Raw genomic sequence first — 57671 nt, forward strand, 5'->3', positions numbered from 1 at the left:
AGCAAGTGCGCGGACAGGAGAACTTCAGGTGTACAAGCAAGGCTGGACGGCAGATCCCCAGTCATGGATTATTGTAAATATACAGGACTCTGCTGAGATGTGGAGTGTGGTTACTCGGCCTGAACTGATTGAGCAGGCACTCCGCTACGCAGCCACTGCAGCGGTAGAGGCTATTGGAAGAGGCTTGCCTGCTGGATTTGCACATAACGGCTACCATGTAGGCGGGGGACGCGATGTACTTCGTATTGAACCGGATTACGGTACACCTCATCTGGAGATGTTGCTGGAAGCTATGGCTGAAACTGAATTGAAGTGTTTGATACCGATGGAGCAGTTTTTGCAAGATGAAGTACGATTGAATGAAGAAGAGAAGCAGATTCGCAGTTATTTGTTGATTACATCATATGTCTCGGTTGCCATGGAACATGAAATCGAACGTTTGCATGAGCAGGGACATCGGGTAACGGTTTTGCCTGTAGAGCAGTTGAAGCGTGATACAGGGGCGGTGGGCGCATGAGTGAAAATGATGCAATAAAGCGAGCGCATATCATATCCATGTTGGCTGTTCTTTCGATAGGCATATATTTGTTTCCAATCTTTACGATCACATCATTGTATACCCGTGCTTATTTTCCATATCTGTTGTTCGGCTTATATGTTATGGCAGGCCTGCTCGGTCTATGGATTCAGCATCGTTTTACGAGCGTTATTGAGAAAAGCTCATTCGTTCGAGGTGTAATGGCATTTGCTATCTGTATTTTGTTCGTATGGGTTTCTGGTATGTTACTGACGCTTTCACTCCCAGCAATCATTACGCTTGGAGCAGGTTTATTTATTGCTGCACTCACAGGTTTGAATTTTGATTCTGCTTTTCATTCGAGCAGGCTGTGGCGCCTGCAACTCGTGGGTGTAATCAGTGCCATTGTATCCACGATCGCGGCAATGCAGATTGAATTCATGCTACCGATGCAGATGTACACGGGCTACATCTATGCTGCTGGAGTCATCAGTTTTGGATGTTGGATTGTGGGACAATACAGGGCACAACTGGATCGTGCGGTACTTAATGATGGCAAGCGCAGATTGGTCCTGCGGGAATTCACACGAGCAAACCACCTTCGGATCCTATGGATGTTAATTATTATTGCAGGTATCGGTGCTTTTCCGAGTCTTGCTGCATGGCTCGCACCGTTGCGGGATCGTCTGCTTGCGTGGATCAGAGGTCTGTTCGGAGCTTCTTCACCTCAGGAACCGCCACTTACACCTGAGATGCCGAATGAGCCGATGAACCTGCCGGATGAGTTCAGAGAGCCACCTTCAGATCCTTCTTTATTCTGGGAAATCCTCGGCTGGATCGTTTTTGGGGCAGCGGCGGCTGTGATTTTATGGCTTTTGGTCAAACTGGGCAGAACCATCATGGACAAACTGGCGGAGCGTTTCAAAGGATTGTTACAGCCTGTGCAAAAAAGACAAGAACCGAGAACGGAGTATGTCGATATCAGCGAAACGCTGGAGGTGCCCACAAAGGTTCGTAAACGATGGTTCCGCAAAAAGGAACCTGTCCCCACTCAGGCTGGAGAGCGTATTCGATACTATTATCGGGTATGGGTAAGCAATGCGATGGATCGGGGAGTAAAGGTTGAGAAGTCTTATACGCCACTAGAGACAGCGGAAAGCATTAAGGAGAGTTATCTTAAGAGTAAAGAGAGCACAGAGCAAGAGTTGGCAACGAGGCTTCCTGAAGTCTATAATGCTGTGCGCTACGGGAAGAAAGATGAACATAACCCGGATATGATTGAGATGGACCGAATCTGGAAATCTTACAGTAAATAAGCCCGGAATCCCTTTACTTTTCTTGTCACGTTCAAGTATCATGAGAGGAATACACAAGTTGGTCAGAAAAGGAGCAGACATTAATGAAGACAAATCATAGTAAAATTGTAGATTGTACCATTCGTGATGGTGGATTGGTGAATAATTGGGACTTTAGCGTCGACTTTGTTCAAAAGCTGTATGCAGGGCTGAATGAAGCTGGCGTTGATTATATGGAAATTGGCTACAAAAATTCGCCGAAGTTGCTTAAAGGCTCCGAAGATGCCGGACCTTGGCGCTTCCTGAATGATGATTTTCTTCGTAAAGTCATTCCGCAAAAAGGCAACACCAAACTGTCCGCACTTGTGGATGTAGGACGTGTAGATGAGAACGATATCTTGCCGCGCAGCGAGAGTATGCTGGATCTGATTCGTGTCGCTTGTTACAGTAAAGATGTGGACAAGGCGCTTGAACTGGTGCAAACGTTCCATGATCGCGGTTATGAAACAACACTGAATATTATGGCACTCTCGAATGTGATGGAGAATGAATTGCTGGAAGCTTTTGAAATGATCAAGGAGAGCTCCGTTGATGTCGTCTATATCGTAGACTCATACGGTAGTCTGGATCATAACGATGTGAAATATCTGGTGGAGAAGTTCAAAACTCATCTTCCGAACAAACGTCTTGGCGTTCACACGCATAACAACATGCAACTTGCGTTCTCTAACACGCTCGTAGCCGCTGAACTTGGAGTAGAATTGCTGGATGCTTCTGTATACGGTATGGGACGCGCGGCAGGAAACTGCCCAACGGAACTGCTGGTAGCACATTTGAAAGGAACCAAGTATAATTTACGCCCAGTGCTTGAAGTATTGGAACAGCTTATGGTTCCACTGAGAGAAAAAGAAGAATGGGGTTATATCCTGCCTTACATGATTACAGGGACGCTGGATGAGCATCCACGGTCGGCTATGGCACTTCGTTCATCGGAGAACAAAGACAAAGTCGTTGACTTCTATGATAAGTTGACAACGCCTGAAGTAAACTTCGATAAATAAAAATAGTCTTAAATACAGTTGTAAATTTAAAAAAACATGGCCTCTTACTCGAGGTCCATGTTTTTTTAGTTCTTTGTGCCTTGTTTTTGCTCATTTTTCTGAATAGATATTCCTACTTATAACTATTTTTTAGTTCACGAATAGGGATTTAAATGTTATTATGTACCAGATAGAATATATGGATAATTAAATTAAACAGTGGTCAATATATGTTTTTGTCGAAATGTGTAATATACTTGGTGAATCAGATCAATAGAATTCAGTTGTACACGTATTACAGGATAGTGATCCCGGGAAGGAAAACATGGCATGAAGTTTAAAACGCAAGGTCAGAGTCAAATAGGTTGGGTCGCCATCGGCGGCTTATTGTTTTTCCTCGTAAGTCAATGGTTTCGTTCTTCTTCAGGCTATGATCTGAATTATTCGGGTTACCCGGTGATAACACTTTTAGGTGGATTTGCTGCAACGGCCGCCTGTATCGGTATTTATAATCAAAGCTGGCTATTTCAAACTCAAAAATTGACGCTACGCAGAGTGTTAATGACAACACTCTTTTTAATGTTAGGTCTATTTGAACTGGTGCATATCGTTTCGTTTGCAGAAGAAGTTCCTAACAGAGCGATGATGGAATCCGATTTTTCATTAATGATGTCAACAATGGGATCACTGGTTTGTTCTGCGGGACTGTTATTTATATATAGCTTACACGAGAAGCAAGTTGCATTACCGCGCAAATTTCTTCTGTTCAGCGCTACCCTTGGTGCCTTTCTGATTTTGTACATCTGTTCTATCCAAGAGTGGAGTTTTCTACCTGAGATGCTTGATGGTCATCTGCTTGGTAAAGTATTCACTCGCCTGCATTGGGTTGCAGGTCTGCTGTATGTTACTGGGGCTGTCGTTCTGTATGTGCAGTGGAAAAAGACAAAAAACGCCGATCTACCACCTATCCTGAGCGGTATACTCTGTTTTCTGCTAGGTCAGGGGTATTTCGTGACTGCAAGTATAGTAGACGATCTCAATCTGTTGCTTGGTATGCTCAGCAATTGTTTGGGCTACTTTTTCATTCAAAAGGGCCTCTATGCATCTGTAGTTGATACCCCCTTCCTGCAACAACAGGCCGCTGAGGCCAAAATGAATTATATCGCACACCATGATGACGTCACCGGCCTTCCAAATCGCCGTCGCCTAAGTCAACGCCTTCAACTCATGCTGGATGATGCTGTTGTGGAGGAAAAGCTCGTCGGTGTACTTGTACTTAATATTAACCGCTTCAAAACCATAAATGACTCCCTGGGACAACAGGCAGCTAATCGGGTTCTGCGTCAGGTTGGACAGCGATTGAATCATTCATCTCTTCCGGGAGAAGAGGTGTTTGGTCTAGGTAGAGATGAATTTGCGCTGACCATGACGGACTTTTATAGTACAGATACGGCATTACGCCGGACACGGTCCATTCTGCAACTTTTTGAGAAACCCGTTATGGTGGATGGGAGCGAATATCATCTTACGCTGGGCATAGGTATGGCGATCTTTCCTTATGATGGAGAATCTCCCCAAGAGATTATTCAGAATGCCGATACGGCTCTGCATAGTGCGAAGGAGCAGGGAATTGAACTCAACCGCTACGCACATGCCATGCAGATGAAAGCTCAGGAACGATTGCAACTTGAAAATGATCTGCGCAAAGCATTGGCTCGGGGGCAGTTTTATCTGGTATACCAACCTCAGGTGAATCTGCAAAGCGGACTGATCGTAGGCATGGAAGCCCTTGTGCGATGGCATCATCCGCAACGCGGTTCAGTGTCACCGGCAGAGTTTATTCCGCTGGCCGAGGAGAGTGGACTGATTGTTCCGCTTGGAGAATGGGTGCTGCGAGAGGCATGTGCACAGAACAAGCTATGGCAGGAAGCGGGATATCGCAAGTTATGTGTGTCCGTTAACCTGTCGATGAGACAGTTCAGACATTCCCACCTGCTCGACAGCATCAACAGTATTCTCAGAGAAACGGGACTTGAACCGGCATGGCTTGAACTGGAGATCACGGAGAGCATGACGTTTGACAAAGACCGGGCCTTTGAACAGCTTCATAAAATTAAAGAGATAGGTGTACATATCAGTATTGATGACTTTGGCACGGGATACAGCTCACTACATTATCTCAAGGATCTGCCGATTGACCGGCTCAAGATTGACCGATCATTTGTGAATGAAATAATGGAAGACAGCAATAACGCTGCTATTGTATCCACGATTACTTCGATGGCACACCATTTACAACTCAAGGTTACAGCAGAAGGTGTTGAGAACGAGGAACAGATGATGTTTCTTCGCAATCAGCATTGTCATGAGGCACAAGGTTATTTTTTCGGTAAACCGATTGAAGCGGCGGACTTTGAGCAAAGGTTCCTTAGAGATATTGACAAGCCTGCGGGATAAGGAGTAGCAGGGTCGCGAGAGCGTTCCTGCCTTTCTGGTATCCAATTCTAGGAAAAAACTGTTGATATGCCTTGCACGTTAGTGCGGATCGTGGTATATTAGGTTTTGTAAAATCACTGTTAACTTCCATTTGGAATTTAACGGGACGTAGCTCAGCTTGGTAGAGCACCTGGTTTGGGACCAGGGGGTCGCATGTTCAAATCGTGTCGTCCCGATTGTTCATTTTGCGGGTGTAGTTCAATGGTAGAACTTTAGCCTTCCAAGCTAATAGCGTGGGTTCGATTCCCATCACCCGCTTAACAGCAGTACCTGGAAAACCCTTGGATGTTCAAGGGTTTTTCTTTTTTTTTTTGAATTTAGATACAGATAATGACATCTTGACCTTTGCTTTTTTTCAATGATCTGGTACAATAACGGAGAATTGATACTACACATGAATGAGAGGTAACCATACGTCCCATGAAGTAAGACACATGAGGTGAACCCCAGTTAACTGCAGATTGTTGTATGACGCAGTCAGCCGAGCGGCTGAGCGATGAGGGGATTCGTGTGTCCAAATTCAGCTATAGGGAATAGTATGGAAGAAGCAAGTTTTTCGGCTTGCGTAGGCCCTCGTCAGGGTTTCTTTGTTCATGCTATGGTAGCCTCATATCTGTATTTTGAACGCGTTAATCCATTCAAAATTGCTAAACCGCCGGCTGATGCCAGCGGTTTTTTTTGGATTTTTTGTTCAGGAAGGATGAGGACTCATGACGACATTGGTGCGCTTACATGAAGTATCAAAAGAATGGAACGGTAATGAATTGTTTGCCGGATTGAACCTTGAAATTAACGAGGGCGAGCGACTTGCCATACTAGGCCGCAATGGATGCGGTAAAACGACACTTTTACGGATTATACTCGGCGAGGAGGATGGAGGTGGACGGATTGATCGTCAACTTCCATTGTCAGAATGGGGTTTCATGCGTCAGCGTTCAGAGGTGCCGAGTGGAATAAATGTATTGGATGCAGTAAGGCGGGAGAGTGGACGTATTGATGAAATCAAGCGGAAGCTGGAAGAACTCGAGCGCCGATTGAGCGATGCTGATGGTACCGAAGATAACGCTTTGCTGAACGAGTATGCCCGATTTTTGGAGGAATATGAGCAATTGAACGGTTACATGTGGGAAACAGAGGTGGAGAAGGTACTAACCCGCCTCGGGCTTACTACAGAACACTGGAACAGGCCTTATCACTCACTCAGCGGTGGTCAGAAAACGAAAGCACGACTTGCAGGACTGCTGGTCAGCAATCCCAAATTTCTGATTTTGGATGAACCAACAAACCATCTGGATGAAGAGAGCATGCGTTGGCTGGAGACTTGGTTATCCGCATACGAGGGAACGGTGCTGTTTGTATCCCATGACCGGACATTTATTGACCGGGTAGCGACCAGTGTAATTGAATTTAATGCAGAGAAACTAACCAAATATAAGGGCGGTTACACCGATTACAAAGGCCATAAAGAGCGGGAACTGAAGGAACAGGAGACGATTTATCGCAAGCAACAGCTGGAACGTAAAGCACTGGAGGAGACCATTCGTAATTATCAGCAGTGGTTCCATAAAGCTCATGACTCCGCAGGAGGCCAAGAGGTGAAGATTACCCAGAGCTTCTACAAGGCCAGAGCCAACAAAAATATTTCGCGTTATCATGCCAAACAGAAGCAACTGGAGCGGCTCGAAAATGAGCGAGTGGATAAACCACGGGAAGCTACGAAACTTAACATGGAGCTACAAATGACTTCACTCGGTGCACGTCAACTTCTTGCGCTGGAAGAAGTGAGTTTTTCATACGATCCAAAGCAATCATTTCTTCATGATTTGCGGCTTGCGGTCGAGCGTGGGGATCGGCTTGCCGTGCGTGGGGCAAACGGAACGGGCAAGAGCACGTTGCTGAAATTAATAATTGGGGAGCTTCAGCCTTCGCAGGGAAAGATCAGCCGTCATCCCCAGCTTAGCATCGGTTACTTTTCACAAGAACTGGAGGGATTGCCTGAGGATGCAACGCTGCTGGACAGTTTGCTGGTTCTTCCTTCCATGACGCAAAGTGCCGCGCGAACCATCCTGGGATGTTTTTTATTTTCACGAGAAGATGTGTTTAAACGTATTGGAGATTTAAGTATGGGGGAGAAATGCCGTGTAGCCTTTCTACGGTTGTATTTCGGCGGTGCTAATCTGCTTGTACTGGATGAGCCAACGAATTATCTCGACATCGACACCCAGGAAGTGATGGAGAATGTGTTAAAAGAAGCCTCCGGCGCACTGGTTATCGTATCCCACGACCGGATGTTGATCCGATCTTTGGCGAATCGTCTGTGCGACTTAAAGCCGGATGGAACAGCATCGCTCTTCGAAGGCGGTGTAGCCGATTGGGAACAAACGGTGCAACTACGGGAGTCTGCACTGGACACACGTGATTCGGATGATGAGCGTCTGCGGCTGGAGATGAGACTGTCTGAGTTGCTTTCTCCCACAAGTCCTGCAGGAACGGAACGAGAACGCTTTTCGCTCACGGAGTCTGCGGCAGAGATGGGGGCGGAATCAGCCGAGATTCGTGTCATTCAGCAACGGTTGAAGGAGCTGAGAGATCAAGGTGCATCTGCAAATTAGCAATTGGGCATGCTTGCTATTTCACCGTATTTTGCATATAATAATGAACGATCGTCGATCATTGGTATCGATATAGGTTATGTTCATTTGAATAAACGTATTGATGGAGACAAGTAAGCAGTGCCTCTGGACAGGGAGGAAGCGCCGTAGATTGAGAGCGTTTCTGTAGAACCAGGCTGCCGAAATTCACTCCGGAGCGGTTCCCTGAACCTGATGATGTGTGCAGACACAGAGACGACAGTAGGGGTAAACGGTTAACGGTCGTTATTCCGTACAAAGTGAGACAGAACGTGTTGCAGAGCTTTTTTGCAATGTGACAACGGGAGTCTAACAAGGGTGGTACCACGGTCTTTTCGTCCCTTTTGGGGAGAAAAGGCCTTTTTTTGTTGCAATAACAGCATTTAAAGGAGGCAATTACACATGAAAGAACGTTTGGAAGCATTAAAGATCGAAGCGCTGGAACAGCTATCGGGCGTTAGCGATCCGCAGACGCTGGCTGATCTGCGTGTAAAGTATTTGGGCAAAAAAGGGGCACTGACTGAGATTCTGCGCGGCATGGGTTCACTAAGTGCCGAAGAACGCCCAATCATTGGGCAAGTGGGTAACGAGGTTCGTGGAGCGATTGAAGAAGTGATCAACAGTAAGCAGGAGCAGTTCCAAAAGGAAGAGACTGCGAAGCGTCTTCAATCCGAGAAGGTTGACGTAACCTTGCCGGGGCGTCGCGGACGTCAAGGCGGATTGCATCCATTGACCAAAGTGGTGCAGGAGATCGAAGATATTTTCATCGGGATGGGATACCGCGTAGCAGAAGGTCCTGAGGTGGAGATGGACTATTACAACTTCGAAGCTCTGAATCTGCCGAAGAACCACCCGGCGCGCGATATGCAGGATTCCTTCTATGTTACTGAGGATCTGTTGATGCGTACACACACCTCTCCAGTACAAGTTCGTACGATGCAAAGCATGAAAGGTGAGGTGCCTGTCAAAGTCATCTGCCCTGGTAAAGTATATCGCCGCGATGACGACGATGCGACACACTCCTTCCAGTTCCATCAAGTCGAAGGCCTTGTAATCAGTGAAAACATTCGAATGAGTGATTTGAAAGGAACGTTGCTGCAATTTGTGCGTGAAATGTTCGGCGCTCACACGGAAATTCGTTTGCGTCCAAGCTTCTTCCCGTTCACTGAGCCAAGTGCGGAAGTGGATGTAACTTGTGTACAATGCGGTGGTAGCGGATGTCGTGTCTGTAAGCAAACAGGCTGGCTCGAAATTTTGGGCGGCGGTATGGTTCACCCGAAAGTGCTGGAGATGGGCGGATATGACCCGGAGAAATACAGTGGTTTTGCCTTTGGTATGGGTGTAGAACGGATCGCGATGCTGAAGTACGGCATAGATGATATTCGTCATTTCTATAACAGTGATCAGACTTTCCTGAAACAATTCGGACGTCTGTAATGATATTGATTGTCAATGAACGTCAAACTAATACAAAGATTAAGGAAGTGAACGTGCATGAGAGTATCGACAGATTGGCTGTCTGATTATATTGCCCTTGAAGGTGTAACCCCACAGGAGCTGGCAGAAAAAATCACCCGTGCAGGGATCGAAATTGATGTTGTGGAGAACCGCAACCAAGGGGTAAACAAAGTTGTTGTCGGTTATGTGAAGAGCAAGGAGAAACACCCGGACGCTGATAAACTGAATGTCTGTGTAATTGATGCAGGACAAGAGGAAGAGCTACAGATCGTATGTGGCGCGAAAAATGTGGATGCGGGTCAAAAAGTAGCTGTAGCCCTTGTTGGCGCAAAGCTTCCAGGCGGGCTGGATATTAAAAAAGCGAAGCTGCGCGGCGTTGTGTCGCTTGGTATGATCTGTTCGGCCAAGGAGCTTGGCATGAACGACAAATTGCTACCTAAAGAGCAACAGGAAGGTATTCTTGTTCTGCCGGAAAACACAGAGATCGGCACGCCAATCAGCCAGGTGCTGGGTCTGGATGATCATGTGCTGGAGCTCGACTTGACGCCGAACCGTTCTGACGCCTTGAGTATGCGCGGTGCGGCATACGAAGTGGGTGCGATCCTGGGACGCGAAGTGACGTTGCCGAATCCGAAAGATCAACTGGTTGAAGCTGGTGATGAAGCGGCTAATCATATTTCTGTAGAGATCAAAGCCCAGGAGCAATGTAGCCATTATGCGGCTCGTTATGTGACTGGAATCAAGCTGGGGGCTTCCCCGCTCTGGATGCAGAACCGTCTCATGGCGGCAGGCGTACGTCCAATTAACAATATCGTGGATATTACCAATTATGTCATGCTGGAATACGGGCAGCCGTTGCATGCGTTTGATGCGGATAAGCTGGAGAACGGCCGTATTGAGGTGCGCATGGCACACGAAGGCGAAACGATTGTGACGTTGGATGGACAGGAGCGTAAGCTGGAACCGCATATGCTGCTGATTACCGATGGCGTGAAGCCTGTTGCCATCGCCGGGGTTATGGGTGGTGAAAATTCCGAGGTATCGGAAGGCACCGTGAATCTGCTTTTGGAGTCCGCCAAGTTTGATGGCGGAACGGTTCGGAAGACGTCGCGCCAACTGGGGCTTCGTTCCGAAGCAAGCTTGCGTTTTGAAAAAGAAGTAGACCCGGGTGCTGTAATTACGGCTCTGGATCGTGCGGCTGAACTCATTCAGCGTTATGCATCAGGCCAAGTACATCAAGGGATTGTGCAGGCTGGGGCTGAAGCTTCCGAGAAACGTGTCATTCAAATGTCTCTGAACAGACTTAATCGTTATTTGGGAACGGATCTTTCTCTGCTTGAGGTGAAAACAATCTTTGCCCGGTTGCACTTTGCATGTGGTGATGCGGAGCAGGGTGTTCTCGATGTGGAAGTGCCTACTCGCAGAGGGGATATCACGATAGATGTGGATCTGTTCGAAGAGGTTGCCCGTCTATACGGGTACGACAACATTCCAACAACGTGGATTGAGGGCCCGACTACACCAGGAGCATATACCCGTCCTCAAGCCATTCGTCGTACGATCCGTGGGTTGATGTCTGGTAGCGGCTGGCAGGAAATGATCAGTTATTCCTTTGTTCATCCGGACAAATCAGTGCTGTTCCCTGCGCTGACACAAGGAAGCAAAGCGGTTAAGCTGGCTATGCCGATGAGTGAAGATCGTAGTGTGTTGCGTACGAGCATTCTGCCGCAGATGCTGGATGCTGCTGTATACAACATGAATCGGAAGCAGGATTCGCTTGCTGTGTTTGAAGTAGGCAGTGTTTTCTTCACGGAGGAAGAGAAGCTGACGAAGCAACCGCATGAAATTCCGGTACTCTCCATGTTGCTTACGGGTGACCGTGTAGCGCAACAATGGAATGTAGGAGCAGAGAAAGTGGACTTCTTTGACATCAAAGGTGCACTTGAGAACTTGTTTGCTTATTTGGGGCTTGAGCAGCGGATTCGCTTCGTGGCGAACAGTCCGGAAGGATTCCATCCAGGGCGTTCTGCCTCCATCTATCTGGATGGCAAAGATGGAAGTGAAGGCACATTGATCGGTACTCTCGGTCAGTTGCATCCAGAACTACAGCAACAATATGATCTGAATGATGTTTATGTTGCTGAAATTGCTCTTGAAGCGATATATCAGGAAGCGGATGCGGATATTCGTTATCGTGAGCTTCCGCGCTTCCCGGCAGTAGAGCGGGATATTGCCGTGGTGGTAAACAAGAATATCGAAGCTGGCGACATGCTCCGTACCATCCGTGAATGTGCGGGTGAACTGTTGCAGAACGTACAGGTATTTGACGTATTCACAGGCAGCAAGCTGGGTGAAGACAAGAAAAGTGTGGCCATGGCTCTGGTATACCGAAACCGTGAACGCACGTTGACAGACGAGGAAGTTACCGAAGCTCATGCGCGGGTCGTAACACGTTTGGAAGAGCAATTCAACGCAGAACTGCGCAAATAGGACAGAAGTCAATTTTTTTGAACAAAGATTAGCAGGAATTGCTCGAAGTCACATCGAATCCTTAGCAATAGAGGATCGATGTGACTTTTTTGTCATTACAGCTTAGAATCAACATACAGACTTGAAGGAGGGCACAACTGTGACTACACCTGATCGTACACGCGTCACCGTAGAGATCTACGGGACTTCCTATAAACTGGTCGGCAGCAGTGCCGATTATATGAAACAAGTAGCTAATCTGGTAGATGAGCGTATGAGCGCCATCTCCAAAAGTCATTCCCGTTTGGACACGCCGCGTATTGCTGTACTTGCGGCCGTACATATGGCTGAGCAGTCTCTTCAGACGCAGGAGATCCGAAATGAGCTCAAGATGCTCACGGGAGAACGTACAGAACTTCGAAATGAATTGAACCGATTAAACGCCATTCAGAGCGAACACCAAAATGAATTGCAACAGCGAGATCAGTCTCTCGCTGAGGTTCGCCAGCAGAAGATTGAGGCGGAGCAGGCTTTGCAAAAGCTCACCGCAGACAAGCAGGCTGAAATCTCCAAACTGAATGCGATGTTGGAGCAAGAGCGCAGCCAAATGAAGGATCAGATCCAGAAGATGCAAGCGCAAGCCGCGGCACAACTCAAAGAGGCAGAAGTGAAAGCTAATACACGTGTAAAGGAAGCAGAGGAAAAGGCAGCAAACCAACTCAAACAAGTACAGGCTCAATCTGCGTCGCAACTTAAAGAAGCACAGAACCGTGCGGCAGCTGAGCTACAGCAGGTGCGGGCCAAAGCCGCAACTGAGTACAAGGAGTTGCAGGAAAGAACTGCGGCACAATTGAAGGAAGCCGAAAGCAAGGCAGTAGCAGAGCGCCAAAAACTGCAGGTTCAGGCGGCAGAGCAGGTACAAGCGGCCAAAGAAGAGGCAGAAGCTGCGATCCTCTCTGAACTGGAACAGGCTGAAGTCAAATTGAGACAGGTGCAGGAGGAGGCAACCCTCCAATACAGCGAACTTGAAAGTCAAATGAAGCAACGTCTGGAGCAAGCCGAGCAGAATGCACAGAAGCAGGCGGATGCGTTCCAAGCACAAGCGAAACAAGAGCGTGAAGCATGGATTGCTGAAGCTGAACAGAAGCATCAGGCTACACGGGAGCAATTGCAGGCTGAGTTTAAAGCTCTTTCCGAGCAATCCGAACTGGAATGGATGGAGAAAGAGGCATTTTATGAAGAACAATTGAAAGAAGAGCAGGAAGCAGCGGCTACCCGTACAGCTGAGGTAACGGCTGCGGCTGAAGAAACGCTACAGCAGGAGCGGAGTAAACTGGCTCGTCAGTTGCAGGAAGAACGCGCTCAGGCAAATGCTCGCATAACGGAGATCAATGAACAACTGGGAGAGGTTCGGAGTCAGCTTCAACATGCGCAGGAAGTGGTGTCTGAGCAAGAACAGTTGCTTCAAGCGGAACGTACCCATGTGGAGTCGTTGCAACAGGAGCACGAGATCCGTATTCAGGATCAGGAGACTCAGACACGTCGAATTGCGGAGCTTCAGCAGCAATTGGAGCAATTGAGAGGAGACAGCAATGATCTGCAAAACAAACTTCGTGAAACGGAGCAGTCGTTGAAACAGACACAGGACTCTCAGCAACAGTTGCAAGATCTGTATAATGAAGCAGTGGATCGTGAAACAGCGCTCACAGCTCAACTGCGTAAACTCCAGGAACAGCATACCCAGCTTGAACAGGATGCGCAGCATTTGCTTGAAGCAGAAGCGAAGTCAGAAGAAGAACAGCGCAGATTGCACAAGGTGCTTGAGCAGGCACATGCGGCTGTACGTACATTGCAAAATGAGATCACAACACTAACGGAGAGTGAACAATCCTGGAAAGATCTTGCTGAACAGCGACTCGCCGATATTGGCGATCTGGAGAATCAGATTCTCGAAGCGGCCGATCAGAATGAAACGCTGGAGGCTGGTGTACAGTCCTTACATGATGAACTTTCCGTTGTAAAGGAAGAAGCACGTCTCTACAATGAAGAGGCTGTTCGTTATGAGAAAGAAAACGAGGTCCTGGAAGAAAAACTCAAGCAATTGGATGAGGAATTACAAGGCACAAGCCGTGAACTAAATGATAAGCATGAGGAGTTAGCTGATACTCGCGATGAATTGCATAGTGCCCAAGAGGAATTAAGCCGTTTGCAAGAACAATACAAGCAGATCCGTAACGATTATAGTGATGCTCTCCAACGAGAAGAAAATGCTGGTTCTCTAATGAGTGAACTCGAAGCGGAGAAGAATGCGCTGGAGCAATCGCTGAACGAAGCAAGGCAGTCCGCTGAGCAGCTTGCCAAGCGTTATACAGAGCAAGCGAATCAACTCGCGCAGACGGAAGAGGAAGCTCTCGAATGGCAAATTAAACATGAGGATCTGTCGGCCAACCAGGCGGAACTGTCTTCTCGTATCCAGCAACTGATGACACGTGAAGAAGAGCTTCGCTCACAGTTGGAACAGGCAACTCAGTCGGCAGAACAGAACGAACAGGTATGGAAGCTACGTGCTGACGAATGGGCGGAGCAGGAGCAGGCATGGCAGGATCGCTGGACAGCGCTGGAGAGTGAATTGACAGCGTGGCAACGAGAGAGTGCAGCGAGTTCCGAGAAGCTGGAAGAACTGGTACAAGAACGAGACCAGTTGCTCAGGGAACGTTCACAGCGGGAACAGCATCAAGTGGAGGCTGATGAGGAGAAGCAGATCATGGAGAATGAACTGCGAGAAATAAGTGAACGTTATGAACTAGCGGCAAACCAGCTTCGGTTGATGCAGGTTGAGCGGGAGATGGAACAAGAAAAGGCGGAGCAACTGAATACGGAATATCGTCAGTTGCATGATGAATATACGAAGTTACAGACGGAATATAACGAATGGATTGAATTGATTGAGCAGGATCAGACGTAACGAATGACTCTTTTCGTCGATGTGCTGACCAGCGAACTCTTGCATAATTTGTTATAATACACAAAGAGCTCCCGTCGCTACGGGGGCTCTTGTCTTGAAGTGTTATTCTTCTACTATAATTTTGGAGATCATGCTACTGTGTCCAGAACCACAAAAAACGGAACATGACATTTCGAACTCGCCGACTTTTTCCGGGACAATGACTTTGGAACTTTTTTGAGTGTCTAACCGAAGGTTGAACTCAGGCACGAGCAAACCGTGATTTCCGTTGACGTTTTCATAAACAATCTTCACAGGCACACCTTTTTTGAGTCGATATTCGGGTTGATCGAATTCGTAGTTGCTTGCCTTGATCACCAGTTGTTCGCTGGCTGTAATCTCTGGCTCGGATGCTGAATCTTTGGGACTACCGCATGCAGCAAGAACAAGAATTAACATACACGCGGCAAGCCATGTTATACCTTTCTTCATCATGTACCTCCTTCAGACGTGTGGGATGGATTAAAATTTGAATGATTTCTCAAGTCATCATACCGCAATCTGGCGATGCCTGTACATGTGGGTATGTCGTTTTATTGAAATTTATCGATAGTTGCTGATCACTTGATGTGCAAAAAGAAAAACCTCTTCAGGCCAACGGCCTTCCGAGGTTTAGGTGTCTTGTTAGAGCGCTAGCAGAATGACAGTCAGTCTTTAGCTTTTGGAGCTTCGTCCGGCATCAAACGGTGTGGATACCGGGATGAAGAGATCGATAATCCCGATGACCAATGCGGCGAGAATGGCACCGAGCAGGCTGACCTCAACATGATCAACCACATATTGACCCAGCCAAATGACCAATGCACTTACGATAAAGCCGACAATTCCCCGGCCAAAAGGATTCACTCTTTTGCCAAAGATGCCTTCAACGATCCAGCCCAGCAAGGCAATGACCAATGCAAGCATCAGTGCGCTCCAGAAACCACCAACGGCGAAACCGGGAACGATCCAGCTTACAACCATTAAGACGATAGCTGCAATAATAAATCGTACGACATGGCCCAGAAAATTCATAGGGGTTACCTCCTTTGTTCAGATTGGATTGGGCATAAACATGGGAACTCTAAGGGAGTAAAATGAATAGCACAATCCTGACACATGTAGTTTGTGGCGTCATACCCCAAGTTATGTGTGGAAGGATTCGTTAAATAGCGCAACAAAGTTTCTTTCGTTATAATACAGGTATAGTTTGGAAGGAGTTGTACACTTGGACACGAAAATATTACACACATTAGAATATCGCAAAATTCTAAATACATTGATTGGCTTTGCTCAAACGTCAATGGGCAAGAAAAAAGCGGAGCAACTTGAACCGAATAGTGATCTTGAAGAAGTAAAGCGTTTACTTCAACAAACGGATGAAGCTTTCACCTTTGAGCGTCTCAAAGGTTCCCCATCATTTGGCGGGATTGTAGACATCACGGCTTCTGTAAAACGTGCTGAGATTGGAGGCACTCTGAACCCGCATGAACTGCTGGGTATTTCCACAACGACACATGCGGCCAGACGATTGAAACGTCAGATTGCAACGCTGCATGAGGACGAGCCGATAGCGTCGCTCTTCTATATCAGTGACCAGTTGTCCGAGCAGAAGGAGCTTGAAGATGCGATCCGTATCTGTATTGATGATAATGCGGAGGTTGCAGATAGTGCGAGTGTAACGCTGGCACAGATTCGCCGTGAACTGCGCGGGGGAGAAGCACGGATTCGGGAGAAGCTGGATTCAATGATTCGTTCATCTACGGTATCAAAAATGCTTCAAGATCAGCTTATTACGATTCGTGGAGATCGATTTGTGATTCCGGTCAAAGCAGAGTACCGCTCTTATTTCGGCGGCATTGTTCATGATCAGTCTGGTTCAGGAGCGACTCTATTTATTGAGCCGGAATCCATCGTGGCTATGAACAATAAATTACGCGAAACCCGGATTCGGGAAGAACGTGAGATTGAGATTATTTTGCAAAAATTGACGGCCTATGTCAGTGAGCAGGGTGAGTGGCTGTTATATGATGTCGATTTGCTGGCATCGCTTGATTTTATTTTTGCCAAAGCACGTTTAGCCCGTGAACTCAAAGCAACTCTGCCTCGGATGAATGATCGGGGTTTCCTGAAGCTGAAAAAAGGACGTCATCCGCTGATTCCGATTGAACATGTCGTTCCAATTGATGTAGAGCTGGGCAACGACTACACCTCTATTATCGTGACTGGACCGAATACGGGTGGTAAAACGGTAACGTTGAAAACCATCGGTCTATTAAGTTTAATGGCGATGTCGGGATTGTTTGTTCCAGCCGAAGACGGCAGTCAGCTATGTGTCTTTGATGCGATCTATGCCGACATTGGTGATGAGCAGAGTATCGAGCAGAATCTGAGTACGTTCTCTAGCCATATGACCAACATCATTCGTATTTTGAAAAATATGACGCCGAAAAGTCTCATCCTGTTGGATGAACTTGGAGCAGGAACAGATCCGGCAGAAGGTTCTGCGCTCGCCATCTCCATGCTGGAGCATATGCACCAGACAGGTTGCCGCATGGTGGCAACGACTCACTATAGTGAGTTGAAAGCTTATGCGTACGAGCGTAAAGGCGTTATTAACGCCAGTATGGAATTTGATATTAATACACTGAGTCCAACATACCGTTTGCTTGTCGGTGTACCGGGACGCAGTAACGCTTTTGCGATTGCAGAGCGCTTGGGGCTTCCGGGTTACATTCTGGATTATGCACGCGGTGAAGTGAAAGAAGAAGATCAGCGGATTGAACACATGATCGCTTCGCTCGAAGAGAACCGTCTAACAGCTGAACAAGAGCGCCAGAAAGCGGAAACGCTTCGTCAGGATATGGAGAAATTGCGCAGCCGCCATCAAGCCGAGCTGGAAAAGCTGGAACAACAGCGTGACCGCCGGATTGAAAAAGCGGAGGAAGATGCACGCAGCATTGTTGATAAGGCCCGTGCAGAAGCAGAGAAAATTATTGCGGATCTTCGTCAGCTGGCCCTGGAAGAGGGGGCTTCTGTCAAGGAGCATAAATTGATCGCTGCTCGTAAGCAGCTGGATGAAGCAGAACCGGAAAAACGTAAAAAAACGGTGAAAAAGACAGCTGCTCCGAAAGCACGTGCAATTGGCCCAGGTGATGAAGTTCTGGTTTATAGTCTGAATCAGAAGGGGCATGTCGTGGAGATGGCAGGCAACAAGGATGCTGTGGTACAGCTCGGCATTATGAAAATGAAAGTGTCGCTGGATGATTTGGAGTTGCAACAGACAGCACCAGCAGCAAAACAGCCAAAGCAAAAACCAGTCACAGGCATGAAGCGTACTCGAGATGATAACGTGAAGAGTGAGCTGGATCTGCGGGGGGCTAACCTGGAAGAGGCGCTGATGGAAGCAGATCGTTTCATCGATGAAGCATTCCTTGCCAACTTGGGTCAAGTGTATATTATCCATGGCAAAGGTACAGGAATTTTGCGTACGGGTATTCAGGATTACCTGCGGAAGCATAAACATATTAAAAGTTATCGTCTAGGCAATTACGGAGAGGGAGGAAACGGTGTAACCGTCGCTGAACTGGAATAGCCTCAAGATGAATAAACAATGCCTGCTGTTCAGTCAAGGTGGATAGCAGGTTCGGAAGGAGAATGGGAGTGAAAGAAGCGATTGACGGACTGCTGTCTCATCCGCTCGGGATGGTCCTCGGTTTCTTCTCGGTTGCCATTATGGAGTTGCTTGTTTTTCTGGCATGCTTCGAACTGGTGACCAAATATAAATGCTGGACGGAGATCAAAAAAGGCAATGTGGCTGTGGCTATGGCTACAGGCGGGAAAATCTTTGGGATTTGCAACGTACTCCGTTTTTGCATTCAAGCAAAATCTTCAGTATATGAAGCGATGACATGGTCATTTGTCGGGTTTGTTTTGTTGCTCATTGCTTATTTTTTGTTCGAGTTCCTGACGCCAGTGTTTTCAATTGACCGGGAGATTGAAGCAGATAACCGTGCAGTTGGATTAATATCCATGATCATTTCTGTCTCACTGTCCTTTGTTATTGGCGCAAGCATTGTCTAGGGGGATCGATGATGAAAATATTGATACGGATTTTGTTTGCGGCGTCGATTGTGTTTTTTGCCATCGGTGTGATCTATGTGTTAAATACGTAATTATATGAAAGAGAAAGGTTGATACATGATGGAAACAACGGTATGTCCTTGGTGTCAAACAGAGATTGTTTGGGATGAGGAACTGGGTCCGGAAGAAGAGTGTCCGTATTGTCATAATGAATTAAAGGGTTACCGTACACTGAACATTAACATTGGTGATGAAGAGAATGATGATAGCGAAGAAGAGTTCGACATGAAGGACATTTCAAACGATAAAGAGCAAATCTCGGACCTGACTTCGCTTTGGGGTGATGAAGTGGAACTGAAGTTGCCAGAACTTCGGACATTGAATAAATATGCAGATGAGGGCAACGATCTGATTCAATATGAACAAGGTGTAGAAAAGCAACTGGATCAGCAAGAGGAAGTACCAGAGTGTCCGAATTGTCGGGAATTCATGATTCTAGCTGGTACGCAGACAGCGAGTCAGGATACATTCTCACCAGTGGCCAATGCTGCTTCTGGGAAAGGTGTTGTCTTGTCATCTCCATTTACGGTATTGACTTACGTGTGCTCTGGTTGCTTCCAGGTTCAATACAGTTTATCAGAGGATGACCGTCTGCGTTTGATTCAGAACCTGAGTGCACACGAATAGATCACATTGGTTTGAAAACTAATTTTATACAACACCAAAGATTCATCATGTTTTCCTCCGGCTTGGGGTACGTTAAGCCTCAAGAGCCACCTGTTCACGTTAAGTTGGATTCAGGTGATGGAGGAGGGGCAGATGAAGATTACTTTGGGAAGACAATCCATTCTGCTTTTAGGCGTGAATGGATTGTTTGCGTTAGCCGGAGCCTTGTCCGGTACGTTTTTGAACGTGTTTCTATGGAAAAGCCGTCCGGATTACGCCATGCTCGGCTGGTTTACCATCAGTCAGCAACTGGCTATTGGCATCACGTTTTGGCTCGCGGGGAAGTGGGTCAAGGAACATAATAAAATGAGTGCATTGAGGCTTGGGACAGCATTATCTGGTATGTTCTATATGCTTGTTCTGTGGACTGGCAAGAGCGCTGTGGATTGGATCTGGCCGTTAGGTTTGCTCCTAGGATGTGCATTGGGGCTATTCTGGATTGCCTTTAATGTCGTCTATTTCGAAGTGACGGATCGGGAAAATAGGGACTTGTTTAATGGCTGGGTTGGTTTGTTAGGGTCCATGACAGGCATTGTTGGGCCGTGGTTTTCGGGCCTCATTATTTCACGTATGGCAGATAATACAGGATATCGGCTTATATTCACCGTATCTCTTGTTATTTATATTATTGCAGTGATTTTCAGTTTTTTTCTGAAAAAACGAAAAGTTAGCGGGACATACTGCTGGTTAGAACCCATCCGGCAGTTGTCCACCCCAAAGAGTCCGTGGCGGCCGCTTTCCATGGGGCTGTTTGCCCAAGGCGTTCGGGAAGGGGTATTTGCCTTTTTGATTGCACTGCTGGTTTATCTGGCGACAAGCCAGGAGTACAAGCTTGGACAATTCTCTCTTATTACTTCAGCTGTTGCGCTCGCCAGTTACTGGGCAGCAGGAAAATGGTTTAAACCTCATTATCGATCTAAAGGGATGTTTACAGGTTCCGTGTTGTTACTTCTGGTGTTGTTACCACTACTCTGGAAAGTGACATATGGGACACTGCTTTTTATGGGAATCGGAAGCGCTATAGCGATGCCGCTATATATTTTGCCGATGATCTCCGCAGGTTTCGACATGATGGGCACAAGCGGCGAAAATGTGGAGAAAAGGGTTGAACTTGTCGTATTGAGGGAACTCAGTCTGATGTGCGGGCGGCTTTTTGGCTTGACCGTATTTATGATTACTGTGTTAAACTCGCCATCAACTAAAGTGTTAATCTGGCTCATTATCATCCTTGGGGCTTTTCCGCTCATTGGCTGGATGTTTATGAGGAAACTTTTGATCAACACGACAGCTCGCGATTCATGAAAGTTTATAACTGAAAAAAAAGGGTGCAGCGAGGGAATGGAAGTTATCCTTTAGCCGTACCCTTTTGTTGTTTTTCATACGATGAAACCGTATGTCATCCAATGTGTTTTTGCGTTTAGGCTGGAGATGGTTTGCTCGTTCTTGTTAGGGAGAAAAGCTTCATATCTTCATTCTGAACGCCGCTAATGGCATCTGCGATCAGTGAGGCCGCAATCATGCTGTACACCGTTCCGTTCCCACCGTACCCTTCGACAAAGTATGAATGTGGGTAATCCGGATGCGTACCAATGAGGGGAAGGCCATCATGTGTATTACCAAATACAGCACCCCAAGCATAATCCACCTCTAGCTGATCAAGCGGGAAATATGTTTTGAGCTCATCTAGCAGAACATCGCCTTGATTTTTGGAACGGAGCTCGCGCTGATCCTTGTCCGGTGTTTCTTCATCAAGTCCACCCACGATAATGCGGTTGTCTGGCGTGGTACGCATATATAGATAAGGGCGAGCCGTTTCCCAGATCATAGCTTGCTCATGCCAAGAGCTCAGATCAGACAGAGGTTTGGTTGTTATAGCATACGTTGCTTTCAAATACGCTCCCCGGTCTTTTTTGATCTCTTGCGTTTCATAACCAGCGGCATACACGATCTGTTTAGCTCGAATTTTGCCATGGGGAGTATAACACAAGACCCCTTCATCGTCATATTCACAGTGAATCATTTCTGTTTGTTCGTAGATACGTGCCCCATGTTGAACGGCCGACTCAAACAGCCCTTGCACAAACCGATACGGATTTACTTCCGCATCTCCTCTGGTGTATAAGGCGGCTGGTTTCACAAAAGGAAAATGGCTTTTGATTTGGTCTGCGTTCCATAGCTCTGCTTCGAATCCATGCTTTTGTAAGGTCTGATATTCTTCCTCTAGCAAAGAAACATCTTCTTCGCTGCTGGCAAAACAAAAGCTGTTTCGCGGAATAAACCACGGATCGGTCTTCAGACTCCCCGCAATTTCGGAAAGCTGCTGCATGGCTTCACGGCACAGCTGATAAAAGCGTACCCCTTTTGCTTCTCCAAATGTGTTGATGCACGATGTCAACGTTTTGTCATTGGTATATTGTAGCAGGCCGGTGTTGGCTGAACTGCTTCCATGTGCTATTTTCCGCTTGTCAATGACAACCGTATCGAATCCACGCTCTGCAAGCAGCCTTGAAGTCAGTGCACCTCCCATACCGCCACCAATAATCAAGCAGTCACAAGAGATGTCGCCATTTAAAGAGGGATAATCCACATCCGATTTATAAGTTGAAGGCCAGTAAGGTGTGCCATATACAAGATCCAATTGAACCAGCTCCTTTGTCTTCACATTGGTATAGTTTTGTATTTCAAGGTAACAATAAACTCGCATAAACTATAGATCTAGGAGGTACGACGTACATGCAACATTCACAAATGCAAGCCCTGAGTCCAAAAGAATTGAACTATATTGCCGATTCCATCTCCAACGAGGAGATGCTGATCAAGCAATGTGCAGCTACAGCTTCCATATCCACACATCCGGCTATTCAACAGGCATTGAATCAATATGTTCGCTCTCATGAGCAACATATGAACACATTGATTCAAACATTGCATCAGCATCAATCTCTTGCACCTTCCCAATCACAATAATTCACATCAACAAGCAACCCACAGCAATAAATCAGCACATAGGAGGAAAACACATGTATAATCAAACCGGAACTTTTATGCAAGAACAGGATTTGTTAAAAACCCTTCTTGCAGACCTGAGACGAACTTCGCGCGAATACACAACGGCTACAACAGAATCTTCCTGTCCGATGGTTCGCACTATGTTCAATGATTTGACGAATGATACACTTCGTCTGCAAGGAGAACTGTTTAACCTGATGCAGCAGAACAACATGTACTCCGCTTCTGCCAAAGCACCGCGTCAGGACTTGGACAAGCAGATTCAGTCTGCACACCAGGCACAGCAGAAGTGTCAGCAATTCGTGCAAGAAAAAACTGTACAAACTAGCTCTTATGGTCAAGTACCAAATGTATCTCCGCGTCAACCGAATTACGGCAACCCTTATTACATGTAACCTGTAGATAAGGGTTTTGAAGCATATGCTTAAAGACCATACCACCGCTTGCCTGAATTGAAGGCAGGCGGTCTTTTGTCTATGCACCAACGTTGAATTCATGTAATATAAGTATTAATTCATTTTAGGAACCTGGATGACGCTGGAGGGAAAACGATGAAAGAGTTGAACGATCTGCAACTCAAAGTTCTGGATCTGTTGAAGGAAGACGCGAGAAGGACTCCCGCACTGCTGTCAACGCTGCTGGGGGAGTCGGAAGATAAAATCAAAGCTGCTGTAGCACAGCTTGAAGAAGAACACGTCATCGTGAAATATGCAACGGTAGTGAACTGGAGCAAAATTGATGATGAGAAAGTGACGGCCCTAATTGAAGTTCAGATTACACCTGAGCGTGGGCGTGGCTTTGAAGGGATTGCCGAAAGAATCTATCTTTATCCGCAAGTAAAGTCGGTTTACCTCATGTCAGGAGCATACGATCTGCTTGTTGAAGTAGAGGGTGGTAATCTGCGTGAAGTGGCTAACTTTGTATCGGAGAAGCTGTCTCCGATTGATTCAGTACTGTCAACCAAGACGAATTTTATTCTTAAAAAATATAAGCAGGACGGGATTATTTTTGAAGACCATCAGGAAGACAACCGTCTCATGATCTCGCCGTAAAGGAAGATGTGTCATGATAGTGAATGAACAGACAACCGGGAATAACAAAACAATGTCCTCATATTTGGCTCCGCTCGTGAAACAGATCCCGCCATCCGGCATCCGCAAGTTTTTTGATCTGGTGGGCGACAATAAAGATATCATCACGCTTGGTGTAGGCGAGCCGGATTTCGTAACACCGTGGCACATGCGTGAAGCTTGTGTATACTCTCTCGAGAGAGGCATGACCAGTTATACATCGAATGCAGGTATGCCGAAGTTGCGTGAGGCAATCAGCAGTTATCTGGATACGCAGTTTGATACCAAGTATGATCCGAAAGATGAGATTATTGTCACCGTAGGTGGAAGTGAAGCAATTGACCTTGCTTTGCGTGCATTGATCGTGCCCGGAGATGAAATTCTTATCCCTGAGCCATCTTATGTCGCATACTCTCCTATTGCTTCCATCGGTGGAGGTATCCCTGTCGGGGTAGAGACATATGCAAAGGATCAGTTCAAGGTAACGGCTGAAGCGCTGGAAGCTAGCATTACACCGAAATCGAAGGTTGTTATTTTATGTTATCCAAGCAACCCAACAGGGGCGATCATGACCTACGAAGACTGGCTGCCGATTGCAGAGGTCATCAAAAAACATGATTTGATCGTCATTGCTGACGAAATATATGCTGAGTTGACTTATAATCAAAAACATGTTAGCTTCGCTTCAATTCCCGATATGAAAGATCGCACGATTTTGGTGAGCGGTTTCTCCAAGGCGTTTGCGATGACGGGATGGCGGATTGGATATATGTGTGGACATCCTGAACTCATTGCAGCAATGCTCAAAATCCATCAGTACACGGTAATGTGTGCGCCGGCAATGGGTCAGGTAGCAGCTCTCGAAGCATTGACAAATGGACTGGGTGAAAAAGACCGAATGGTCGAATCCTATAACCAGCGCAGACGTTTGATCGTACAGGGGTTCCGTGATATTGGACTGGATTGTCATGAACCGCAGGGAGCGTTTTATGCTTTTCCGAGTATTCAGAAGACAGGCCTCAGCTCCGATCTGTTTGCTGAACGATTGTTAACGGAGAACAAGGTGGCTGCGGTGCCAGGTAACGTGTTTGGGCCGCAAGGAGAAGGATTTTTACGTTGCTCTTATGCGACCTCAGTATCCCAGTTAAACGAAGCTTTGGAACGTATCGGAAATTTTGTTTACAAAGTTCAAAAAGAGGGTTAATACAAAGAAGAACTACAGTATAAATAAGGCATTTGGTACTTTTCCAAAAAAATACTTTCTTTTACAAAATATTATGATATAATTTCAATTTGAAATAGGATTTCATATATTTGGAAAATTATTTTCTGAGGAGGGGTTAGCTTTGTTTTGTGTTGAATATGATTTACCGACAAATCGTGGACACGTTCTGGCAGAAAGCGATCATGGCGACCGATGGTCGGTGAACCCTGATGACGCATCCTTGCATAACATTTCCTTGGAAGATGAGATCCGCATGCTTCGCAGCAAGATGGAACAGATTTTTCTGGAAGAGAAATCATTTACATCCGACATTGTGATTGAAATCAGCAGTTTGCTGGACTTGAAAATTAACGAATACATGAAGGCTAATCCGGTTAAACCGAAGTAAATATCGGGTTGATGGATATATGCTAGGAACATGTAGAATGATATAATTTGTAACACGGCAGGGAGGAGGTCCGAAAGGGTCTCCTTTTTGTTATGTACTTTAATGTAATGTCGAATATGGGTTATTTTTTTGCGTGGAACAATTGTGATATATTGGAGTTAGGAGACTAAAGGGGGAACTGGAATGAGGAGATTTTGGGGACTGACCGCAATAATTTCATTAATCTTTATATTAGCCGGATGTGGCGGTAAAGATGGTTTTACGGTGTTTATTATTGATAACCAGGGTAATCCATCGGGTATTTCGGAACAGTTACAAACAAATCTGCAGCAAAAGCTTGGTGAAGAACCAAAAGTAGAAATCATTACAAGTGCGATGTATGATGTTCAAAAAATATTGGTTGAATATGCCGCTGGCAGCCATGATATCTTTATTTTGCCTGAAAATGATATGAAACAGTATGGTCAGAACGGCTCGAATGTCCCGCTAGATGATACATTTGATCCCAAGAAATATGAACGTGGTGTATTTGAGGGATCTGTATTGGTTGAAAAAGGGAAGGGCGACGATGGATCTGATATGAAAAAAGAAACCCACTTGTACGGTATTCCGCTGGAGAATATGCAGATGTTCAAGGATGTAAACTATGCCCCAAGCAATCTGTTCGCTACCATTCCATTGTCAGCGGCTAACATTGAAGAGTCGAAAAAAGTGCTCAAAGCGCTGACAGAATAACATCTATCTAGAACAGGTATGGGAGGAGGGAACGGATTGCTGATTACGGTCACAGGCGGTATGGGCAGCGGAAAAACGCGCTTTGCGCTGAAATATGCGGCTCAAATGAGCCGGGAAGGTGTATATTTGTCCACTGGTGATCATGATTCCGTAATTCCCGAATTGCCATCCGCTCATTATCGTGCCATTCAGGTGGGGAACGGCCCGAAGCTTGCTGAAGTGGTGAACCAGATTAATCGGGAATCCAATCTTTTTCTGGCGGATCAACGCATGTTGATTGTGGATAGCCTGACGTCCTGGATGGCAGCCAGTTTCAGGGAAGCAACGGATCTGGGTCAGCAACGTGTGGAAACACAACGGCTACTAGATGCACTGCTATCCTATCAGGGGAAAATACTTATCATTACAAATGAGATGCATGGTAGCTTACATCCGTCAGAAGAGGAACGTATTTTTGCAGCGAGAATGGCTTCGGTGAACCGGATTCTGCAGTCTAATGCAAAACAGATGTTTATGTTGGTGTCTGGACTTGCGATTGATCTGAAAGCTCTGCATTTGCGTTATGAAGATGAAGGATAGACGAGCTTTGGGTAATCGGGTAAGATATTTCAGCGTTTGATAAATGATTGATGCACAATTGGAGGGATTATGATGGGGATATATACACGAACCGGTGATGAAGGCCAGACTTCGGTCATTGGAGGCCGAGTTATCAAAGATGATGATCGGGTAGAGGCTTATGGCACGATCGATGAATTAAATTGCTTTGTGGGTCAAGCAATCAGTTTGATTGACTCTGCTAACGGAGAATTTGAGGATTTGCGCGAACATTTGCTTGAAGTGCAACAGGAGCTCTTTGACTGTGGATCAGATTTGGCTTTTGTGCGAATAAGTGAGACAAAGTACAAAGTAAGGGATGAGATGGTCACACGTTTGGAGCAGTGGATCGATCAATATGATGCTGAAAATCCTAAAGTGGAACGTTTTATTATCCCTGGCGGAAGTCAACTCTCTTCTGCTCTACATGTGTGCCGGACAGTATGCCGTCGTGCAGAGCGCCGTACCGTTACGCTGGGACAGCATACGGATATTAATCCGTCGGTGCGTCGGTATCTGAACCGTCTTTCGGATTACTTCTTTGTTGTTGCACGGACAGCCAATGCAAGACAACAAGTTGCGGATATTGAATATGTGCGGAGCAAAAAAGTATTCCGCCGCAAAGAATGAGCCAATATTATGCACCGATTGCCTACACGGTGACCGAAGTAGAGGACGGCTGGCTGCTAAAAACCGTGCTTCAAAAGCGGCTTCAGGTTTCGCGTAAGCTTTTATCCAAAATCAAACTCACCGAACAAGGTGTTATGCTGAATGGTGAACGGGTATATATCAGTGTCAAAGTGAGTGCAGGTGATCTGGTGGAGATTCGGATGGAGCGAGAGGAATCCGATGATATTTTGCCAGAGGATATTCCATTCGCTGTGTTGTATGAAGACGAACATCTGCTGATCGTGAATAAAGATGCCGGAATTATCGTGCATCCAACCCATGGGCACTATACAGGTACTTTAGCTAATGGTGTGGTGCATTATTGGCAACAAAAAGGCGAGAAATTCCGCTTCCGTCCAATCCACCGATTAGATCAGGAAACATCCGGCGTGCTGGCGATTGCCAAAAACCCGTATGTGCACCAGCATGTATCAGAGCAGATGATCGCCGGCACTGTGGATAAAAAATATATCGCTCTGGTGCATGGCAGCCCTGTTCCCGAACAGGGGGCAGTTGACGGGCCAATTGATCGCGATCCCGAGGAACCGCATCGCCGTATCGTTACACCAGACGGATATGCGGCCAGAACGCTCTACACAACGTTGTCTCGCTGGGATGATGGAAGTGCCAGTGCTGTAAGTTTGAAGCTGGAGAGTGGACGAACCCATCAGATCCGGGTACATATGACGTCTATCGGTTGCCCGTTGATCGGTGATCAGATGTATAAGACGTTGCCAATGCATAACGTGGATGAGCAGACAATGGCTGTTCGTGAGGAACGGGATACGTGGATTGAACGCCAATCGCTACATGCGTGTGAACTGATATTCGAACATCCGATCCTCCGGGAACGCATGACATTCCAGGCTCCACTGCCGCCAGATATGGCCGCATTGGAAAAACGTTTGGATACCGAGGCGGCCCCGAGAGTAATGCTTCAGGAAGCAGAGGGACAAACCCAAGCGGAAAAGTAACCTCGGATTTAGGACGCAGCTGCATGTTCGAAAATAAAAGTGTATACAGTTCAGAGAACAGCGCAGCTGAACAGCATGCCGAGGGCTAGAGAGGTTTTGAGCTTTTAAGGTATTTGAGCCTTACAGTTCAGCGAGTAGCGCAGCTGAACAGCATTGCCGAAGGCTAGAGAGGTTTTGAGCTTTTAAGGTATTTGAGCCTTAGAGTTCAGAGAGCAGCGCAGCTGAACAGCATGCCGAAGGCTAGAGAGGTTTTGAGCTTTTAAGGTATTTGAGCCTTACAGTTCAGCGAGTAGCGCAGCTGAACAGCATGCCGAGGGCCAGAGAGGTTTTGAGCTTTTAAGGTATTTGAGCCTTAGAGTTCAGAGAGCAGCGCAGCTGAACAGCATGCCGAAGGCTAGAGAGGTTTTAGAGCTTTTAAGATTCTTCAGGCTTTAAGGTAGTTAAGCTTGAGTTCGTAAAATCTCTAGCTCTAGAAATGTTGGAATAAATGTTGAAAAATCACGTCGTAATGAGGGGCGATAAGCCCGCATTCGACTAAAAAATTGCTGAGCGAGGGTATTGGGATGGAGCGACTTTTGGATTTGCGGAGCAAACCAAGGGAAGCGATAGACCAAAACCTGAGTGGGAGGAACATCCATGACAAAACTGAAAGTATACCAATATGCAAAATGTGGTACGTGCCGTAAGGCTGTGAAATGGTTGGAAGCGAAAGGGCATGAACTGGAGCTAATCCCTATTTTTGATACACCACCATCGAAAGATGAATTGACAGAGCTTATTCAAAAAAGCGGACTTGAAGTGAAAAAGTTTTTTAACACCAGTGGAGAAGTTTACAAAGAGCAACAGCTCAAAGACAAACTGCCAGGGATGTCCGAGGCTGAGCAGATTGGGTTACTGGCTTCCAATGGTCGTCTGATCAAACGTCCGATCGTAACCGATGGAGACAAAGTCACCGTGGGTTTCAAGGAAGATACGTATGAGCAGGAATGGAACAACGCCTAAGACATTCACCAGAGCTAAGCCTTGAATTGTTCGCAATTCAGGGCTTTTTTGGTTGGACGAGGTAGTGGCATATTTATGCTCCATGAGGGTTGGCGTAACTATGTTATAATGATAGAATGAGTTTCGATATTTAATATGCTATTGAAGTTGGAATCAATTGTTGTTCCAGCTTTCATAGATCAAGGAGAGAACAAATTCAAGTGAATCAACGTAATGAACCTACTTTGTTACTGGTAGACGGTATGGCAGTGTTGTTCCGGGCATTCTATGCAACTTCTGCAAGCGGATATATCAGACGTACAAAGGCAGGGCTTCCGACCAACGCAGTCTATGGGTTTATCCGTTATTTTTGGGATGCGGTTCAGACGTTTGGACCAAGCCATGTCATCTGCTGTTGGGATATGGGAGGCAAGACGTTTCGCGGTGAGGAGTACGCAGCATACAAAGGTAATCGTGCTGAAGCACCAGATGACCTTATTCCACAGTTTACTCTGATTCGTGAAGTGATGGATAGTCTAAACATTCCGAATATTGGTGCAGAAGGGTATGAGGCTGACGATTGTATCGGGACACTTGCCAAGTATTACACGGAAGAAACCGATATGAACGTGATGGTACTTACGGGAGACCATGATATGTTACAGCTGATTAATGACCGCACAAGTATCATTATTATGAAAAAAGGTCACGGCAACTACATGGTATACAATCCTGAAACGTTGATGGCCGAGAAACAATTGACACCACGTCAGGTTATTGACATGAAGGGTTTGATGGGAGATGCCAGCGACAATTACCCCGGAGTACGTGGAATTGGTGAAAAAACGGCTTTGAAGCTTGTGCAAGAGTATGGATCGATTGAAGGGATTTTAAGCAATCTGGATCAACTTACCCCTTCGGTACGTAAAAAAATCGAGAGTGATCTCGATATGTTGCATCTGTCTCGCAGGCTGGCAGAGATTCACTGTGCAGTTCCGGTGGCTTGTACGCTGGAAGGCTGTGAATTGCGTCTGGACCCGGATACGGTGATGGACAAGTTTGAACAACTTGAGATGAAGAGCCTAGGTTCTTGGATGGGAGTGGCGATAGGGTGAGCAACGTGACGATGAAAAAAACGAGTAAAAAGTGGTGGACTGGGGCAATGGCCCTCGTCCTCGCACTTCCGGTATTGCTGTCGGGGGCAGTAAGTGCACCGCAGACAGCGGATGCCAAAGCAGCCATTAGCGTCAAAGTACAGAAAGTGAAGGCAGCAGGACGTAGTTTTAGTGTACAGACCGTTTCGATTCCAAAAGGAACACCAGTAACCGTAGGACTTGCTAAGAAACAGGTTGGTCAAACCGCTACATTGCCGTCTATTGTAAAAGCTTACGGCGCACAAGCAGCAATCAACGGAGCTTTTTTTGAAGCATATCATGGAGCACCAGATCCCTACGGGATGTTAATAGCAAATGGTAAAGTTATACATATAGGAAGATATGGCACATCCATCGGTTTTAAGGCAGATGGGTCGGCGATAATGGATTCGCTTCAAGTGAGCTTAACGGGCACGGTCACAGATACGAAAGGAAAATCAAACGGCTGGTATGCAACATTTGTTAACCGGACACCTTCAGCAGATGCAAGCATCTCGATGCTGTACACCCCAGAACGTGGAGCCAATGTTGGTTTCAAGGGCGGAACGGCAGTGATTATGGAAAAGGGTGTTGTGACCAAAAAAGTACCGAATACAAACGTAGCGATTCCCAAAAACGGTTCTGTTCTTGTCTTCACAGGTCGAGAGAAGTCCACAGCTGACCGATTTACGGTAGGCTCCACCGTAGAGATGAATTACAGATATACGAACGCAGCCGGTCAGGAAATTCCGTGGCAGGAGGTGGTCACAGCTGTGGGAGCTGGCCCGCGTCTGGTGAAGGATGGCAAGGTATCGGTAAATCCGGCAAGTGAGGGGTTCAAAGATCCCAAAATTCTGAATGCATCCGGAGCGAGAAGCGGAATTGCGATTATGGCCGACGGTTCGGTGATGCTTGCTACCGTTTCTGGTGCTACAATAAAAGAATGGGCAGCTGTGATGCAAAAGCTGGGAGCTAAACAGGCGATGAACTTGGATGGCGGTGCATCCTCTGGGATGTATGCAGGTGGCAAAATGCTGACTTCTCCAGGGCGGCTGTTAAGTAATACATTAGTATTTGGTGGTTCTGTTCGATAAAAAGTAATCATGGAGGTATGATGTGGCATGACACCTGTACCCGATTCGATAACAGAAGAGGCAAGCACGGCAGTTCTGGCGATTAATATAGGGCAACCTAAGCCATTGCCTGGCCAGAAAAATGAAGTGTTGAGTGGTATTGTGAAACATCCTGTCTCCGCTCCGGTTTTCCTGTCATTCACTGGAATGACAGGGGATGCTCAAGCGGATCTGGTGCACCACGGTGGTCCAGATAAAGCTGTTTGTGTATACGATCATAGTCGCTATTCTGCGATTGAGCGTCTGATGGATCGTAAGCTGGAGTGGGGGGCATTCGGAGAGAATCTGACCGTTACAGGATGCGCTGAGGAAGAGGTTCGCATTGGTGATGTATTTGAACTCGGTGATGCGCAGGTGCAAGTCAGTCAGCCGAGACAACCATGTTTCAAGCTGGGGATAAGATATGATTACAAGGAGTTGCCTGTATATTTTCAGGAAAGCGGGCATACCGGTTTTTATTTTCGAGTATTGCAAGAGGGAGAGGTTGGCCCTGCATCACGTTTCAAAAGAGTTCGCACAGATACTTCATACATGACGATTCTTGAAGCTAACCGGATCATGCATCAGGGTAAACAGGACGTGGAAGGGATGCAGGCTCTACTCTCTATTCCTGTTCTCTCGGATAGTTGGAAACAGACATTGCTTAAACGGTTGAACAAGCTTGAGCGTAACTGAGCCCTGCTGAATAGTCCGAACCGCTATATGGATACGGCAGTGTTCCTATTACAAACCAACGTAGGAGTGAGATCAACATGACAGTTTTAGGTGCGATTGAAGCAGGCGGAACCAAATTTGTATGTGGCCTTGGTACAGAACATGGAGAGGTCCTGGAACGAGTTAGTTTCCCTACAACCACGCCGGAAGAAACGATGGCTCAGGTCATCTCTTTTTTTGAGGGCAAAGGTATCGAAGCAATGGGGGTAGGTTCTTTCGGGCCAATTGATCCCATTGAAGGAAGTCCAACCTATGGTTATATTACGACAACACCGAAGCCGCATTGGGGACAGTACAACTTGATTGGCAAACTCAAAGAACACTTTGATGTACCGATGACGTTTGACACCGATGTGAATGGAGCAGCTTTGGGTGAAGCCACTTGGGGAGCTGCGCAGGGGCTGGATAGCTGTCTGTATATTACGGTAGGTACAGGCATCGGTGCAGGAGCTGTCGTTGGCGGAAAAATGGTGCACGGGCTTTCTCATCCCGAGATGGGCCATATTATCGTGCGGAGACATCCCGAGGATTCATATGCAGGATTTTGCCCATATCATGGAGACTGTCTGGAAGGACTTGCGGCGGGGCCGGCCCTGAACAAGCGCTGGGAACAACCTGCTTATGAATTGCCAGCAGATCACAAAGCCTGGGAGATTGAAGCGCATTATCTTGCACATGCTCTAATGAATTATGTGCTGATTCTTTCGCCTCAGAAAATAGTGATGGGCGGAGGAGTGATGAAACAGGAGCACCTATTCCCGATGGTTCGTAGCAAACTACAGGAATTGCTGGCAGGCTATGTGCAACATCCGTCACTTCATGCTGGAATTGATGCGTATGTTGTTCCACCAGGTCTGGGAGATAATGCTGGCTTGTGTGGTTCGCTGGCACTGGCGAAACTGGCCTTGTCAAAATAAACGCATTTAGGGATTGACGAAATTTACCAGTATGGTATGATGTGAGCAACAGCATAGTACGGTTAATGAGGAAGCACCTCTCTTGCAGCGATCTGCGGGAGAGGTGCTTTTTTGTGTTGTCTGGAGACAGAGACAGAGAATACCTTCGTTAATCGAACAGGCTGTATCGTCCAAAGGAGGGAACAAGTAATGGAAGTCATTTTCATGAACAAATTATCCAGAGTGTTTGATCAGCATGAACAGATTGCCCAGTTATGGATTGGCGAGGAGGAGAATACTTGGCACTTGGGATGGAGTCGTTATGAAGCAGGGGATCGGGAAGATACGATCTGGTATGAAGGTCATTCGTGGGAAGAGCTGATGCACATATATCGTCATCAACTTGCCATGCAGATGAGCGAAGGGTATCGTCCATTGATGCATGGGTTGTACAATGAAAATGAGGATCTGAAGCTACGTAGTTATGCAGGCCAGCGTCTGCATTGTTTTAGTGAATTATACGGAAATGAGCAATTGTATGAGGATTTATGCACATGGCGCAGGCAAAAAGCGGCTTCGGATCGGAAGGCCCCTTATTTTGTGGCGACGAATCGTTTGTTGCGGCTGATCAGTGCGTTTGTTCCACATACGATGGATGAGCTGATGCAACTGCCGGGTGTTGGTGAGAGCAAAGCAGCAGAATATGGGCTGGAATGGCTTGAAATGATGAGTGGAATCGAACAATCGAGACCTTTTCCGTTAGACTGGGTGTACATCGTATTGCAAGAGGAAGAGTACGAAAGTTGGTTATATAAGCAGAAAGAGCAGAAGTACAAGCAGGAACTGGATAAATTCATTACGCGTAAGCACGTGCTGGAAGGCATGAAAGAGGGACAAACCTTAGAAGAGATCGTGAATCGATCTGGTCTATCCCGGCGTGAATTAATCGAACTGCTCGAAACATTGGATCTGGAAGGGTATGACACGGATTCATTGCTGGATGTAGAACTGGCTGTTATGCCTGAGACTGAACAAGAGGCGGTATGGAATGCATATGAGGAGTTAGGAGATACATTTCTGAAGCCTGTGTTACATAAAGTTTACGGAGGAGAGCGCCCTGAAGGAGGGAGCTTGGAGCAAGTGTATGAACGGTTACGGATGATTCGCATCCGTTTTCGAAGACATACTGAAACAGAGCGTAATGTTGGTTAGCTAAAATACGCCGTGAGGCGGTGATATTAAAAAAGACGAAGTTGTCCCTGTGAAGGAGCGCTTCGTCTTATTCTTTAAATGGTATGATATAGCGGATAGAGCGGTCGTTTCAGATCCAGTCTTTTTTACGGAAAATAAAGAACATCGTCAGACCGAGTGTAATCATCAGGCCGATAACAGCATAATACCCGTATTTCCAGTGTAATTCGGGCATGTTGTCAAAGTTCATTCCATAAATACCGGTGATAACGGTCAGAGGCATGAACACGGTGGTGATGGCGGTAAACACACGCATGATCTCATTCGCGCGGTTAGCGATACTGGACTGGTAGGCTTCTCGCAAGTTGCCCATCAGATCGCGGTACGTTTCAAAGGTTTCCGATATTTTTACGGCGTTCTCGTAAATGTCGCTGAAATATTTTTGCAGCTGATCATCAATGAGACGCAGATCTTTTTTGTTGAGTGTATTAATGACCTCTTTTTGAGGTCCCAGTACTTTTTTCAGCCACAAAATCTCGCTTCGCAGACCGATAATCTCATTCAGATGTGACTTTTTGGTATGCATCAGAATGTCTTCCTCAAGTTTCTCAATTCGCGCTTCAATTCGATCACCAACGGTGAAGTAATTGTCCACAATCAAGTCAACAAGCAAGTAGAGAAGACGATCTGGACTGCTGATTTCCTGTTCCCAGAGAATCGGCTTCAATGTACGTAGTTCGCTGATCTTTTGTTTGGTAACCGTAATGATAAAATGTCTACCGAGAAAGAGATTGACTGCACGCAGGAAGATCTCTTCATCATCGAAACGAATGCTATTAATCACGATAAAATAATGGTTCTCATAAATTTCAATCTTCGGACGCTGTTCTTCATCACTCAAGCAATCCTCAACAGCCAGATCATGCATGGAGAACAGCGGCTGAAGTACAGCCAAATCGTCCACGTCCGCATCAATCCAGTAGAATCCTTCTGCTGGTGGAGTCAGCGCTTGCTGAATGTCATCCACCGGGATAAATACACCGTTGTTAACCAACCGGATTTTCATGTTATCTACTCCTTCTGCACCCGCCGTCTTGGCGGATTTCATCGTTAATATGGGCGCAAAAGAACAGATCAGCCGGTCGGCAGCGGAGCCTGTTATCAGGACTGTACTGCGTCATCAATCTATAATCAAACGGAAGAAACGTCCCGCTGCCGACATGCTGATGTCAATTCTCTATGCAGTTGTTCGGAATTCGACTGCCAGTTGGGCCTCGGGTCGCCATCCATTTAATATGTCACCTCTCACATAAGGGCTTATAAACACTTGTCTAGTATACCGCTGGTCTAGGGTGCTTTCAAGCGCAAAAATGTGTCTATTTCACGCTCTGAGGCAGTGTATGACAACGGATGATGAACGGTTCCGAGTTTAGGTTCAAAACCAATCAACTGGTTCTTGACGTGAGGGCAGTAATGTTTTAAAGTAAAAGTTAATATATCTGAATTAAAATTGAATACAGCGAAATCTTATCAAGAGTAGGTGGAGGGACCAGCCCGATGAAACCCGGCAACCGGCGATATAACGCACGGTGCTAATTCTTGCAGCGACCAAGCATCCTTGTGATGCTGTTGTAACTGAGAGATGAGAGAGGCGCATATCTGTTTACATATGACCTTTCTCGGAATCCGAGAGAGGTCTTTGTCATATGCAGAGCTTCTCAGAGCGTGATTTTCGCACCAGATGCGACCCATGAAAAAGGAGGAGTCAACTCACTATGCCAATTAAAATTCCAGACACATTACCAGCCAAAGAAGTACTTGAGAGCGAGAATATTTTCGTTATGGACGAATCATCCGCATACAAGCAGGATATTCGTCCACTCCGGATCGCCATACTGAATCTGATGCCTACGAAGGAAACGACGGAAACGCAATTGCTTCGTCTGGTAGGTAATACACCGATTCAAGTGGATGTTGTGCTGGTACACCCCAAATCCCACACTTCCAAGAACACATCTCAAGAATACCTGGATCTCTTTTATAAAACATTTGATGAAATCCAGCATCGCCGTTTTGACGGGATGATCATTACCGGTGCACCGGTAGAGCAAATGGATTTTGAGGACGTGAATTATTGGGAAGAGATTCAGGAAATCTTTGAATGGACCAAAACGAATGTAACTTCGACGATGCATATATGTTGGGCTTCTCAAGCAGGTCTATACCACCATTTTGATGTACCCAAAGTTCCGCTGGATGAAAAGTGTTTTGGCGTATTCCCGCATACGATCAACAAACCTCATGTTCCGATACTGCGTGGATTTGATGAAGTGTTCAACGTTCCACACTCCCGTCACACGGAGGTAAGACGTGAGGATATTGAGAAAAATGATAAACTCGAAATTTTGGCAGAGTCCGAAGAAGCAGGAGTATTCCTGGTTGCCACCAAGGACGGTAAGCAAATTTTTGCCACAGGACATGCCGAGTATGATCCGTTTTCATTGAAATGGGAATATGACCGTGATGTTGCCAAGGGATTGGACATCGCGCTGCCGAAGTACTACTATCCAAAGGACGATCCTTCTCGGATACCTCCGGCTACATGGCGTGCACACGCTAACTTATTATTCTCTAACTGGCTCAATTACTATGTGTATCAGGAAACCCCTTACGATATTGGCCCACAAATCTAATCAAGATTACAGGAGGATGCAGTAATGGAAGATAACAAGTTGAAAATTGAAAGCCGTTTAGCTCAAATTGGGTCCATCAATGAACCCGTAACAGGTGCTGTTAACTTTCCGATCTATCAATCCACTGCGTTTCGTCACCCGAAGCTGGGACAAAGCACGGGGTTTGATTACATCCGTACAACAAACCCAACGCGCAAAGTGTTAGAGGAAGCAGCAGCGGCTCTGGAGTCCGGTGATGCAGGTTTTGCTTGTAGCTCGGGCATGGCAGCACTGCAAACGATCTTTGCGATGTTCGGCCAAGGGGATCACCTGATCGTTTCTCTTGACCTGTATGGCGGTACATATCGCCTGTTGGAACGGATTTTATCCCGGTTCGGTGTAACCGCAAGTTATGTAGATACGAACGATCTGGAAGCATTAGAGAACATCCGTAAGCCGAATACGAAGGCTGTTTTCATCGAGACACCAACTAATCCGCTCATGATGATTACGGACATTCAAACTGTTGCTTCTTGGGCGAAAAAACACAATCTATTAACCATTGTAGATAATACGTTACTGACTCCATTCTTCCAGCGTCCGATTGAACTTGGCGCCGATATTATTATCCATAGTGCGACTAAATATCTGGGCGGACATAATGATGTGCTCGCTGGATTGATCATCACCAAAGGTGAGGCCTTGTCTGCCGAGATGGCGTTCCTTCATAATTCCATTGGAGCTGTGTTATCACCGAGTGATTCATATCAATTGATGAAAGGCATGAAAACACTGGCTCTTCGCATGGAACGTCATGAATATAACGCCCTAACGATTGCGAAGTTCCTCTTGGAACATCCGGCTGTAGCTGAAGTGTTCCACCCTGGTTTGTCCGATCACCCTGGATATGAAGTTCAGCGGAAGCAGTCTTCCGGCAATACAGGCATTTTCTCGTTTAAAGTGAAGGATGCACGCTATGTTGAGCCATTGTTGCGTCATATCCAATTAATTGCATTTGCAGAAAGTCTCGGTGGTGTAGAATCACTCATGACGTACCCTGCGGTGCAAACCCATGCGGATATTCCGCTCGAAATTCGTGACGCTGTAGGTGTGGACGATCGTCTGCTTCGCTTCTCGGTAGGCATCGAACATGCAGAAGATTTGATCGCGGATCTGAATGAAGCATTGCTGGCAGCACAGAAGGAAGTTGAAGGAGGCGTAACCTCATGAGTGAATCGAGTAACCATAAGCCCAGTACGTCGGAGCTGAAGTTTGACACCAAGCTGCTTCACTTTGGAGATGAAATTGATAAAACAACAGGTGCCTCAAGTGTACCGATTTATCAAGCTTCCACGTTCCATCACTTTGATATCTTTAATCCGCCGCAACATGATTATAGCCGTTCAGGTAATCCGACTCGCCAGGCTCTGGAAGATTACATCGCGTTGCTTGAGGGCGGGGTACGCGGATTTGCATACTCGTCAGGGATGTCTGCAATCTCCAGTGTGTTCATGATGTTCTCCGCAGGAGATCATATAATCGTAACGGAAGATGTATACGGTGGGACATATCGTCTACTCACAACGATACTAAGTCGGATGCAGATTGAGACTACTTTTGTTGACATGACCGACATTGAACAAGTCAAAGCAGCAATCAAGCCTAACACGAAGGCCGTATACATGGAGACACCTTCCAATCCGACCTTGAAGATTACGGATATTGCTGCAGTGACGTCCTGGTCCAAGGAGCATGATCTGATTACCATTCTGGATAATACGTTTATGACACCGTACTATCAGCGTCCTATTGAGCTCGGCGTAGATATCGTTGTACATAGTGCTACGAAGTTTCTCGGTGGTCACAGTGACGTGCTGGCTGGTCTGGCTGTTGCGCGTACAGACGAGCTGGGCAGACAATTGAAACAGTTGCAAAACGGACTAGGTACCGTTCTCGGAGCTCAGGAATCCTGGCTTCTGATGCGCGGGATGAAGACCCTGGGTGCGCGGATGGCTCACAGTGAACAGAGTACTGCCAAACTGGCCACATGGCTCAAAGGGCGTCAGGATATAACAGCTGTGTATTACCCTGGACTTGAGGATCATCCGGGCCGTGAAGCGCATGAGCGTCAGTCGACAGGTTACGGAGCCGTAGTATCGTTTGACGTCGGTTCAGGTGATCGTGCAAAAGCCGTCCTGAATCAGGTGAAACTGCCCATTGTAGCTGTAAGTCTGGGAGCAGTGGAGAGCATTCTTTCGTACCCAACGATGATGTCTCATGCAGCTATGCCTGCGGAAGTTCGACATGAGCGTGGAATTACCGATGGGTTGCTGCGTTTCTCTGTAGGGCTTGAGGATATTGATGATCTGATTGCTGATCTCGAGCAAGCGTTGCAGGCTACGCTATAAATTGAACGACTAAATAGGTGCATTTTAAAATCGGATGCAGCTAGCATTCAAACGGTTTTCATATGTCAAAATTTTAACTTATTTTATAAGCACCTTTTCATAAGGTGCTTTTTTTCACATGTAACCTGTGTTACGATATGTAGAGTACAAAAATGCGATATTACAGCCACGACTTGCTTTTTGCTAACAAGCCGGGAGTGATCGTCGTATTATTTTCTCTTTACGAGGGAGGCTTTTTTACGATGAGTACGGTAGACCGTATCTTAGATAAAGCCCTTCGGGGCGAACGTTTAGACTTGGAAGACACGATTCAGTTATTTGAATCAGACGAAGTGGACAAAATCGGGGCAGCTGCCAATGTAATCATGAAACGTATGCACCCTGAACCATACAGAACATTTGTTATTGGGCGTAACGTCAATTACACGAATGTGTGCGACGTATACTGCCGTTTTTGTGCTTTTTACCGCAGACCTGGTTCAGAAGAAGGTTATGTGCTTCCGGACGAAGTGATTTTCCAGAAAATCAAGGAAACTGAAGATGTCAACGGAACCGAAATTCTGATGCAAGGTGGAACGAATCCAAATCTGCCTTTCAGCTATTATACGGACTTGTTGAAAGCGATCAAGGAACGTTTCCCGAATATTACGATGCACTCTTTCTCACCAGCTGAGATTATGAAAATGGTTGAAGTATCCGATGGTCTTACGCTGGAAGAGGTAGTGCGTGCCATTCACGAGGCGGGACTTGACTCCTTGCCAGGTGGCGGAGCCGAGATTCTTGATGACCGTACACGCCGCAAAATCAGCCGTCTGAAAGGTTCATGGCGCGACTGGATGGATGTGATGCAGACTGCTCACCGAATCGGTATGAATACTACAGCTACGATGGTTATTGGTCTGGGTGAATCCATGGAAGAGCGTGCGCTGCATCTGATGCGTGTACGTGAAGCGCAGGATGAGTGTATTGCCAATAAGTATGATTCTGAAGGCTTCCTCGCTTTTATTCCGTGGACATTCCAGCCAGATAATACGAACCTTAAGCTGGAGCGTCAAACTCCACAGGAGTACCTGAAAACGGTAGCGATTAGCCGTCTGGTGTTAGATAACATTAAAAACATCCAATCTTCCTGGGTCACAATGGGACCTGAAATCGGTAAGAAATCACTTGAATTCGGCTGTAATGACTTCGGCAGCACGATGATTGAAGAGAATGTTGTATCCTCCGCAGGAGCAACATACAAAGTGAACATTGAATCCATTCTGCGTCTGATTCGGGAGTCTGGTTATATTCCGGCACAGCGCAACACCCGTTACGATATTCTGCGTATGTTTGATGAAGAAAGCATTGTACCTAAAGATTTCGTAATGCAGAACTAATCCCTACATTTATAGAAAAGCAATATGGTTTTTAATTTATGTCACATCATGTGAAGTAAATAGCAACTCGTTCCGCTTAAAAGGGCCAAAGCAGTCAAACCTGCTTTGGCCCTTTTCGTTGTGCGTACCTGATTCAGGTACAGTTCTCCTTTTATCCAGGAATCGAGATCATTAAACAGTACATATTACGCATTTGACGATATGTTATATAGATTTTTAACTGATACAATGGAGGGACAGTTGTGTAGTCAAACCTGCTGGGAGGAACGAATCGATGAAAACAAGAAAATTGGGAAAGACAGCATTAGACGTACCTGTTTTGAGCTTTGGCGCATCATCACTGGGCTCTGTATTTCGTGATATTGACCGGGATGAAGGGATTCGTACCGTTCATGCAGCAATCGATGCAGGTATGAATTATATAGACGTGTCGCCGTACTACGGTTTAACCAAGGCGGAGACGGTACTCGGTGAAGCAATCCGTAGTTTGCCGCGTAGCTCTTATACGTTATCAACCAAAGCTGGACGGTATGGTGAGAACGAGTTTGATTTTTCTCGCAAGCGTATTTTGGAGAGTGTACAAGAGAGTCTGGCAAGGTTGCATACGGATTATCTTGATATTTTATTTTTACATGATATCGAGTTTGTGGCTCCTGAGATCATCATTGAAGAAGCTTTTCCAACATTGATAGAACTGAAAGAGAAGGGCGTGATTCGTTACGCCGGAATCTGCGGTTTGCCGTTGCCTTTATTCGAAAAAATGTTGCCGCAGCTTGATGCGGATGCCATTATCTCCTATTGTCATTATGCTCTGAATGATACGTCATTGTTATCGCTACTGCCGTTACTCGAGGAAAAAGGGGTTGGACTTGTAAACGCTTCCCCACTTTCAATGGGATTGCTTAGCACGCGCGGAACACCGGCTTGGCATCCAGCGGGTGAACGGGTAAAAGAGCTTTGTTTGAAAGCTGCCCGCTTCTGCGAGGAACAAGGCAGTAATATCGCCAAGCTGGCAGTACAATTTTCTACAGCAAATGAACAAATCCCAACAACTCTCGTTAGTAGCGCGAGCCAGCAAAACATTGTCAACAACGCGGCCTGGGTTGAAGAACCTATAGATAAGCAACTTCTGGAAGAGGTATTACGTATTCTGGCTCCATTAAACAATGAAACTTGGCCGAGTGGTCGTGCTGAATATAACGGATAGTTAAATATATCGTCGAATGGATCTGAGGGGGAACAGTGATGAGAGCTATCGTATGTGAAGAAATTGATCGTTTGGTGCTGAAGGAACTTCCGCAGCCCGAAAGAGGTGAGGGAGAAGCACTGGTCGCTATCCAGCGAATTGGTATCTGTGGTACAGATTTGCATGCGTACAAAGGCAATCAGCCTTTTTTTACGTATCCTCGTATACTTGGTCATGAACTTGCAGGCGTTATCGAAGAGATTGGCCCGAACGAGGCAGGTTTACAGCCGGGAGACCAGGTAAGCATTATTCCTTATCTGCATTGTGGACATTGTATTGCTTGTCGTTCAGGCAAAACCAATTGTTGTGCATCCATGCAAGTGATGGGCGTACATGTGGACGGTGGGATGAGAGAACGGATTACAGTGCCTGTCTCCCATCTGCTGAGAGCAGAGGGGTTAACATTAGATGAAACAGCTATGGTTGAACCACTTAGCATTGGGGCTCATGCTGTGCGCAGAGCTTCACTTCAACCAGGAGAGCGTGTCGTCGTTATTGGAGCCGGACCTATCGGGCTGGGAGTCATGGCCTTTGCCAAACAAGCAGGTGCATACGTTATTGCTGTGGATCGAAATCTGGACAGGCTGGAATTGAGCCGAACTTGGGCCGGTGTGGATGAGATCGTGCAGGCGGATGAACAGGCTCTGCAGCGGGTATCCGAGATTACTGGCGGTGATTATGCCACGGCTGTATTTGATGCGACAGGTAACGTACATTCCATGAATGGCGCGATACCTTATGTGGCTCACGGTGGACAGTTGATTTTTGTTGGACTGGTGAAAGCCGACATTACGTTCCATGACCCGGAATTTCACAAGCGTGAGATGAGTATGCTGGGCAGCCGGAATGCAACACGCGAGGATTTTGAACAGGTGTTATCGACGTTGCGTGACAAAAAATTAACGATGGATGGTTATATCACACATCGAGCACCTTTTGAAGAGCTGCCAACCGCAATGGACACTTGGCTGTTACCCGAATCTCAAGTGGTTAAAGCAATCGTAGAATTATAATTTTCACAACTTGAAGATGTGTACGAAGAAACGCTCTCTTCCCGGTCAATGAGCAATGGAGAACGATCCATTAGTTCATGGGAAGAGAGCGTTTTGTTATATCGTTATTTTCGCTAGCTATTTCATTTTTCTGGATTCGAGATAATACCTGCGTGAGGGTCAATGTGCCGAACAATGGATTTTAACCAGATCATTTCCAGGAAATGTACTTCGTAATAAAGTGTTCCTGGAATCTGTTTGATCCAGACCTCCGCGTCAGCGATCGGGGAAGACTCAAGTGTTGCACTTAGCTTCCCTGGTTCCCTGCGCAGGCGGTTTCGTACAGCTTTTTCAACTTGAGCACGTTGCGTGGTCAGAATGCATATTTTGCGTTTGGGAGAGAATCCCCGGAATGCAAGGTACACCATTTCATAGGCAATCAGATAAGCGATGATAGAATACATGGCCTGATCCCAGCCAAAAACAACACCAGCAGCTGTCAGTATGATCAAGTTAAGCAGCATGATTATTTTTTCGATAAGCATCCGTTTCCCGCTAAACACACGTTCAGGCGGCCGGGAGGACGGATCACCGATTTCCAGCGTATCCAGTGTCCCACCATACCGAACAACAAGCCCGATTCCGAGCCCTAGGCATAACCCGCCAAACATGGCAGCAGCCAAGGGATGCTCGACGAGCGGCGGCATGGGATGTAGCACGATGGCACCGATCGAAAAGACAACCAAACCCAGAACAGTTACAAGTACAAACTTTTTCTTCACGATCCTGTAGGATAAAAATATAAACGGAACATTGAATAAAAACAGGAATAAGCCGATTCGTAGCTCCGTCCAGTGTGCGAACAGGGAAGAGATTCCTGTTATGCCACCAATAATAATTTTATTGGGGTGCAGAAACAACTCAAGTCCCACGGAGGCCAGTATTCCGCCAATGATGACCAGAAACAGATTCAGCCAGCGGCGGGAGGGCGCTATGCTACTCTTCGTAGTACGTGGCACCGGATTAGCCGATATCAGAGGTGTTTTCACATGTCCATCCTCCTTCAGTGCGGCTTCGAGCCATTCTCCCTGGGTTCTTCACAGAAAGGTCAGCATGTAGCCGCTCAGTTGCTTAATACAAACATATGTCTGCTCTGCACAGACATGTTACTTAGCCTTCTTTCTGCAGAACTTTAGGTTCTTCTTTTTTCTTGCGAGGATCTTTGAACTTGAATATTTTATCCAAAATACGGAATACGTGTTTGGACTCTTTGGTTAATAGCGGCCCCAGAATAGCAAGGATTAATACATACAGCGCGGCAAATGGTTGAAGCAATGGTAACAGTCCACCGGCTTTACCCATATTGGCCATAATAATGGAGAACTCACCACGAGATACAATGGTTAATCCGATATTAGCAGATGCTTTTGGTGAAAGCCCTGCACTGCGCCCAGCCAGCATACCTGCGAGGAAGTTACCAAACAGTGTAATCACTACAGCAATCAAAGCAAGCCAAACGGCTTCACCACCAAGGGATAACGGATCAATAGATAGTCCGAAGCTGAAGAAAAAGATAGCTCCAAAGAAATCTCGGAAAGGTAGAATCAGATGTTCGATCCGTTTAGCATGTTCCGTTTCCGCAAGCACAAGACCAACGAGCAACGCACCGATGGCTTCAGCAACATGGATCGTTTCGGAGAAACCAGCGACAAGGAACAATGCCCCGAAAACAACAAGTGAGAATAATTCATTGGAACGAATTTTCAGCAATTTATTCAGTAGCGGTGTAGCTTTACGTCCGAGAATGATGACTACAAGCATGAAGCCGAGAGCAATCAGTGCGGACATGATTACGCCTCCGATGGAGGATGAATCACTGAGTACAAGTCCGGACAGGATGGAAATATATACGGCGAGGAATACGTCCTCAAACATAATGATACCCAGAATCATCTCGGTCTCCGGATTGGCTGTTCGTTTCAAATCAACAAGTACCTTGGCAACAATGGCACTAGACGAGATCGTTGTTATGCCTGCAATGATGAGTGCCTCAGCTGCCGGGAAACCGGAAGCAAAACCGAATACTAATCCGAGTGTGAAGTTAATCCCGATATAGATCGAGCCGCCAACAACGATGGAGCGACCCGATTTGACTAAACGACCTACAGAAAACTCCAATCCCAGATAGAACAAAAGGAATAGAATACCGATTCGACCCATAAAGTCGATGAACGGCTGGCTTTCAATAAATCGGAAGTCCAAATGCCAGATTTGCATGGCATGTGGTCCCACGGCCATCCCGATCAGAATATAGAACGGAACAACCGAAAATCTCAGTTTTGCGGATAAAAGGCCGGCTGCTGCAATAAGCACCAGCGCGAGCCCCACTTCAAAAATCAAATGGTCCATCGAGTTACCCCCTTCCCGTCAGGAGGAGGGACTTGAAAAGCTTCTGCTGGTTGCGTTCGCCAACGGCGACTACCGTAGATTCTGCGCTAATCACAACCTCCGGACCTGGGCTGATGTGTTTTTTATGATTTTTCTCCACAACGGCAATGACCGTTGCGCCAGAGTTTTGACGTACATTCAATTCACCAATGGATTTGCCAATGCATCCAAATGAAGCTTCGATTTTGTACCATTCGATAATCAGATCATCAAAAGTAACTTCAATATTTTCAAGTTGCTTCGGTTTGTACGTTAATCCGCCAACGATGGCAGCAATCTGTCTTGCCTCACTGTCGTCAAGTGTAATCATAGAGATGCTTTGATCCGGGTCATCATATTCAAAATGATACATTTCACGGCGTCCATCATCGTGAATAATAATGACGATTTTATCACCGCTGCTCGTTTCAATTTGAAATTTTTTGCCGATTCCCGGCAAGTCTGTTTCGCGTACATCCATGGATAGTATGCCTCCTTAGTAATTGAGGCTGGCCATAGAAGGAAGGCTTTTCTTCCCGTAATCAATTGATCTGCTGCTCAGGCGGAACATCAAATGGTGCGGGGAAACAGAGCCAGTAATTCCTGACACAGCCGAATATATGATGTGAAATCAAGATTAGTTTGTAAAATATAGGTCAACAAATAAAACGACCACATATAAGAGTTCAAACCAGTTGTTTCAAAAGTAACGTTTACATAATGGGTTATAAGTTATGCATGAGAACACCGTCTATAACAAGAGGTGGCTCCATGCTCTGGCAACCTGACGAATACGGCAAACAGGCTCTTAACGAGCTCAGGCGTATCTCGGTGCCATTGGGGAGAGGGATAAATACATACTGGTGTATTTAATTGGCAACAGAAATAATCTGCGCTTGAACAGACAATACCACGGTTTAAAAGACAGACCTGCTGTAGGAATTCGCAGCACGATTAATAATGCGAGGACAAGAAATACAGGCTTGGTTTGCTTAACTGCAGCCAGCTTAGACATTACTTGCGGATTTTTGCGAATGACAGGTTTCTGCTGAGACTCGGGTATTTGAGACAGCACTTCAAGCCCTTCTTTATTCGAAGTGGCATCGACGGATACACCAACGGCAGACTCTGTCTGCATTGGAATCGGGAAGCACAGCGCCTGAAAAACGCATAAAATGATGATAATCATGTGATGGAGCAGTCTAGGATGTTGTCTCATTTTCGGCTTCCCCCCTTCCGTGAAGATACTGTTATAAAAATAATAACACATTTTTGCGTGATCTCCAAACCATTCATTCATAGTTCACGAAACCTTCTATTATTCTTTTTGCCAAAAAACTTTTGCTCGCGTTTTATGCTGAGAAATCATGACACCCTTTCCATCAAACCGCTTCGTATATCCCTTTGGGCCTTGCCATATACTTTGAAGAGAAAGGAAAGGAGTGATTCTTATGGAACTGTTTACAGTATGGACCGATGTGTCTGGGCAAGAGGAGGCAGCCCTTTTTCAACAATGCATTAAGGAAAAAACCAAAGGTTTACATATAAGTAAAAGAGGCTTCCGGCTCACCTTCAAACATAAGGATGGCAGAGCAGTCTGGACGTGCAGAGGAAATGAGAATCACGAAGATTTCCAGCAGTGGTTGCCACGAATCAGTGATTTGCTTTCCCTGGGTATTGCGGATTATATAATGGAAACACAGGAACGAAGCATGGTAGAGAATATTATTGCCAAATCATGCTCGGTAATGGATGAACACGAAGTTGAGAAGGTTCACCGCATCTGCATGCCGCTGCTCGTGAATAGTGACTTGCATCAACCGGGCCTGCGGGAGCGCCGCCGTGCAACATTGGCGAGAGGTTTAAGGCAGGATTTGGAGGACATCCATTTTTTCCATCTCGAAGGAATCCTGAATTTCCGTATACGTGCCTACAAGCAGGAATTGCAGGAGCTCGTGGAATATGCACTCGATGAGTTCTGGATGGATCGTCAATATGAAGAGTTCATGGGGCTGTTGAAGTATTTTGTGTTTTTTCAGGAGGCTAAAGTTCCTTTAATCCATCTGATCCACAAGGGCAAACATGAATTTCAGGTGCTTGATGCGGGACTTAATCTGTTGCCTGTGCAGAAAGATGAGCAAGTGGTTGTGGAGATGCCAGGGCTGGAACTGGAGATGGATATCGAGGATATGATCGTGAGTACGCTTATTTCCATATCACCCGAAAAAGTCATGCTGCACACCAGCACTCCCGAGTTGCCCATCATCTCGACGATATGCCAAATTTTCGAAGATAAGGTGCAGATATGCCATCAATGTCCCGAATGCGAAGTGCTTCGTTCTGGATTGCTGACAAGTCTTGACGCAGGCGATCTGGGCAATTATAATAACTGTTGATACAAAAGCGTTGACAAAGACAAGAGCCACACGTTAGATCGGTGCAGAGAGAGGAACCTGGGCTGAAATTTCCTCCGGATATCGCGTATGGTTTACCCCTTTGGAGCTGCAATTTTGAAAATAAAACCGGTTACCCGACTATTTGAAGGATGGCGGTTTTGTGAGTAAGGATTTGCCGGGTCATGCCCGTTACCGACATGCCAATGAGGGCTGTTTTCCTAATATGAGGAACAATCAGCTGAATTAGGGTGGAACCACGAGATATAACACTCGTCCCTTGACCGGGACGGGTGTTTTTTGCGTTCTTTTTCGTTGATCTAAGGGCGAACTGGAAATACGCAATAGATGATCAGTCCATTGCATGACAATGAAAATGAATGATGTATATTTTACAGGAGGAATGAGACAAATGGCAGTAAACATTAAACTACCGGATGGTTCTGTACGTGAGTACGCAGATGGGAGCAGTATTGAGGATGTAGCCGCTTCAATTAGCAGTGGACTTCGCAAAAATGCCGCAGCAGGAAAACTGGATGGCATCGTGGTGGATCTGTCCACTCCAATTCATGAAGGGGCTTTGGTGGAGATCGTAACGTTGGATTCCCCTGAAGGTCTTGAAGTGATGCGCCACAGTACAGCTCACTTGCTGGCTCAGGCGGTAAAACGTCTGTACGGTAACAAAGAAGTTCATCTGGGCGTAGGACCAGTCATCGAAGATGGCTTCTACTATGACATGGATCTCGAACATCCGCTTAACCCGGAAGATTTACAGAAGATCGAGAAGGAAATGGAACGCATCGTCAATGAAAATCTGCCTATCGTGCGCAAAGAAGTTAGCCGTGCGGAAGCCATCAATATTTTCAATGAAGTCGGCGACCCATACAAACTTGAATTAATCAATGCTTTACCGGAAGATAGCGTAATTACGATCTATGAGCAAGGCGAATTTTTCGACTTGTGCCGTGGACCACACGTTCCATCTACAAGCAAGATTAAAGTGTTCAAACTGATGAACGTAGCGGGTGCATACTGGCGCGGGGACAGCAAGAACAAAATGTTGCAACGGGTGTACGGTACTGCTTTTGTGAAAAAAGCACAGCTGGACGAGCACTTGCATTTCCTGGAGGAAGCGCGCAAGCGTGACCACCGTAAACTGGGTAAAGAACTGGAAATGTTCACGTTCTCGCAACTCGTGGGTCAAGGTCTGCCGATCTGGTTGCCTAACGGTGCAAAATTGCGCCGTACACTGGAACGTTATATCGTTGATCTGGAAGAAAGCCTTGGTTATCAGCACGTTTACACTCCTGTATTGGGGAACGTAGAGCTGTACAAAACTTCCGGTCACTGGGAGCACTATCAGGAAGACATGTTCCCGAAAATGATCATGGACAATGAAGAACTGGTTCTTCGTCCGATGAACTGTCCTCACCACATGATGGTGTACAAATCCAATATGCACAGCTACCGTGATCTTCCGATCCGTATTGCCGAACTGGGCATGATGCATCGTTATGAAATGTCAGGCGCGTTGACAGGTCTGCACCGTGTGCGTGCGATGACACTGAATGACTCCCACATCTTTGCACGTCCGGATCAGATTAAAGAAGAGTTTGCCCGTGTTATCGAATTGATCCAAACGGTATATAAAGACTTTGGCATTCACGAATATCGTTTCCGTCTGTCTTACCGTGATCCGCAAGACACCGAGAAATACTTCCAGAACGATGAGATGTGGGAAATGTCTCAACGCATGTTGCGTGAAGTTGTGGAAGAACTTGATCTTCCGTTCTATGAAGCTGAAGGCGAAGCGGCGTTCTATGGTCCGAAGCTGGATGTACAGATCAAGACTGCACTTGGCAAAGAAGAAACACTTTCTACCGTTCAACTGGACTTCTTGCTCCCTGAGCGCTTTGAGCTTGAATATGTTGGTGATGATGGGCAGAAGCACCGTCCAGTCGTTATCCACCGGGGCGTAATTAGTACAATGGAGCGTTTCACTGCATTTTTGCTGGAGAACTTTGCAGGTGCGTTCCCGCTCTGGTTGTCTCCAGTACAAGCCAAAGTCATTCCGGTATCCGGAAATTACGACGAGTATGCGCGTGAAGTAGAAGCAAAACTGAAACGTGCAGGAATCGCGGCAGAAGCAGATCTTCGCAACGAGAAGCTAGGTTACAAAATCCGTGAAGCGCAGCTGGAAAAAATGCCTTACATGTTCGTTGTGGGCGAGAACGAGAAAAATGCTGCATCGGTATCCGTACGTAAACGCGGAGAGGGCGATCTGGGCATGAAGCTGGTGGATGAGATTGTGGCTCAGTTGAAAGAAGAAATTGCTTCAAGACAAGTCTAGTTTAGAATCCTGTGTTGTAAAATAAATCTAACGAAACCGTCTGAGAACATGGCTGAACCCATCGTTTTCAGACGGTTTTTGTGTTTCTTTTTGTACCTATACTCTGACAAAAGGTATAGGATAGATGCTTTTTGGTAACCCTTTGCAAGTGAGGGGGAGGTTATACCATGAAAAAGCATTTACTAAAATTCAATGAAAACCACAAGTTCATCATCATGTGCTGCTTCATATTTGCCGGGATTTTGATGAGTTTCAATGAGGCCAAGGCCTATATATTTGAAGAGGAAAGCACGATCATGCATGTCCAGGAAATGAACAATAATAACAAACAAGATGTAGCTCGTGATTTAAAAGCTGAGCAGACAGGAGAGCAAAATCAACTCGAACCTGTATACACGGACGAGGCTCAATTGACTACACTCGTGTACATGGCTTTTATGTGGTCTCCACAGCCAATGGTGTTGCCAAAACCTGAATTACCAGCCAAACGGGTGATTGATCCTGCTGACCCGGCCATGCCAGTGCTGGCGCCGCGTTCAGAACAAATTTTGGAAACCCAGAAGGTGACGGCAACAGGATATACAGCAGGAGTCGAATCCACTGGTAAAACGCCAAAACATCCGCAATACGGTATAACGTATTCTGGGGTAAAGGTTCGACGGGACAAGGAAACCGTATCTACCATTGCAGCAGATCCAAAGTTATTTCCGATGGGTTCCATATTGTATATACCTGGTTATGGTTACGGTATCGTTGCGGATACAGGTTCGGCCATTAAAGGCAACAAGATCGATCTGTATTTTCCGACGACCAAGCAGGTGTACAAAGAATGGGGCAAAAAGGATGTTGAAGTACAGGTTATCAAGCAGGGTGCAGGGAAATGTACGGAGCAGATGCTGGCGGAGTTGTCCAAAGCGATCGATGTCTATAAAACTGTACCGGATTCCTGGCTGGACAAAGCTATCTGAGAATGGAATGTTATGCCTGAATAACAAAAAGGCTCTCTTCACATAATATTGACTGGGGACGAACCCCGCACTGCAACAGGCAGTGTAAATATGAAGAGAGAGGTGATTCGTTGTGGCAAAGAAATCCCAAGGGTACCAAACGCCGAACGAGAAGTATGATGCTGAATTTGGACAGGAGAATGGAAGCGCCGCGTCTAAAGTGAAGCAATCCGCTCAAAACAAAGTACAAGACAATTTCCAAACACCTGATGAAAAATATAATGCCGAGTTTGGAGTAGAAAACACAGGTCAAACCGGCCGTGCAGGAAAAATGAAAAAGTAAGTTGCCACGGTTCAAGCATTAAACTATGCAAGATGAATAAAGAATCGATGATGATTTGTACACCCTGGAGCGGTTGCTCCGGGGTGTTTTCATTTTCATGTTTCCGATTTCATGTTCCTTTTCTAAAATGATTAAAATTTACATAATTCTCCTCAGGCCTCAGTCTCGAGACCGAGACAAATTCCACCTGTCGGCGCTGTTAACCTTAGCATGTCTAAGGTACACTGGATATAGAATAAAGACAAAGGAGACATGAGTGATGAAACGATCTACGCTAGACCGTTTGTGGGTTGGCATACCTCTTATCGCTATAGGTGCAATGATCTTGCTCAGACAATTGGGATATGACATTGATGTAGGATATATATTTAGAACATACTGGCCGGTGTTTTTGATCTGGTGGGGAGTGAAAGGCTTGACGGAAATTCGCCGTAACGGGGGATATGCTGCTATTGGGCCCGTTGTTGTGCTTTCCATAGGTGGATTCTTCCTTGCGCGTAACTTGGGCGTGATTGGTTATTCCCTAGGAGAATTCATTCGTTATCTAGTTCCAATTCTGCTGATCGGCGGAGGGTTATATGTACTAATTGGACCAGGTCATCGGGATCGGAAACCTCATGGAAATGGAAGCAAAACACCGCCTCCACCGCCTGAGCAACCTTATAAGCCATTGTCCCCTCAAGATTTGGAGATGCCCTCATCATTTGATGAAGAGTTCGAGAAGACCTTTGGCAAACCAAAGCAAGAGCAACCCTCGAGTAAGCATCAATCCTTTCATTCCGAAGAGGGGCCGAACCTGAAAAAAGACAGTGAAAAGTTCGGACAGTCTCATCAGAAGTACCATTCACATTCGGATGATCCAAAATTTGGAGGCTTTGGCCACGCTAATTCTCATAACTATAAGTATGGATATGAAGAAGGCTATGGCAAAACAATTAATAAATCCACTTTCATTGGTGATTTTCATATGGGCAAAGAAGTGTTTACGCTGAAACCGATGAATATCTCCTCTTTTATTGGGGATACCGTTATTGATTTGACCAAGGCACAGATCCCATATGGAGAGACCAAAATTGTCATTTCACATTTTATTGGCGATGTTAAGATTTTTGTTCCAGAAGACATGGATCTGGGCATTTCACTGACCAGCAGCTCTTTTCTGGGAGACATGAAACTTCTGGGTACAAAACGTGGAGGTTTTTTGGGAAATGCGCAGGAGGAAACTCCGCACTACCAAGAAGCCGGTAAGAAGCTCCGCATTATTGTCAGTGTTTTTATTGGCGATGTCAAAGTAAACAAGGTGGATTAACCTATGATTCGAACGATTCTTAAGGCAAACAAGTGGGAACTGATGACGTATTTCGTGTTGACCGGATTGATCACACTGGGCGGATTCTATCTGTTATATGGGGATGTGCTTACAGGGGACAATCGCAATCGGGCATGGACATATATCGGAGTTGTCGTTGTAGGTACTGTGGTCACCGGCTATATCGCCGCATTGCGGCTTCAGCGCAAAATTGATTTGCTCGATCTCAATATGTTGAAAGTATCTAAAGGAAATCTTGCGGTTCGCATGCCTGATGCGGAAGATGCTTCTTTTGGACGGGTGTATCAGGAGTTTAATGTGATGATGGAGTCCATTGAGAAAAAAATGAGGTTACTCCAGCGGCTTGGTGAGCAAGAGGTTATTGAAAAGGAACAGGCTTCTGAGCGTGCCGTTATCGAAGAACGTAAACGTATGGCAAGGGATCTGCATGACACAGTGAGTCAGCAACTATTCGCCATGCATATGTCTGCTTCATCCCTTCCACGTCTGCTAGAGATGAATCCGGAGCATGGTCGCAATGTGCTCGACCAGTTAATTCAGATGTCTCATATTGCACAGCGCCAGATGCGTGGATTGATCGCGCAACTCAGGCCGATTGAATTGGAGGGACGCGACCTAACTGCAGCACTCGACAGCTGGTTCCCTGATTATTGTCGGCAAAATGGTTTAAAAGGCGTGAAAGAGCTGGAGTTGGATGGCGGAGTCTCTGATGCCATTGAGCACCAGCTGTTTCTCATTATTCAGGAGGCTGTAGCCAATGTTGTTAAACATGCTGAAGCTGGACTCGTTAGTCTGGCTATCCGGGAATCGGAGCATCAGATCAGCATGAGCATCAGTGATGATGGGCAAGGTTTCTTGCAACAGACGGAGCGACCAGGCTCATATGGGTTGTCCACGATGCGAGAACGTGCCGAGAAGCTGGGCGGTCAAGTGCAGATTATATCCAAGCCTGGGGCGGGTACGACGGTACGAGTGCTCATCCCGAAATTTGATAACGTGTCCGAGGAGGAATCAGAATGAATGGCAAAGTAAACGTAATGATTGTGGATGACCACGATATGGTACGAATGGGCTTGAAGACTTACCTCATGCTGGAGCCTACGTTCCATGTGATGGCAGAAGCAGGTAACGGGCAACATGCACTCGATCAGCTACGTCAGATGAAGGATTCGGAAATGCCGGACCTGATTCTGATGGATCTGATGATGCCGGTGATGAACGGAGCTGAGGCTACGCAAGCCATTATGTCTGAATTTCCGAATATGAAGATTGTCATGCTGACCAGTTTTCTGGAAGATGATCTCGTTGTTCAAGCGATCGAGGCAGGAGCAGTAAGTTATGTGCTCAAAACGGTATCAGCCGAAGAACTGATCTATGCTCTTCAAGGTGCTAACCGAGGCATGCCCGTGATGACAGGAGATGTCTCCCAGGCGTTAACGCGAGGCATTCGGCAGCGGACGGCGAGGGACAGTGAATCTGGACTTACGGATCGGGAGAAGGAAGTACTTCTACTTATTGCTGAAGGAAAAACCAACAAAGATATCGGAGAAGAATTACATATCAGTATTAAAACCGTTAAAACACATGTAAGTAACCTGCTGATGAAATGTGAGATGGATGATCGGACACAACTGGCGATTTACGCACATCGGCAAGGATGGGTGAAGAAGCAAGGCTGAAAATGTTGCTATGACGGGAAAAAACAGCAAATATTGCATGCTTTTATCTCCTTTTTAATTGTTTTTAAGGTACGATTAAGGTTCAAAGTACAAAATAAGGACAGTTAAAGAATATCTCTTGCGAATAAGAGATTGGGAGGTAGAGAGGCATGGACGAACGTAATTATAGATCAAATCGACAAGATGAGGAAAAAGAAACGAATCAAACTGAAAATCGGAATCCTGCCGGAAATGATGACTCCTCGTATTATTATTCTTACGGACCATTCCAGTCTGTGAGTCAGGAAGATACAGCTAGTGGCAATGGGCCAGGGCAAGAAGGAAATGTGGAGATTACAAGACCAGATCCAATAAAACCTGTACCTTCTTACCATAATAATGACTCCTCTGGTCAAACGGGCAGAATGTCTGGCGGCGGTTCGGGTCATGGCGGAGGTCAAGGAAATGGAAATAACAATGGTAACTGGAACTATAACAACCGCAGACCAAGGTCTTCTGTAAGATCACTTCTGTTCTCCTTTATCGCAGGTATGTTAGTCATCACTGTGTTGATGTACACAGCCGACAGAACGAACATGTTCACACCACAAGCCGCGCTGACGAATAACGGAACGGAATCTGCTCAGGAAACACCGAGTAATACAGGTGGAGGTAACAATGTGACGGCGTCCTTGCTACCGACAGGTAAAGAGGATGTATCCTCTGTGGTGAAACAGGCGAGCCCGGCTGTCGTGAAAATTGAAACGCTGGCTAAACAGTCCACACGTGGTTCTGGACAAGGTGGAGCAAATACAAACGATCCGTTGTATCAATACTTCTTTGGTGGCGGACTTGGTGGACCTAACGGAAATCAACAACAACAAGAACAAGGTCAACAGCCTCAACCTCAAGCGAGCAATCAACTCGTACCCATGGGGATCGGCTCCGGATTTATTTTTGATAAAGAAGGCTATATACTGACGAACCAGCACGTTGTTCAAGGTGCAGATGTCATTCAGGTAACACTTGAGAACAATAGCAAGCCATATGAAGCTAAATTGCTCGGAAGCAGTTTTGATCTTGACCTTGCCGTGTTGAAAATTGAGAAAAATAGCGGTGATAAAGATTTCCCTGTAGCACCGCTAGGCAACTCAAATAGCACACAAGTTGGTGAATGGCTTGTAGCGATTGGTAACCCTGAAGGTTTTGAACATACAGTAACTGCAGGTGTTCTTAGTGCCAAAGAACGTACGATCAGCATTCCGGATCAAGAAACAGGTAAAACACGTGAATACAGCCACTTGTTGCAAACAGATGCTTCGATTAACCCGGGTAACTCGGGTGGTCCGTTGCTGAATCTGAACGGAGAAGTTATCGGTATGAACGTTGCTGTAAGTGCGGATGCTCAAGGTATCGGTTTTGCAATCCCGTCCAGTGTCATCTCTGAAGCGGTGAAATACTTGAAAGAGAACAAAGATGTTCCCAAAGAACCTGTACCGTTTATCGGTGCTTCTCTGATGAATCTCACCCCGGAAGTGGCCAAACAAATGGGAACAAATATTACGGAAGGTTCAGTTGTTGCAAGCACGGTGTACCAATCTCCAGCTTACCAGTCTGATCTGAGACCGTATGATATCATTACCGGCGTAAATGGTACTTCAAAAGCAACAAGTCAGGATTTGATCGACTTTATCAAGACTCAGAAAGTCGGCGGAGAGATTACGCTTAATGTTGTACGTGACGGCAAGAAGATTGATGTGAAAGTGAAAATTGGCAACAAGTATGATTACGATACAACACAAACACAGCAACAATAATTGCAACCAGGTTGAAGTAGATGAAGGTAAGAACGGAAGGGTTTAAGGCCCTTCCGTTTTTTTTGCACGATGTTTCTGTTCTGTTTTTGCATAGTTTCTCTATTATGGATTATGGAGAAGATGCGAATCAGGCTTTGGCCTGTTACAATGGGGATACAACGATAGGGTAAAGGAGAAAGACCATGCGCTCAACGATTTTAATTGTAGATGACGACGAGAAAATTGTGTCTATGCTGCGCCGAGGCCTGGCATTTGAAGGATATGAGGTTCAGACAGCTTCTAACGGAGCAGAAGGCCTAAGCAAGCTGATGGATAAGGAGCCGGATATCGTAGTGCTCGATGTGATGATGCCGCAGATCGATGGCTTTGAGGTATGCCGCAGATTGAGAGAAGCAGGTAGTAAAGTTCCTGTGCTGATGCTTACTGCAAAGGATGAGGTTCAGAGCCGGGTGACCGGACTGGATACCGGTGCTGATGATTATTTGGTGAAGCCGTTCGCATTGGAAGAATTGCTCGCACGTGTCCGTGCTTTGCTGCGTCGCAAAGCGGATATCTCCAACGTGGTAGACAATCGCCTGGTATATGAAGATATCATTCTGGATAACGATTCACGCGAAGTGCTCCGAGATGGCAAACGTCTTGAACTGACAGCAAAAGAGTTTGAATTGCTTAATCTGTTTATGCAAAATCCGAGAAGGGTACTGTCTCGTGACCTCATTATGGACAAAATATGGGGATACGATTATAGCGGCGAGTCCAATGTGTTAGAGGTCTATATCGCGATGCTTAGACAGAAAACAGAAGAGCATGGTGGCAAACGTCTCATTCAGACGATCCGGGGAGCCGGCTACATTTTGAGAGGTGACTCGTAGCATGTCCATTCGGTTAAGACTAACCGCATGGTATTCGGGAATTCTGGCAGCCGTGCTGATCTTTTGGGGTGTGGTCATTTATGCTTTTGTGTATTTTAATACCTACAACGAAGTAGAACAGCAGTTAAGGGAAAAGAGTTTGAAGATTACCCAGCAGATCGGAGTTAATCCGTTATCACAGACGCTTGACCTGGAGCTTTTTGCAGAGAGTCAGCTTCAAGAAGCTCAAATCTATATTCAGTTGGTCGATTATCAGAGTGGATCGTATATGCGTTCGGACAATTTAGTTAAATCCAGAATTTCTTTTCCGATTGCTAAGATTCACAATATACGTGAGGAAATAGGGATTACTAAAATGGTCGTGGAGGGCATTCCTTTTCTCGTTAATCAGCAAGCGTTATCTCTCCAGGGAACGAACGAGATCA

General features: G+C 46.2%; 51 protein-coding genes, 2 tRNA genes and 1 riboswitch (2 of these 54 cut by a window edge). Of the genes, 45 read left to right on the forward strand and 8 right to left on the reverse strand.

Annotated elements, in window-relative coordinates; translation table 11 throughout:
• The 10 genes from MKY23_RS08570 to MKY23_RS08615 form a co-directional block, all read left to right on the forward strand.
• Positions 1 to 517: the 3' portion of a DUF58 domain-containing protein gene (locus tag MKY23_RS08570; RefSeq protein ID WP_221786820.1), read on the forward strand. It extends 599 nt beyond the left edge of the window; only the last 517 of its 1116 coding nucleotides appear in the window; its start codon lies off the left edge, out of view; the stop codon is at positions 515 to 517.
• A complete protein-coding gene (locus MKY23_RS08575; protein WP_221786818.1) occupies positions 514 to 1833 on the forward strand; it encodes a hypothetical protein in 1320 nt (439 codons plus the stop codon). Before MKY23_RS08570 ends, MKY23_RS08575 begins: the two co-directional genes overlap by 4 nt.
• Positions 1834 to 1916: 83 nt before the next feature.
• Positions 1917 to 2873, forward strand: coding sequence for an aldolase catalytic domain-containing protein (locus tag MKY23_RS08580; protein ID WP_090922231.1), 957 nt, complete (start codon positions 1917 to 1919; stop codon positions 2871 to 2873).
• A 309-nt stretch (positions 2874 to 3182) separates the two neighbouring features.
• Complete coding sequence (locus MKY23_RS08585; RefSeq protein WP_221786816.1) at positions 3183 to 5309, forward strand: EAL domain-containing protein; 2127 nt, start codon at positions 3183 to 3185, stop codon at positions 5307 to 5309.
• Positions 5310 to 5450: 141 nt separating this feature from the next.
• Positions 5451 to 5524: transfer RNA gene (locus tag MKY23_RS08590), tRNA-Pro, on the forward strand.
• 11 nt (positions 5525 to 5535) lie between these two features.
• Positions 5536 to 5606, forward strand: a tRNA-Gly gene (locus MKY23_RS08595).
• 452 nt (positions 5607 to 6058) lie between these two features.
• Positions 6059 to 7960: an ABC-F type ribosomal protection protein gene (gene abc-f / locus MKY23_RS08600; protein WP_339837233.1), complete on the forward strand. Its 1902-nt coding sequence runs from the start codon at positions 6059 to 6061 to the stop codon at positions 7958 to 7960.
• A gap of 420 nt (positions 7961 to 8380) precedes the next feature.
• The gene (gene pheS / locus MKY23_RS08605; RefSeq protein ID WP_221786804.1) at positions 8381 to 9415 is read left to right on the forward strand and encodes a phenylalanine--tRNA ligase subunit alpha; all 1035 of its coding nucleotides are present in this window, start codon (positions 8381 to 8383) and stop codon (positions 9413 to 9415) included.
• A 57-nt stretch (positions 9416 to 9472) separates the two neighbouring features.
• Positions 9473 to 11926 carry a phenylalanine--tRNA ligase subunit beta gene (gene pheT, locus MKY23_RS08610; protein ID WP_253495894.1) on the forward strand — a complete coding sequence of 818 codons (2454 nt, stop codon included), beginning with the start codon at positions 9473 to 9475 and terminating at the stop codon, positions 11924 to 11926.
• A gap of 139 nt (positions 11927 to 12065) precedes the next feature.
• The gene (locus tag MKY23_RS08615) at positions 12066 to 14870 is read left to right on the forward strand and encodes a hypothetical protein (protein ID WP_339837238.1); all 2805 of its coding nucleotides are present in this window, start codon (positions 12066 to 12068) and stop codon (positions 14868 to 14870) included.
• A 102-nt stretch (positions 14871 to 14972) separates the two neighbouring features.
• On the opposite strand, the gene MKY23_RS08620 is transcribed toward MKY23_RS08615, so the two are convergent.
• Complete coding sequence (locus MKY23_RS08620; protein ID WP_312027572.1) at positions 14973 to 15344, reverse strand: cytochrome C oxidase subunit II; 372 nt, start codon at positions 15342 to 15344, stop codon at positions 14973 to 14975.
• Positions 15345 to 15563: 219 nt separating this feature from the next.
• The gene (locus tag MKY23_RS08625; protein ID WP_090922244.1) at positions 15564 to 15923 is read right to left on the reverse strand and encodes a phage holin family protein; all 360 of its coding nucleotides are present in this window, start codon (positions 15921 to 15923) and stop codon (positions 15564 to 15566) included.
• 193 nt (positions 15924 to 16116) lie between these two features.
• On the opposite strand from MKY23_RS08625, the gene MKY23_RS08630 reads away from it, so the two are divergent.
• The 4 genes from MKY23_RS08630 (at position 16117) to MKY23_RS08645 (ending at position 20999) form a co-directional block, all read left to right on the forward strand.
• A complete protein-coding gene (locus tag MKY23_RS08630) occupies positions 16117 to 18483 on the forward strand; it encodes an endonuclease MutS2 (RefSeq protein ID WP_154958261.1) in 2367 nt (788 codons plus the stop codon).
• A 62-nt stretch (positions 18484 to 18545) separates the two neighbouring features.
• Positions 18546 to 18971, forward strand: a complete 426-nt coding sequence (locus MKY23_RS08635) for a DUF350 domain-containing protein (protein ID WP_090922248.1) — start codon at positions 18546 to 18548, stop codon at positions 18969 to 18971.
• 120 nt (positions 18972 to 19091) lie between these two features.
• Entirely contained in the window at positions 19092 to 19658 is a 567-nt protein-coding gene (locus MKY23_RS08640; protein WP_336122802.1) for a hypothetical protein, read from the forward strand.
• A 132-nt stretch (positions 19659 to 19790) separates the two neighbouring features.
• The gene (locus tag MKY23_RS08645) at positions 19791 to 20999 is read left to right on the forward strand and encodes an MFS transporter (protein ID WP_253495888.1); all 1209 of its coding nucleotides are present in this window, start codon (positions 19791 to 19793) and stop codon (positions 20997 to 20999) included.
• 115 nt (positions 21000 to 21114) lie between these two features.
• On the opposite strand, the gene MKY23_RS08650 is transcribed toward MKY23_RS08645, so the two are convergent.
• A complete protein-coding gene (locus MKY23_RS08650) occupies positions 21115 to 22335 on the reverse strand; it encodes an FAD-dependent oxidoreductase (protein WP_154887436.1) in 1221 nt (406 codons plus the stop codon).
• 95 nt (positions 22336 to 22430) lie between these two features.
• On the opposite strand from MKY23_RS08650, the gene MKY23_RS08655 reads away from it, so the two are divergent.
• The 15 genes from MKY23_RS08655 (at position 22431) to MKY23_RS08725 (ending at position 34433) form a co-directional block, all read left to right on the forward strand.
• The gene (locus MKY23_RS08655; RefSeq protein WP_090922254.1) at positions 22431 to 22664 is read left to right on the forward strand and encodes a hypothetical protein; all 234 of its coding nucleotides are present in this window, start codon (positions 22431 to 22433) and stop codon (positions 22662 to 22664) included.
• A gap of 53 nt (positions 22665 to 22717) precedes the next feature.
• Positions 22718 to 23101, forward strand: coding sequence for a spore coat protein (locus MKY23_RS08660; RefSeq protein ID WP_336122179.1), 384 nt, complete (start codon positions 22718 to 22720; stop codon positions 23099 to 23101).
• A 156-nt stretch (positions 23102 to 23257) separates the two neighbouring features.
• On the forward strand, positions 23258 to 23758 hold the full coding sequence (locus MKY23_RS08665) for an Lrp/AsnC family transcriptional regulator (protein ID WP_123065064.1): 501 nt from the start codon (positions 23258 to 23260) through the stop codon (positions 23756 to 23758).
• Between the two features lie 13 nt (positions 23759 to 23771).
• Complete coding sequence (locus MKY23_RS08670) at positions 23772 to 24980, forward strand: aminotransferase class I/II-fold pyridoxal phosphate-dependent enzyme (RefSeq protein WP_090922260.1); 1209 nt, start codon at positions 23772 to 23774, stop codon at positions 24978 to 24980.
• Between the two features lie 220 nt (positions 24981 to 25200).
• Positions 25201 to 25389 carry an aspartyl-phosphate phosphatase Spo0E family protein gene (locus MKY23_RS08675; RefSeq protein ID WP_308722269.1) on the forward strand — a complete coding sequence of 63 codons (189 nt, stop codon included), beginning with the start codon at positions 25201 to 25203 and terminating at the stop codon, positions 25387 to 25389.
• Between the two features lie 183 nt (positions 25390 to 25572).
• Entirely contained in the window at positions 25573 to 26124 is a 552-nt protein-coding gene (locus MKY23_RS08680) for a hypothetical protein (protein ID WP_090922264.1), read from the forward strand.
• A gap of 36 nt (positions 26125 to 26160) precedes the next feature.
• Positions 26161 to 26703: a bifunctional adenosylcobinamide kinase/adenosylcobinamide-phosphate guanylyltransferase gene (locus MKY23_RS08685; RefSeq protein WP_186811661.1), complete on the forward strand. Its 543-nt coding sequence runs from the start codon at positions 26161 to 26163 to the stop codon at positions 26701 to 26703.
• Between the two features lie 72 nt (positions 26704 to 26775).
• Positions 26776 to 27351, forward strand: coding sequence for a cob(I)yrinic acid a,c-diamide adenosyltransferase (locus tag MKY23_RS08690; protein WP_090922268.1), 576 nt, complete (start codon positions 26776 to 26778; stop codon positions 27349 to 27351).
• Positions 27348 to 28364 carry an RluA family pseudouridine synthase gene (locus MKY23_RS08695; RefSeq protein WP_336122181.1) on the forward strand — a complete coding sequence of 339 codons (1017 nt, stop codon included), beginning with the start codon at positions 27348 to 27350 and terminating at the stop codon, positions 28362 to 28364. The genes MKY23_RS08690 and MKY23_RS08695 overlap by 4 nt, the downstream gene beginning before the upstream one ends.
• Positions 28365 to 29000: 636 nt before the next feature.
• The gene (locus MKY23_RS08700) at positions 29001 to 29366 is read left to right on the forward strand and encodes an arsenate reductase family protein (RefSeq protein WP_154958254.1); all 366 of its coding nucleotides are present in this window, start codon (positions 29001 to 29003) and stop codon (positions 29364 to 29366) included.
• Positions 29367 to 29566: 200 nt separating this feature from the next.
• Positions 29567 to 30460 (forward strand): 5'-3' exonuclease H3TH domain-containing protein, encoded by an 894-nt coding sequence (locus tag MKY23_RS08705; RefSeq protein WP_154958253.1) that lies wholly within the window; start codon positions 29567 to 29569, stop codon positions 30458 to 30460.
• A gap of 11 nt (positions 30461 to 30471) precedes the next feature.
• Positions 30472 to 31572 (forward strand): phosphodiester glycosidase family protein, encoded by a 1101-nt coding sequence (locus tag MKY23_RS08710; RefSeq protein WP_339837250.1) that lies wholly within the window; start codon positions 30472 to 30474, stop codon positions 31570 to 31572.
• Positions 31573 to 31599: 27 nt separating this feature from the next.
• Complete coding sequence (locus tag MKY23_RS08715; RefSeq protein WP_154958251.1) at positions 31600 to 32286, forward strand: MOSC domain-containing protein; 687 nt, start codon at positions 31600 to 31602, stop codon at positions 32284 to 32286.
• Positions 32287 to 32363: 77 nt separating this feature from the next.
• A complete protein-coding gene (locus tag MKY23_RS08720) occupies positions 32364 to 33242 on the forward strand; it encodes an ROK family protein (protein WP_154983009.1) in 879 nt (292 codons plus the stop codon).
• Between the two features lie 189 nt (positions 33243 to 33431).
• Entirely contained in the window at positions 33432 to 34433 is a 1002-nt protein-coding gene (locus MKY23_RS08725; protein WP_090919834.1) for an HRDC domain-containing protein, read from the forward strand.
• Between the two features lie 109 nt (positions 34434 to 34542).
• On the opposite strand, the gene corA is transcribed toward MKY23_RS08725, so the two are convergent.
• Entirely contained in the window at positions 34543 to 35478 is a 936-nt protein-coding gene (gene corA / locus MKY23_RS08730; protein WP_090919837.1) for a magnesium/cobalt transporter CorA, read from the reverse strand.
• Between the two features lie 458 nt (positions 35479 to 35936).
• A riboswitch (SAM riboswitch) is annotated at positions 35937 to 36061 on the forward strand.
• Between the two features lie 126 nt (positions 36062 to 36187).
• On the opposite strand from corA, the gene metA reads away from it, so the two are divergent.
• The 6 genes from metA to MKY23_RS08760 all read left to right on the forward strand — a co-directional run bounded on the left by metA (position 36188) and on the right by MKY23_RS08760 (position 43130).
• Positions 36188 to 37105: a homoserine O-succinyltransferase gene (gene metA / locus MKY23_RS08735; protein ID WP_090919840.1), complete on the forward strand. Its 918-nt coding sequence runs from the start codon at positions 36188 to 36190 to the stop codon at positions 37103 to 37105.
• Positions 37106 to 37129: 24 nt separating this feature from the next.
• A complete protein-coding gene (locus MKY23_RS08740) occupies positions 37130 to 38314 on the forward strand; it encodes an aminotransferase class I/II-fold pyridoxal phosphate-dependent enzyme (protein WP_339837259.1) in 1185 nt (394 codons plus the stop codon).
• Complete coding sequence (locus tag MKY23_RS08745) at positions 38311 to 39492, forward strand: aminotransferase class I/II-fold pyridoxal phosphate-dependent enzyme (RefSeq protein WP_339837262.1); 1182 nt, start codon at positions 38311 to 38313, stop codon at positions 39490 to 39492. The genes MKY23_RS08740 and MKY23_RS08745 overlap by 4 nt, the downstream gene beginning before the upstream one ends.
• A 242-nt stretch (positions 39493 to 39734) precedes the next feature.
• Entirely contained in the window at positions 39735 to 40871 is a 1137-nt protein-coding gene (gene mqnC / locus MKY23_RS08750; protein ID WP_090919848.1) for a cyclic dehypoxanthinyl futalosine synthase, read from the forward strand.
• A 274-nt stretch (positions 40872 to 41145) separates the two neighbouring features.
• Positions 41146 to 42078: an aldo/keto reductase gene (locus tag MKY23_RS08755; protein WP_339837268.1), complete on the forward strand. Its 933-nt coding sequence runs from the start codon at positions 41146 to 41148 to the stop codon at positions 42076 to 42078.
• 38 nt (positions 42079 to 42116) lie between these two features.
• Entirely contained in the window at positions 42117 to 43130 is a 1014-nt protein-coding gene (locus MKY23_RS08760; RefSeq protein ID WP_253495872.1) for a zinc-binding alcohol dehydrogenase family protein, read from the forward strand.
• 122 nt (positions 43131 to 43252) lie between these two features.
• Here the strand turns inward: MKY23_RS08760 and MKY23_RS08765 are convergent, their stop codons facing one another.
• The 4 genes from MKY23_RS08765 to MKY23_RS08780 form a co-directional block, all read right to left on the reverse strand.
• The gene (locus MKY23_RS08765; protein ID WP_186809566.1) at positions 43253 to 44158 is read right to left on the reverse strand and encodes a YitT family protein; all 906 of its coding nucleotides are present in this window, start codon (positions 44156 to 44158) and stop codon (positions 43253 to 43255) included.
• Positions 44159 to 44279: 121 nt separating this feature from the next.
• Positions 44280 to 45518 (reverse strand): cation:proton antiporter, encoded by a 1239-nt coding sequence (locus tag MKY23_RS08770; RefSeq protein ID WP_090919859.1) that lies wholly within the window; start codon positions 45516 to 45518, stop codon positions 44280 to 44282.
• 4 nt (positions 45519 to 45522) lie between these two features.
• Positions 45523 to 46017, reverse strand: a complete 495-nt coding sequence (locus MKY23_RS08775) for a cation:proton antiporter regulatory subunit (RefSeq protein WP_339837273.1) — start codon at positions 46015 to 46017, stop codon at positions 45523 to 45525.
• Between the two features lie 336 nt (positions 46018 to 46353).
• Positions 46354 to 46755 carry a hypothetical protein gene (locus MKY23_RS08780; protein WP_139168886.1) on the reverse strand — a complete coding sequence of 134 codons (402 nt, stop codon included), beginning with the start codon at positions 46753 to 46755 and terminating at the stop codon, positions 46354 to 46356.
• 232 nt (positions 46756 to 46987) lie between these two features.
• Here MKY23_RS08780 and MKY23_RS08785 point away from each other — a divergent pair, with 232 nt between their 5' ends.
• The 10 genes from MKY23_RS08785 to MKY23_RS08830 all read left to right on the forward strand — a co-directional run.
• A complete protein-coding gene (locus tag MKY23_RS08785) occupies positions 46988 to 47932 on the forward strand; it encodes a putative sporulation protein YtxC (protein ID WP_154958241.1) in 945 nt (314 codons plus the stop codon).
• 409 nt (positions 47933 to 48341) lie between these two features.
• Positions 48342 to 50279 (forward strand): threonine--tRNA ligase, encoded by a 1938-nt coding sequence (gene thrS, locus MKY23_RS08790; RefSeq protein WP_090919871.1) that lies wholly within the window; start codon positions 48342 to 48344, stop codon positions 50277 to 50279.
• A gap of 167 nt (positions 50280 to 50446) precedes the next feature.
• Positions 50447 to 51247, forward strand: coding sequence for a 3D domain-containing protein (locus MKY23_RS08795; RefSeq protein WP_318286344.1), 801 nt, complete (start codon positions 50447 to 50449; stop codon positions 51245 to 51247).
• A 112-nt stretch (positions 51248 to 51359) separates the two neighbouring features.
• The gene (locus MKY23_RS08800) at positions 51360 to 51569 is read left to right on the forward strand and encodes a hypothetical protein (RefSeq protein WP_090919874.1); all 210 of its coding nucleotides are present in this window, start codon (positions 51360 to 51362) and stop codon (positions 51567 to 51569) included.
• Between the two features lie 259 nt (positions 51570 to 51828).
• Positions 51829 to 52878, forward strand: a complete 1050-nt coding sequence (liaF, locus tag MKY23_RS08805) for a cell wall-active antibiotics response protein LiaF (RefSeq protein ID WP_090919877.1) — start codon at positions 51829 to 51831, stop codon at positions 52876 to 52878.
• Between the two features lie 3 nt (positions 52879 to 52881).
• Positions 52882 to 53919: a sensor histidine kinase gene (locus MKY23_RS08810; protein WP_090919880.1), complete on the forward strand. Its 1038-nt coding sequence runs from the start codon at positions 52882 to 52884 to the stop codon at positions 53917 to 53919.
• Positions 53916 to 54578 (forward strand): response regulator transcription factor, encoded by a 663-nt coding sequence (locus tag MKY23_RS08815; protein ID WP_154886857.1) that lies wholly within the window; start codon positions 53916 to 53918, stop codon positions 54576 to 54578. The genes MKY23_RS08810 and MKY23_RS08815 overlap by 4 nt, the downstream gene beginning before the upstream one ends.
• A 149-nt stretch (positions 54579 to 54727) precedes the next feature.
• Entirely contained in the window at positions 54728 to 56374 is a 1647-nt protein-coding gene (locus MKY23_RS08820) for a trypsin-like peptidase domain-containing protein (protein ID WP_339837282.1), read from the forward strand.
• A gap of 182 nt (positions 56375 to 56556) precedes the next feature.
• Positions 56557 to 57246 carry a response regulator transcription factor gene (locus tag MKY23_RS08825; RefSeq protein WP_090919888.1) on the forward strand — a complete coding sequence of 230 codons (690 nt, stop codon included), beginning with the start codon at positions 56557 to 56559 and terminating at the stop codon, positions 57244 to 57246.
• 1 nt (position 57247) lies between these two features.
• Positions 57248 to 57671, forward strand: the 5' end (the start) of a protein-coding gene (locus tag MKY23_RS08830) for a HAMP domain-containing sensor histidine kinase (protein ID WP_339837286.1). 1037 nt of this gene lie beyond the right edge of the window; 424 of the gene's 1461 nt are visible here — the first part of the coding sequence; the start codon lies at positions 57248 to 57250; its stop codon lies off the right edge, out of view.

The organism is Paenibacillus sp. FSL R7-0272 (genome assembly GCF_037969905.1).
In the GTDB taxonomy this organism is placed as follows: Bacteria; Bacillota; Bacilli; order Paenibacillales; family Paenibacillaceae; genus Paenibacillus; species Paenibacillus polysaccharolyticus.

Excerpts from the sequence above, each read along its gene's own strand:
- MKY23_RS08575 (WP_221786818.1), top strand. The coding sequence starts at position 514 with ATGAGTGAAAATGATGCAATAAAGCGAGCGCATATCATATCCATGTTG.
- MKY23_RS08580 (WP_090922231.1), top strand. The coding sequence starts at position 1,917 with ATGAAGACAAATCATAGTAAAATTGTAGATTGTACCATTCGTGATGGT.
- MKY23_RS08585 (WP_221786816.1), top strand. The coding sequence starts at position 3,183 with ATGAAGTTTAAAACGCAAGGTCAGAGTCAAATAGGTTGGGTCGCCATC.
- abc-f (WP_339837233.1), top strand. The coding sequence starts at position 6,059 with ATGACGACATTGGTGCGCTTACATGAAGTATCAAAAGAATGGAACGGT.
- pheS (WP_221786804.1), top strand. The coding sequence starts at position 8,381 with ATGAAAGAACGTTTGGAAGCATTAAAGATCGAAGCGCTGGAACAGCTA.
- pheT (WP_253495894.1), top strand. The coding sequence starts at position 9,473 with ATGAGAGTATCGACAGATTGGCTGTCTGATTATATTGCCCTTGAAGGT.
- MKY23_RS08620 (WP_312027572.1), bottom strand. The coding sequence starts at position 15,344 with ATGATGAAGAAAGGTATAACATGGCTTGCCGCGTGTATGTTAATTCTT.
- MKY23_RS08625 (WP_090922244.1), bottom strand. The coding sequence starts at position 15,923 with ATGAATTTTCTGGGCCATGTCGTACGATTTATTATTGCAGCTATCGTC.
- MKY23_RS08635 (WP_090922248.1), top strand. The coding sequence starts at position 18,546 with ATGGGAGTGAAAGAAGCGATTGACGGACTGCTGTCTCATCCGCTCGGG.
- MKY23_RS08640 (WP_336122802.1), top strand. The coding sequence starts at position 19,092 with ATGGAAACAACGGTATGTCCTTGGTGTCAAACAGAGATTGTTTGGGAT.
- MKY23_RS08645 (WP_253495888.1), top strand. The coding sequence starts at position 19,791 with ATGAAGATTACTTTGGGAAGACAATCCATTCTGCTTTTAGGCGTGAAT.
- MKY23_RS08655 (WP_090922254.1), top strand. The coding sequence starts at position 22,431 with ATGCAACATTCACAAATGCAAGCCCTGAGTCCAAAAGAATTGAACTAT.
- MKY23_RS08660 (WP_336122179.1), top strand. The coding sequence starts at position 22,718 with ATGTATAATCAAACCGGAACTTTTATGCAAGAACAGGATTTGTTAAAA.
- MKY23_RS08665 (WP_123065064.1), top strand. The coding sequence starts at position 23,258 with ATGAAAGAGTTGAACGATCTGCAACTCAAAGTTCTGGATCTGTTGAAG.
- MKY23_RS08670 (WP_090922260.1), top strand. The coding sequence starts at position 23,772 with ATGATAGTGAATGAACAGACAACCGGGAATAACAAAACAATGTCCTCA.
- MKY23_RS08680 (WP_090922264.1), top strand. The coding sequence starts at position 25,573 with ATGAGGAGATTTTGGGGACTGACCGCAATAATTTCATTAATCTTTATA.
- MKY23_RS08690 (WP_090922268.1), top strand. The coding sequence starts at position 26,776 with ATGGGGATATATACACGAACCGGTGATGAAGGCCAGACTTCGGTCATT.
- MKY23_RS08695 (WP_336122181.1), top strand. The coding sequence starts at position 27,348 with ATGAGCCAATATTATGCACCGATTGCCTACACGGTGACCGAAGTAGAG.
- MKY23_RS08700 (WP_154958254.1), top strand. The coding sequence starts at position 29,001 with ATGACAAAACTGAAAGTATACCAATATGCAAAATGTGGTACGTGCCGT.
- MKY23_RS08710 (WP_339837250.1), top strand. The coding sequence starts at position 30,472 with ATGAAAAAAACGAGTAAAAAGTGGTGGACTGGGGCAATGGCCCTCGTC.
- MKY23_RS08715 (WP_154958251.1), top strand. The coding sequence starts at position 31,600 with ATGACACCTGTACCCGATTCGATAACAGAAGAGGCAAGCACGGCAGTT.
- MKY23_RS08720 (WP_154983009.1), top strand. The coding sequence starts at position 32,364 with ATGACAGTTTTAGGTGCGATTGAAGCAGGCGGAACCAAATTTGTATGT.
- MKY23_RS08725 (WP_090919834.1), top strand. The coding sequence starts at position 33,432 with ATGGAAGTCATTTTCATGAACAAATTATCCAGAGTGTTTGATCAGCAT.
- corA (WP_090919837.1), bottom strand. The coding sequence starts at position 35,478 with ATGAAAATCCGGTTGGTTAACAACGGTGTATTTATCCCGGTGGATGAC.
- metA (WP_090919840.1), top strand. The coding sequence starts at position 36,188 with ATGCCAATTAAAATTCCAGACACATTACCAGCCAAAGAAGTACTTGAG.
- MKY23_RS08740 (WP_339837259.1), top strand. The coding sequence starts at position 37,130 with ATGGAAGATAACAAGTTGAAAATTGAAAGCCGTTTAGCTCAAATTGGG.
- MKY23_RS08745 (WP_339837262.1), top strand. The coding sequence starts at position 38,311 with ATGAGTGAATCGAGTAACCATAAGCCCAGTACGTCGGAGCTGAAGTTT.
- mqnC (WP_090919848.1), top strand. The coding sequence starts at position 39,735 with ATGAGTACGGTAGACCGTATCTTAGATAAAGCCCTTCGGGGCGAACGT.
- MKY23_RS08755 (WP_339837268.1), top strand. The coding sequence starts at position 41,146 with ATGAAAACAAGAAAATTGGGAAAGACAGCATTAGACGTACCTGTTTTG.
- MKY23_RS08760 (WP_253495872.1), top strand. The coding sequence starts at position 42,117 with ATGAGAGCTATCGTATGTGAAGAAATTGATCGTTTGGTGCTGAAGGAA.
- MKY23_RS08770 (WP_090919859.1), bottom strand. The coding sequence starts at position 45,518 with ATGGACCATTTGATTTTTGAAGTGGGGCTCGCGCTGGTGCTTATTGCA.
- MKY23_RS08775 (WP_339837273.1), bottom strand. The coding sequence starts at position 46,017 with ATGGATGTACGCGAAACAGACTTGCCGGGAATCGGCAAAAAATTTCAA.
- MKY23_RS08780 (WP_139168886.1), bottom strand. The coding sequence starts at position 46,755 with ATGAGACAACATCCTAGACTGCTCCATCACATGATTATCATCATTTTA.
- MKY23_RS08785 (WP_154958241.1), top strand. The coding sequence starts at position 46,988 with ATGGAACTGTTTACAGTATGGACCGATGTGTCTGGGCAAGAGGAGGCA.
- thrS (WP_090919871.1), top strand. The coding sequence starts at position 48,342 with ATGGCAGTAAACATTAAACTACCGGATGGTTCTGTACGTGAGTACGCA.
- MKY23_RS08795 (WP_318286344.1), top strand. The coding sequence starts at position 50,447 with ATGAAAAAGCATTTACTAAAATTCAATGAAAACCACAAGTTCATCATC.
- liaF (WP_090919877.1), top strand. The coding sequence starts at position 51,829 with ATGAAACGATCTACGCTAGACCGTTTGTGGGTTGGCATACCTCTTATC.
- MKY23_RS08810 (WP_090919880.1), top strand. The coding sequence starts at position 52,882 with ATGATTCGAACGATTCTTAAGGCAAACAAGTGGGAACTGATGACGTAT.
- MKY23_RS08815 (WP_154886857.1), top strand. The coding sequence starts at position 53,916 with ATGAATGGCAAAGTAAACGTAATGATTGTGGATGACCACGATATGGTA.
- MKY23_RS08820 (WP_339837282.1), top strand. The coding sequence starts at position 54,728 with ATGGACGAACGTAATTATAGATCAAATCGACAAGATGAGGAAAAAGAA.
- MKY23_RS08825 (WP_090919888.1), top strand. The coding sequence starts at position 56,557 with ATGCGCTCAACGATTTTAATTGTAGATGACGACGAGAAAATTGTGTCT.